Origin of the sequence: Kurthia massiliensis, from assembly GCF_000285555.1 — a bacterium.
GTDB lineage: Bacteria > Bacillota > Bacilli > Bacillales_A > Planococcaceae > Kurthia > Kurthia massiliensis.
This window is the reverse complement of the sequence record NZ_HE610999.1, coordinates 198338-256008: the sequence shown is the minus strand read 5'-3', so window position 1 is coordinate 256008 and position 57671 is coordinate 198338. Positions and strand designations below refer to the sequence as shown.

The 57671-nt window shown below is 36.7% G+C and carries 59 protein-coding genes and 1 riboswitch (2 of these 60 running past the window's edge); of the genes, 23 read left to right on the top strand and 36 right to left on the bottom strand.

What is annotated here, in order from left to right:
- Positions 1-542: the 3' portion of a Crp/Fnr family transcriptional regulator gene (locus tag KMHG_RS10900; RefSeq protein ID WP_161601009.1), read on the top strand. The gene continues 70 nt to the left of window position 1, outside the view; only the last 542 of its 612 coding nucleotides appear in the window; the start codon falls outside the window, past its left edge; its stop codon occupies positions 540-542.
- A gap of 90 nt (positions 543-632) precedes the next feature.
- On the opposite strand, the gene rpsN is transcribed toward KMHG_RS10900, so the two are convergent.
- The 7 genes from rpsN to KMHG_RS10865 all read right to left on the bottom strand — a co-directional run bounded on the left by rpsN (position 633) and on the right by KMHG_RS10865 (position 5647).
- Positions 633-902: a 30S ribosomal protein S14 gene (gene rpsN / locus KMHG_RS10895; protein WP_010289487.1), complete on the bottom strand. Its 270-nt coding sequence runs from the start codon at positions 900-902 to the stop codon at positions 633-635.
- Positions 877-2061, bottom strand: a complete 1185-nt coding sequence (locus tag KMHG_RS10890; RefSeq protein ID WP_010289485.1) for a GTP-binding protein — start codon at positions 2059-2061, stop codon at positions 877-879. Before KMHG_RS10890 ends, rpsN begins: the two co-directional genes overlap by 26 nt.
- Positions 2062-2129: 68 nt before the next feature.
- Positions 2130-2279, bottom strand: coding sequence for a 50S ribosomal protein L33 (gene rpmG / locus KMHG_RS10885; RefSeq protein WP_010289484.1), 150 nt, complete (start codon positions 2277-2279; stop codon positions 2130-2132).
- 113 nt (positions 2280-2392) lie between these two features.
- Positions 2393-3169, bottom strand: a complete 777-nt coding sequence (locus tag KMHG_RS10880; RefSeq protein ID WP_010289483.1) for a hypothetical protein — start codon at positions 3167-3169, stop codon at positions 2393-2395.
- Between the two features lie 3 nt (positions 3170-3172).
- Entirely contained in the window at positions 3173-4009 is an 837-nt protein-coding gene (locus KMHG_RS10875; RefSeq protein ID WP_010289482.1) for an alpha/beta fold hydrolase, read from the bottom strand.
- Positions 4010-4099: 90 nt separating this feature from the next.
- Positions 4100-4288 (bottom strand): hypothetical protein, encoded by a 189-nt coding sequence (locus KMHG_RS10870; RefSeq protein WP_010289480.1) that lies wholly within the window; start codon positions 4286-4288, stop codon positions 4100-4102.
- A gap of 42 nt (positions 4289-4330) precedes the next feature.
- Positions 4331-5647: a Na+/H+ antiporter NhaC family protein gene (locus KMHG_RS10865; RefSeq protein ID WP_010289478.1), complete on the bottom strand. Its 1317-nt coding sequence runs from the start codon at positions 5645-5647 to the stop codon at positions 4331-4333.
- 782 nt (positions 5648-6429) lie between these two features.
- Between KMHG_RS10865 and KMHG_RS10860 the strand changes: the two genes are divergently transcribed.
- Positions 6430-6630, top strand: coding sequence for a cold-shock protein (locus tag KMHG_RS10860; protein WP_010289477.1), 201 nt, complete (start codon positions 6430-6432; stop codon positions 6628-6630).
- Positions 6631-6725: 95 nt separating this feature from the next.
- Here KMHG_RS10860 and KMHG_RS10855 read toward each other — a convergent pair whose 3' ends face one another.
- From KMHG_RS10855 to KMHG_RS10845, 3 genes are all read right to left on the bottom strand, one after another.
- Positions 6726-9179, bottom strand: a complete 2454-nt coding sequence (locus tag KMHG_RS10855) for an MMPL family transporter (RefSeq protein WP_010289476.1) — start codon at positions 9177-9179, stop codon at positions 6726-6728.
- Between the two features lie 11 nt (positions 9180-9190).
- The gene (locus KMHG_RS10850) at positions 9191-9628 is read right to left on the bottom strand and encodes a MarR family winged helix-turn-helix transcriptional regulator (protein ID WP_010289475.1); all 438 of its coding nucleotides are present in this window, start codon (positions 9626-9628) and stop codon (positions 9191-9193) included.
- Between the two features lie 84 nt (positions 9629-9712).
- Positions 9713-10429, bottom strand: a complete 717-nt coding sequence (locus KMHG_RS10845) for an alpha/beta hydrolase (protein ID WP_010289474.1) — start codon at positions 10427-10429, stop codon at positions 9713-9715.
- A gap of 56 nt (positions 10430-10485) precedes the next feature.
- Here KMHG_RS10845 and KMHG_RS10840 point away from each other — a divergent pair, with 56 nt between their 5' ends.
- Together KMHG_RS10840 and norA are read left to right on the top strand one after the other, a co-directional pair.
- Complete coding sequence (locus KMHG_RS10840) at positions 10486-11319, top strand: MerR family transcriptional regulator (RefSeq protein ID WP_010289472.1); 834 nt, start codon at positions 10486-10488, stop codon at positions 11317-11319.
- A gap of 68 nt (positions 11320-11387) precedes the next feature.
- Complete coding sequence (gene norA, locus KMHG_RS10835) at positions 11388-12563, top strand: multidrug efflux MFS transporter NorA (protein ID WP_010289468.1); 1176 nt, start codon at positions 11388-11390, stop codon at positions 12561-12563.
- Positions 12564-12588: 25 nt separating this feature from the next.
- Here norA and KMHG_RS10830 read toward each other — a convergent pair whose 3' ends face one another.
- The 6 genes from KMHG_RS10830 to KMHG_RS10805 form a co-directional block, all read right to left on the bottom strand.
- On the bottom strand, positions 12589-13971 hold the full coding sequence (locus KMHG_RS10830) for a HAMP domain-containing sensor histidine kinase (RefSeq protein WP_010289466.1): 1383 nt from the start codon (positions 13969-13971) through the stop codon (positions 12589-12591).
- Positions 13968-14642 carry a response regulator transcription factor gene (locus KMHG_RS10825; RefSeq protein ID WP_010289463.1) on the bottom strand — a complete coding sequence of 225 codons (675 nt, stop codon included), beginning with the start codon at positions 14640-14642 and terminating at the stop codon, positions 13968-13970. Before KMHG_RS10825 ends, KMHG_RS10830 begins: the two co-directional genes overlap by 4 nt.
- A 2-nt stretch (positions 14643-14644) precedes the next feature.
- Complete coding sequence (locus KMHG_RS10820) at positions 14645-15310, bottom strand: ABC transporter ATP-binding protein (protein ID WP_010289462.1); 666 nt, start codon at positions 15308-15310, stop codon at positions 14645-14647.
- The gene (locus tag KMHG_RS10815) at positions 15311-16336 is read right to left on the bottom strand and encodes an ABC transporter permease (protein ID WP_010289459.1); all 1026 of its coding nucleotides are present in this window, start codon (positions 16334-16336) and stop codon (positions 15311-15313) included.
- A gap of 99 nt (positions 16337-16435) precedes the next feature.
- On the bottom strand, positions 16436-17275 hold the full coding sequence (locus KMHG_RS17790) for a sodium/glutamate symporter family protein (RefSeq protein WP_010289456.1): 840 nt from the start codon (positions 17273-17275) through the stop codon (positions 16436-16438).
- Positions 17276-17809: 534 nt separating this feature from the next.
- Positions 17810-18244, bottom strand: coding sequence for a YhfM domain-containing protein (locus tag KMHG_RS10805; RefSeq protein ID WP_010289454.1), 435 nt, complete (start codon positions 18242-18244; stop codon positions 17810-17812).
- Positions 18245-18366: 122 nt separating this feature from the next.
- Between KMHG_RS10805 and KMHG_RS10800 the strand changes: the two genes are divergently transcribed.
- On the top strand, positions 18367-18927 hold the full coding sequence (locus KMHG_RS10800; RefSeq protein WP_010289453.1) for a hypothetical protein: 561 nt from the start codon (positions 18367-18369) through the stop codon (positions 18925-18927).
- A gap of 20 nt (positions 18928-18947) precedes the next feature.
- Here KMHG_RS10800 and KMHG_RS10795 read toward each other — a convergent pair whose 3' ends face one another.
- The 4 genes from KMHG_RS10795 to KMHG_RS10780 form a co-directional block, all read right to left on the bottom strand.
- On the bottom strand, positions 18948-19415 hold the full coding sequence (locus tag KMHG_RS10795; protein WP_010289452.1) for a GNAT family N-acetyltransferase: 468 nt from the start codon (positions 19413-19415) through the stop codon (positions 18948-18950).
- Between the two features lie 66 nt (positions 19416-19481).
- Positions 19482-19814: a hypothetical protein gene (locus KMHG_RS17785; RefSeq protein ID WP_010289450.1), complete on the bottom strand. Its 333-nt coding sequence runs from the start codon at positions 19812-19814 to the stop codon at positions 19482-19484.
- A gap of 12 nt (positions 19815-19826) precedes the next feature.
- Entirely contained in the window at positions 19827-21215 is a 1389-nt protein-coding gene (locus KMHG_RS18430) for an RDD family protein (protein ID WP_010289448.1), read from the bottom strand.
- Between the two features lie 151 nt (positions 21216-21366).
- Positions 21367-22044, bottom strand: a complete 678-nt coding sequence (locus KMHG_RS10780; RefSeq protein WP_010289447.1) for a metal-binding protein ZinT — start codon at positions 22042-22044, stop codon at positions 21367-21369.
- A gap of 320 nt (positions 22045-22364) precedes the next feature.
- Positions 22365-22465, top strand: a riboswitch (purine riboswitch).
- Between the two features lie 115 nt (positions 22466-22580).
- Between KMHG_RS10780 and KMHG_RS10775 the strand changes: the two genes are divergently transcribed.
- A complete protein-coding gene (locus tag KMHG_RS10775) occupies positions 22581-23876 on the top strand; it encodes an NCS2 family permease (RefSeq protein ID WP_010289445.1) in 1296 nt (431 codons plus the stop codon).
- A gap of 45 nt (positions 23877-23921) precedes the next feature.
- Here the strand turns inward: KMHG_RS10775 and KMHG_RS10770 are convergent, their stop codons facing one another.
- Together KMHG_RS10770 and KMHG_RS19855 are read right to left on the bottom strand one after the other, a co-directional pair.
- Positions 23922-26549: a leucine-rich repeat protein gene (locus tag KMHG_RS10770; RefSeq protein WP_026022079.1), complete on the bottom strand. Its 2628-nt coding sequence runs from the start codon at positions 26547-26549 to the stop codon at positions 23922-23924.
- A gap of 132 nt (positions 26550-26681) precedes the next feature.
- Positions 26682-26831 (bottom strand): YxeA family protein, encoded by a 150-nt coding sequence (locus KMHG_RS19855; RefSeq protein WP_084761525.1) that lies wholly within the window; start codon positions 26829-26831, stop codon positions 26682-26684.
- Between the two features lie 486 nt (positions 26832-27317).
- Here KMHG_RS19855 and KMHG_RS10760 point away from each other — a divergent pair, with 486 nt between their 5' ends.
- Complete coding sequence (locus tag KMHG_RS10760) at positions 27318-27668, top strand: FAD-dependent monooxygenase (protein WP_010289443.1); 351 nt, start codon at positions 27318-27320, stop codon at positions 27666-27668.
- 177 nt (positions 27669-27845) lie between these two features.
- Here the strand turns inward: KMHG_RS10760 and KMHG_RS10755 are convergent, their stop codons facing one another.
- Both KMHG_RS10755 and KMHG_RS10750 read right to left on the bottom strand, forming a co-directional pair.
- Positions 27846-28355, bottom strand: coding sequence for a YfiT family bacillithiol transferase (locus KMHG_RS10755; protein ID WP_010289441.1), 510 nt, complete (start codon positions 28353-28355; stop codon positions 27846-27848).
- Between the two features lie 267 nt (positions 28356-28622).
- Positions 28623-30284: a DUF262 domain-containing protein gene (locus tag KMHG_RS10750; RefSeq protein ID WP_010289440.1), complete on the bottom strand. Its 1662-nt coding sequence runs from the start codon at positions 30282-30284 to the stop codon at positions 28623-28625.
- A gap of 123 nt (positions 30285-30407) precedes the next feature.
- On the opposite strand from KMHG_RS10750, the gene KMHG_RS10745 reads away from it, so the two are divergent.
- Positions 30408-31070 carry a hypothetical protein gene (locus KMHG_RS10745; protein WP_010289439.1) on the top strand — a complete coding sequence of 221 codons (663 nt, stop codon included), beginning with the start codon at positions 30408-30410 and terminating at the stop codon, positions 31068-31070.
- 310 nt (positions 31071-31380) lie between these two features.
- On the opposite strand, the gene KMHG_RS10740 is transcribed toward KMHG_RS10745, so the two are convergent.
- Positions 31381-33576, bottom strand: a complete 2196-nt coding sequence (locus KMHG_RS10740) for a hypothetical protein (protein WP_010289438.1) — start codon at positions 33574-33576, stop codon at positions 31381-31383.
- Positions 33577-33678: 102 nt separating this feature from the next.
- Positions 33679-34371 carry a hypothetical protein gene (locus tag KMHG_RS10735; RefSeq protein WP_010289436.1) on the bottom strand — a complete coding sequence of 231 codons (693 nt, stop codon included), beginning with the start codon at positions 34369-34371 and terminating at the stop codon, positions 33679-33681.
- A gap of 504 nt (positions 34372-34875) precedes the next feature.
- Between KMHG_RS10735 and KMHG_RS10720 the strand changes: the two genes are divergently transcribed.
- The 4 genes from KMHG_RS10720 to KMHG_RS10705 all read left to right on the top strand — a co-directional run bounded on the left by KMHG_RS10720 (position 34876) and on the right by KMHG_RS10705 (position 37730).
- The gene (locus KMHG_RS10720; RefSeq protein WP_010289435.1) at positions 34876-35112 is read left to right on the top strand and encodes a hypothetical protein; all 237 of its coding nucleotides are present in this window, start codon (positions 34876-34878) and stop codon (positions 35110-35112) included.
- Positions 35113-35325 (top strand): helix-turn-helix domain-containing protein, encoded by a 213-nt coding sequence (locus KMHG_RS10715; RefSeq protein ID WP_010289434.1) that lies wholly within the window; start codon positions 35113-35115, stop codon positions 35323-35325.
- A 105-nt stretch (positions 35326-35430) separates the two neighbouring features.
- Positions 35431-36597 carry a site-specific integrase gene (locus KMHG_RS10710; protein ID WP_010289433.1) on the top strand — a complete coding sequence of 389 codons (1167 nt, stop codon included), beginning with the start codon at positions 35431-35433 and terminating at the stop codon, positions 36595-36597.
- Positions 36598-36692: 95 nt separating this feature from the next.
- Positions 36693-37730, top strand: a complete 1038-nt coding sequence (locus tag KMHG_RS10705; protein ID WP_010289431.1) for a hypothetical protein — start codon at positions 36693-36695, stop codon at positions 37728-37730.
- A gap of 329 nt (positions 37731-38059) precedes the next feature.
- Here the strand turns inward: KMHG_RS10705 and KMHG_RS10695 are convergent, their stop codons facing one another.
- The 3 genes from KMHG_RS10695 to KMHG_RS10685 all read right to left on the bottom strand — a co-directional run bounded on the left by KMHG_RS10695 (position 38060) and on the right by KMHG_RS10685 (position 41922).
- On the bottom strand, positions 38060-40000 hold the full coding sequence (locus tag KMHG_RS10695) for a DUF2075 domain-containing protein (RefSeq protein ID WP_010289430.1): 1941 nt from the start codon (positions 39998-40000) through the stop codon (positions 38060-38062).
- 237 nt (positions 40001-40237) lie between these two features.
- Entirely contained in the window at positions 40238-41440 is a 1203-nt protein-coding gene (locus KMHG_RS10690) for a hypothetical protein (protein WP_010289429.1), read from the bottom strand.
- Between the two features lie 197 nt (positions 41441-41637).
- Positions 41638-41922: a hypothetical protein gene (locus tag KMHG_RS10685; protein ID WP_010289428.1), complete on the bottom strand. Its 285-nt coding sequence runs from the start codon at positions 41920-41922 to the stop codon at positions 41638-41640.
- A gap of 113 nt (positions 41923-42035) precedes the next feature.
- On the opposite strand from KMHG_RS10685, the gene KMHG_RS10680 reads away from it, so the two are divergent.
- The 3 genes from KMHG_RS10680 to KMHG_RS19445 all read left to right on the top strand — a co-directional run bounded on the left by KMHG_RS10680 (position 42036) and on the right by KMHG_RS19445 (position 43340).
- A complete protein-coding gene (locus tag KMHG_RS10680) occupies positions 42036-42239 on the top strand; it encodes a hypothetical protein (protein WP_010289425.1) in 204 nt (67 codons plus the stop codon).
- Positions 42240-42368: 129 nt separating this feature from the next.
- The gene (locus KMHG_RS10675) at positions 42369-42941 is read left to right on the top strand and encodes a putative periplasmic lipoprotein (protein ID WP_010289423.1); all 573 of its coding nucleotides are present in this window, start codon (positions 42369-42371) and stop codon (positions 42939-42941) included.
- Positions 42942-43193: 252 nt separating this feature from the next.
- Positions 43194-43340 (top strand): hypothetical protein, encoded by a 147-nt coding sequence (locus KMHG_RS19445; RefSeq protein ID WP_154647371.1) that lies wholly within the window; start codon positions 43194-43196, stop codon positions 43338-43340.
- Between the two features lie 281 nt (positions 43341-43621).
- Here KMHG_RS19445 and KMHG_RS10660 read toward each other — a convergent pair whose 3' ends face one another.
- From KMHG_RS10660 to KMHG_RS18425, 4 genes are all read right to left on the bottom strand, one after another.
- The gene (locus KMHG_RS10660; RefSeq protein ID WP_010289420.1) at positions 43622-43825 is read right to left on the bottom strand and encodes a YwbE family protein; all 204 of its coding nucleotides are present in this window, start codon (positions 43823-43825) and stop codon (positions 43622-43624) included.
- 69 nt (positions 43826-43894) lie between these two features.
- Positions 43895-44629: an alpha/beta hydrolase gene (locus tag KMHG_RS10655; protein ID WP_010289418.1), complete on the bottom strand. Its 735-nt coding sequence runs from the start codon at positions 44627-44629 to the stop codon at positions 43895-43897.
- A complete protein-coding gene (locus KMHG_RS10650) occupies positions 44626-45024 on the bottom strand; it encodes an HIT family protein (protein WP_010289417.1) in 399 nt (132 codons plus the stop codon). The genes KMHG_RS10655 and KMHG_RS10650 overlap by 4 nt, the downstream gene beginning before the upstream one ends.
- Before the next feature lie 139 nt (positions 45025-45163).
- The gene (locus KMHG_RS18425; protein ID WP_084761509.1) at positions 45164-45964 is read right to left on the bottom strand and encodes an AraC family transcriptional regulator; all 801 of its coding nucleotides are present in this window, start codon (positions 45962-45964) and stop codon (positions 45164-45166) included.
- Between the two features lie 103 nt (positions 45965-46067).
- Between KMHG_RS18425 and KMHG_RS10640 the strand changes: the two genes are divergently transcribed.
- Positions 46068-46427 (top strand): SLAP domain-containing protein, encoded by a 360-nt coding sequence (locus KMHG_RS10640; protein ID WP_010289415.1) that lies wholly within the window; start codon positions 46068-46070, stop codon positions 46425-46427.
- Between the two features lie 71 nt (positions 46428-46498).
- Here the strand turns inward: KMHG_RS10640 and KMHG_RS10635 are convergent, their stop codons facing one another.
- The 3 genes from KMHG_RS10635 to KMHG_RS10625 form a co-directional block, all read right to left on the bottom strand.
- Positions 46499-47377: a DMT family transporter gene (locus KMHG_RS10635; protein WP_010289414.1), complete on the bottom strand. Its 879-nt coding sequence runs from the start codon at positions 47375-47377 to the stop codon at positions 46499-46501.
- A gap of 66 nt (positions 47378-47443) precedes the next feature.
- Positions 47444-49234, bottom strand: a complete 1791-nt coding sequence (locus KMHG_RS10630) for a M3 family oligoendopeptidase (RefSeq protein ID WP_010289413.1) — start codon at positions 49232-49234, stop codon at positions 47444-47446.
- 133 nt (positions 49235-49367) lie between these two features.
- Positions 49368-50549: an acetyl-CoA C-acetyltransferase gene (locus KMHG_RS10625; protein WP_010289410.1), complete on the bottom strand. Its 1182-nt coding sequence runs from the start codon at positions 50547-50549 to the stop codon at positions 49368-49370.
- Positions 50550-50662: 113 nt separating this feature from the next.
- Here KMHG_RS10625 and KMHG_RS10620 point away from each other — a divergent pair, with 113 nt between their 5' ends.
- From KMHG_RS10620 to KMHG_RS10590, 7 genes are all read left to right on the top strand, one after another.
- Positions 50663-51532, top strand: coding sequence for a LysR family transcriptional regulator (locus KMHG_RS10620; RefSeq protein WP_010289409.1), 870 nt, complete (start codon positions 50663-50665; stop codon positions 51530-51532).
- A 17-nt stretch (positions 51533-51549) separates the two neighbouring features.
- Positions 51550-52494 carry a LysR family transcriptional regulator gene (locus KMHG_RS10615; RefSeq protein WP_010289407.1) on the top strand — a complete coding sequence of 315 codons (945 nt, stop codon included), beginning with the start codon at positions 51550-51552 and terminating at the stop codon, positions 52492-52494.
- Positions 52495-52696: 202 nt separating this feature from the next.
- Positions 52697-54193, top strand: a complete 1497-nt coding sequence (scpC, locus tag KMHG_RS10610) for a succinyl-CoA:acetate CoA-transferase ScpC (RefSeq protein ID WP_010289406.1) — start codon at positions 52697-52699, stop codon at positions 54191-54193.
- Between the two features lie 341 nt (positions 54194-54534).
- Positions 54535-55701: an RNA-guided endonuclease InsQ/TnpB family protein gene (locus tag KMHG_RS10605; RefSeq protein ID WP_010289405.1), complete on the top strand. Its 1167-nt coding sequence runs from the start codon at positions 54535-54537 to the stop codon at positions 55699-55701.
- 151 nt (positions 55702-55852) lie between these two features.
- Positions 55853-56575 (top strand): hypothetical protein, encoded by a 723-nt coding sequence (locus KMHG_RS10600; protein WP_010289403.1) that lies wholly within the window; start codon positions 55853-55855, stop codon positions 56573-56575.
- 81 nt (positions 56576-56656) lie between these two features.
- Positions 56657-57025, top strand: a complete 369-nt coding sequence (locus KMHG_RS10595; protein ID WP_010289401.1) for a hypothetical protein — start codon at positions 56657-56659, stop codon at positions 57023-57025.
- A gap of 433 nt (positions 57026-57458) precedes the next feature.
- A protein-coding gene (locus KMHG_RS10590; protein ID WP_010289400.1) for a hypothetical protein crosses the window boundary here: on the top strand, positions 57459-57671 show its 5' portion. The gene runs 129 nt beyond the window's last position; the window shows 213 of its 342 coding nt (coding positions 1-213); the start codon lies at positions 57459-57461; its stop codon lies off the right edge, out of view.

Here is a 57671-nt window from a genome sequence, read left to right as displayed (position 1 = left end):
TCCAAATGGATGAACGACCAACGCACGTTTACTATTTAACAGAGGGCTGGGTTAAAATTGGGCAAGAAACAGAAAATGGGCAAGATATTACATTATCTATTCGAAAAGCGGGCGAACTGTACGGTTTAGCAGAAGTACTAGCGAACGATGCTGCGCGCATGCGTTATGCGATGAGCTTAACGGAAGTAACGTGCTATATGATGACAACAGAACAATTGCATACACTATTAACAAAGCAACCTATTTTGTGGAAACCGTTAAGTGAAATGATTGCTACAAGGCTCATTGAAACACAAAACTTCATGTGTGCGCTGACGAATTTACAAGTACCAGAGCGACTCGCTTGGTTTTTACAACAATTTTCTACATTTAAAGAGGGGCATACGATCGTCGAATTACCGATGACACATGAAGAATTATCAAATTTAGTCGGTTGTAGTCGCCAAAAAGTGACGAGCAATTTAAACGCTTGGCGCAAAGCAAATCTCATTTCATATGAACGCGGTAAAATCGAAATTTTAGACCAACAATTATTTGCATAACAAAATAGACAAAAAAAGACATTCACGATTTGACTCAAATCATGAATGTCTTTTCTTATTGACGAAGATTTTAACCTAGCCTCTATTTCATTACCAACTCGCTTTTTTCACGCCAGGAATTTGTCCTTTATAAGCAAGTTCTCTAAATTGAATACGCGACATGCCAAATTTACGTAGGTTGCCATGGGGACGTCCAGTAATTTTGCACCGACGAACAAGTCTCGTCGGTGATGCGTTACGTGGCAACTTTTGAAGTGCTTCGTAATCTTTTACTTCCTTTAATTGTTGACGGAGCGTTGCATATCGCTCGACAATTGCCTCACGTTTTTGTTGTTTAACGATTTTCGATTTTTTTGCCATGTTGTAATTCCTCCATTACAGTCATCATTTCTTCACTCGTCACAAGACATGCATCTAGCTCTGCCGTAATACTTGCTTCATCTAAATCAATACCGATGATGACAAGCTCTGTTTGACGGTCGCCAAATGCTTCGTCCCAGTTGTCTAATATTTCAGGCTCACGTTCAAATAGTGCTTGTTGCTCTGCTTTTGGTAACGTTGCAATCCAATATGTCAACGGCTGTAATGTCGCAGATGAGCCGGCTTGTGAAAAGAGCAAAGCAGTATTCGGATGTTGCATACTCCACACAAACCCTTTTGAACGTACGATTTCTAGTGGAAAGTTTTCCGCCCATGCTTGGAAACGTTCAATATGGAATGGCCATTTTCGTTTGTACGTGAATGAACCGATGCCGTATTCTTCCGTTTCCGGCGTATGATGCGCTTGATTTAACTCTTGAATCCATCCTGCTGATTGTGAAGCTTTGTCAAAGTCAAAGCGCCCTGTATGTAAAATGTCTGTCGGCGCAATTTGCCCATATGTCGTGCGGATAATACGCGCAGTCGGTTGCAACATTTTGAGCACGTGTTCAAGTTGATCGAGTTGCGCTCGTGTCACAAGGTCACTTTTATTAATGACTAAAACATCACAAAACTCGATTTGATCGATTAATAAATCCGCGACGTCACGATCGTCTTCGGTACTCACCGCTTGACTACGTGCTAACAAGCTCTCCCCTGATTGGAAATCTGTCCAAAAGCGATTCGCATCAACAACTGTGACCATCGTATCGAGCGTACAGCTTTTCGTTAAATCGATGCCTAATGCTTCATCTATATATGAGAAAGTTTGTGCAACTGGGATTGGTTCACTAATGCCTGTCGACTCGATGACGATATAGTCAATGTTTCCTTTTTCAACGAGACGCTCGATTTCTTGTAATAAATCTTCACGTAACGTACAGCAAATGCATCCGTTTGATAACTCGACAAACTTTTCATCCGTACGTGAAATACTACTTCCTTGCTCGACAAGCGCTGCATCAATATTAATTTCACTCATATCATTTACAATTACCGCAATACGTAATTGTTGTTCATTTTGTAGTAAATGGTTTAATAGCGTTGTTTTTCCCGCCCCTAAATAGCCGCTTAATACGGTCACAGGAATTTTTTTCATCGTTGTGCACTCCTTTTATTTAAATCGTAATAATTACGATTTAAAAATGTGTAAAATTTTTTGACGCCTTATTTCGTTTCACGATGTAGCGTCACACGTTTTAATCTCGGTGAATATTTACGCAGCTCTAATTTTTCTGGATGCGTACGTTTATTTTTCATCGTAATATAGTTGCGATCTCCTGTCTCTGTACATGCTAATGTTACTTGCACACGCATGTTCATCACCTCTTTTTATAAATAGTAATGGTTACGATTTAAAATATTACAACTCTTTTTTCTGTTTGTCAACATAGGAAATTAAAAAAAGCAACACCATTTTGGCATTGCTTTTAGCGAATTTGTTTTCGAAATCCTTTTAAAAACCCAAATTTAATCGACATAATGTATACGGCAAGCGACGGAATCATCAATGAAAAAATACGGCTGTTTAAAAAATCGTCGAGCTGAATCGACGTGTTTTCGTTACACCCTATCCCGTTGCAATCTGTTTGTTTCAACAAGTTTTCATACGCCGCATTGCCAATCGTATCTGCCAGTAAGAGCACCGTCACAATGATAACGAGCGCATTCATAATGCCGTTAATTTCAAACGTATGGAGCATTTGTTGTTCACTTTTTTTAGCGAGTTGATACCCTACACGCCGTCTCATTATTTTATTCATCATGCCTTTGAACAAACTATAAAGAAATGACGATAGCATAAATGTATACAACGTAATGTTAAAGAAAATCGTCGACGTAAACACTTTGTCCTCGCTTAAATGAAATGCACTATACGTCACGACAATAAACGACGCCATAATGAGAAAGTAGAGCTTTAACAGTTCAATCGGAATGTAAAACGATAATGCCATCCAACTCGGAATGCGGAGTTTGAGCACCTCGTATAAAATATAACTCATCACACTATAAATACTTGCAATGACAGCGATGACGAGCACGAGGGCGAGCGCTTCATTTTCCGCAAAACGGAACAGTTTATTTTTCAATAAAAACAACGTATGTTGCCAGTCAAAACCGATATAAAGCGCCATTAAGCCGAGCGTAATCGTCATTGTAAACGTAAAAATAAGCGTTGCGACACTACTTCGATCTAATCGTTTCATTGCCTACAACGCGCGTAAAAATGTTAGGAGCGCCTCATTAAATGCATCGGCATGTGTCACATTGAACCCATGTGGTGCGCCTTCAATGACAACGAGCTCACTATGTTCAATCATTTCATGTGTTCGAGCGCCACTTACTTCTATCGGTACAATCGCATCGGCATCACCGTGCAATACGAGCGTCGGAACGTCCACTTTTTCTAAGTCCGCACGGAAATCGGTACGGCTAAATGCGCCAATACAGTCGAGCGTGCCTTTCGGTGAAGCAAACGATGCAATTTGTTTATTGTATAGACGGAATGACTCGCTCACGAGCAATTCATCATTCGCTGTGAAAAAGTTATGCGTAAAATCTTCTAAAAATGCCAAGCGGTCTTCCTTTACGCCCGCTTCCATTTCTTCAATACCCGCATCATCCATTCCGCCTTCTGGATTATCGGCCGTTTTGTATAAATACGGAGGTACTGCGCCAGCAAATACAACACCTGCTAGACGATCTGTACCGTAGTTACCAACGTAGCGCGCAATTTCACCGCCGCCCATTGAAAAGCCGACGAGTGTCACATCATGAACGTCCAAGTGCTCGAGCAATTCATGTAAATCTTTCGCAAACGTATCATACTCATAACCTTGCCACGGTTGTGACGATTGTCCAAATCCACGACGGTCGTACGTAATGACGCGATATCCTGCTTCAATGAGCGCAGGTATTTGACGTTCCCACGAGCGTCCACTTAATGGCCAGCCATGAATGAGGACGACTGGTTTTCCTGCACCTACATCTTCATAATGTAGTTCAATCGGTAAATCATTTTCTGTACCTACTTGTAAACGTGCCATCTAATCCCTCCAATAAAAAGTATATTACCCCTTTATTTTACAGTTTCGCACAAAAAAAAGCATTTGATCTGAACCGATCAAATGCTCTATTTATTTCTCGACAGGCGCATCTTTTTTCACGACGCCACCGATCATTAAGAAAACAAGTCCCGCGATACCACCAATTAACTCGGTCATATTAAACGTATCGTGGCGGAAATAGTCAACGACGAAATTACCACCGAAAATGATGAGCATAATTAAGCCGAGTGAATTAAAAAATTTTTTACTTAACTTCATGTTGTCACCTCGTGCTTCTATTGTACAAGAATTTGAATCAATTTACACCCCAACAGTCATCGTTTCGACGCGCTTACGATAAAATGAACGAATAATCCCAGCAAGCGGTAATAAATATAAATAACATGCAAATAAAATACTCGTCACCGGTGCATCGACCGCAGCGAGTGGCACTGCACATGCAATAGACCACGGAATAAGCGGCGGAATGACGATAGCGGTATCTGCGAGCATACTAGCCGTTTTTTGGTCATTTTGATAAATATCTTTATTTAACTGATACGTTAACATGACCGCAAGCGTTTGATTACAAGAAATCATGACTGCGACAATGGCCACAATCGTTCCTGTAAAGAAATTTGTCGTTTTCGATGCCAATAGTTCAACGCTACGTTGTACTTGTGCCAACATATTCGTCCCATTGAAAATACCGAAATATGACGATGATAAACAAACGATAGCAATGACTTTCACCATTGATAAAATGCCACCACCGTTTAACATCGCACCGAGCTGCTCATTCGGTGCAACGTAACCACGCCAAAGTGTCGCAATAATGTCCATTACAGACATTCGTTGGACGAAGAAACAGATGATGACCCCTGCAATAATACTCGCAAGCATCGTTTGCTTAATTTTCAACTTACATAATAGTAGAACAAAAATGAGCACCGCTGGAATGAGCGTATACCAGTTTAAGACAAAACTTTCACGGAAAATATCCGTTACGTGTGTTTGCGCCGCTTCTGGTGTATGAATCAATCCGAGCGCGACATAAATGGCCACCGTCAACGTAAACGGCACGGCAGCGGTTTTGATCATTTGACGAATATGGTCTAACAATTTCATATGCGTCAGCTCACAAACGAGCATCGCACTCGTTGACATCGGTGAACAGCGATCGCCAAAATAAATACCTGATAAAATCGCACCAGCGACAAACAATGGATTTTCACCCATTACATTGCCAATCGTCATGCAAATCACGCCGATCGTCGCAACAGTACCAAAAGCCGTTCCTGTCAAAACAGAAACGAGACAGTTCAATAAAAAGACAACGACGATAAAAATCGCTGGCACTAAAAAGCCTGTCGATACGTCAATAATCATCGGAATCGTACCACCCGCGCGCCAAAGCCCTGTCATCATACCGATTAAAAAGAAAATGCCGAGCATTCCTTTAATTTGACGAATGCCCGTCCACGAGAACGTCAGCATTTGTTTCACGCTATATTGTTTTTTTAGTCCATACATAAAAAAGAGCACGTAACCGAATGCGAGTGCCAGCAAAATCGGTTGCCCGAACGCGACACATAACAGTAAGCTACATGCAAATAATCCAAAGACGATAAATTCCATGCTTCACACAGCTTTCCTGCAAAATTTAACGCTATTTTAGCACGTTCATAAGCAATTGCGACCGTTTGCAACCGAGTGATAGAAATTATGTCATAACTCGTGAGCGTTCAGCCATGTTTGATGAAACGTATTTTTAAAAAATAACCTAAATATTCAGAATAATTATTGCATAACTTAAAAAGCTGTGGTATAGTATAACTATCAACAACCTATGTTGATCCTTTAATGAACCGGTGAGCGCTTTAGTTTCATTGTTATCGACGCCACTCTTACAACATATATAGTTATGTAAGATTACATGTTGAAGACGTGGATATGTATCATCTCGGAACTGCTCATTAGGAACGGCTATTTCGTGGGTTGAATAAGAAGTATCGTTTTAAGTAACACTGTGCAACATTTTGTCACCTGAATTTTAGGTGCATTTCGTACCACGCTGCTAAGCTTTTGAAAGTTGTGGTAATTGAAGGTTTCTCGCGTATGTAGTCGTGAGAGGTTCAAAAGGTTGTCGTGAAAGTTGCGACTAGAAAGGCGCCCAGTTATAAGGTAGATGGGCGTCTTTTCTATTGGGTAAATGAAGTGTCTTACATTCTTTTCAGTTTAGGGTAGACAACTGGCAGTATTTGTTATACAATAAAGTCAATAAGAAATTACAAAACAACAATAAATTCACCTATTACAAAGCGTACTAGTGTTTTAGTTGGTACTTTTTGTAATATGTGAATTTTTTCTTTTTGAGGAATTATAATCTTATTAAATAACATTCAATGGAGGTCATTTAAATGACACAAGGTACAGTAAAATGGTTTAACGCAGAAAAAGGTTTCGGTTTCATCGAAGTTGAAGGCGGTTCTGACGTATTCGCTCACTTCTCAGCTATCCAAGGCGAAGGTTTCAAATCTTTAGACGAAGGTCAAAAAGTTGAATTCGAAGTTGAAGATGGTCAACGTGGCCCACAAGCTACAAACATCGTAAAACTTTAATTTTAAAGCGAACGATTCAAAAGGCATCCTACGGGGTGCCTTTTTTGTATGCACAAAAAAGCCGTTCCAACGATCGGAACGGCTTTTTATCATCTTTATTTTTCTTTTTTTGGTGCATTCATTTTATTACCAAGACCGAATGTTGCTGGAATAAACACTGGGATAAGCAGTAATGCGAGCCATGCAATCCCGATCATTACAGCAATGGCGACTTGGATTAACGTATTAATGCCTGACGGAATGAGCGCCGCGAACGTACCACCTAAAATAATGGCAGCCGATAAAATGACGCCCCCCATTTTCTTACAAGCATCAACAATTAAATCTAAACGACTTTCACGATTTTCTTTATAACGCATCATTAAGAAAATTGAATAATCGACGCCGAGCGTAATGAGCATAATATACGTGAAGAATGGTACGTTCCAACTTAATGCTTCGACATTTAAAAATGTTTTCGCGAACCATTCTGTAATGCCTAAACTTGCAAAACTTGCGACAACGAGTGAGATTAAAATGACAACTGTATGTGCAAGTGAACGCGTAATAAATAGTAGCATCACCGAAATGCCAATTAAAATAATGATAATACTACGTTGGAAGTCACTTTTTGACATCTCTTGTAAATCGACGTTAGACATCGTTTTACCACCTAAATATGCATTCGCTTCATGTAAGCTAGAGCCTTCAACAAATGAATGAACGACATTTTGTGTTTCTTCCATTACATTCATCGCTTCTGCTGTATACGGATTTTCTTTTAAAATAATCGTCATCGTCGTCATCGTTTGGTCATCGTTCATATACGTATCAAGACTTTGTTTAAAATCTTTCCCTGTTAATACATCATCAGGAACATTTAAAACGTTTTGATTCGCTTTTCCTGCTTCTTTCGTATAATCTTTCGTTTCACCGAGACCATCTTCAATTTGCTGTAGACCAGCAGTTGCCTGTTGTAAGCCTTCCCCTTGTGCTTCCGCTTGGGCAGCCATTTGCGCAGCAACGGCTGGTGGCAATTGTGCAGCAGTTGCTTGCGTTGCTTCTGCTGATTGCGCTGCCGCTTCAGATAAACCAGTGCGCACATCTTTTGTACCTTGCTGCATCTTATCTAAACTGTCTGTCACCGTATCGAGCTGGTCGCCTAAATACAGTTCTTTAATTTTCTTACCTTCTGGACGCGTCACACTATACACTTTATCGACACCGTCAATTTCTTTTAGGCGTGCTGTCAGTCGATCAATTTCTTGAAGGGATTCAGACGTTGTCAGTTTATCGTCATTTTCAATGACAAGTGTCGTCGGTGAACTCATTCCTGCCGGGAAATGATCGGCGATAATATTAATCGCTTGTTTCGACGCATACTTGTTATCAATCTCATCTAAATCATTAAAGTTTAAATTACCTGTATACATCAAAATAGAAGGAACCGCTAAAATCGCCACGAGGATAATAGCGATAATAGGGTGTGCGAATGAATGTTTCGCTAAAAATGTCCACGTTTTATTATCTGCATGCGATTTCGCATTTTTCACCGGCCAGAACATTTTCATGCCTAACAAGCCCATGAAGAATGGATTTAGTGTGAATAACACAACGAGTAGTACGAGAACACCTATTGCGACACCACCTGTTGCACGGTAGAAGCTAAATTCCGCAAAGAATAATGCACATAAACCGAACAATACAGCGATACCTGAATACAATACTGTCTTCCCTGCTGTTTTATACGTCGTCGAAATCGCTTTGAGCACATGATCTTGTTTTATGAGCTCCTCGCGGAAACGTGTTAATAATAAAATATTATAGTCCGTCCCAATCCCGAATAAAATCACGACAAGGAATACTTGCGTGAAGTTTGAAAACGGGAAGTTAAAATTCTCAACGAGTTGGGCGATAATATTTAACGACACGATATACGCGACACCAACCGAAATGAGTGAGACGAACGGTACGATTGGTGAACGGAACACGACGATTAAAATAGCGATAATGAAAATAATCGCAACGATTTCCGTTTTTTGTACACCTTCTTGTGACGTTTGTGAGAAGTCATCCATTACGACGTCACTACCAGTAATGTACGTTTTCACCGATAAGTCATCGAGCTTTTTGTACAATTGATCGGCCACTTCTGTCGCACTGTCCAAACCTTTTTCAATCGTAATTTGATTGATAATTGTCGTGCCATCTTCACTCACAAGCTGTTTTTTTGCTTGGGCGCTATCATTGTAGAAAAATGTATCGGTAATATTGTAGTCTTTACGATGGTCGACGAAATAATCAAGCGCTTCATTCATCTCTTTCTTATCCGCCTTCGTTAATCCATCTTTATCATGAAAGACGAGCGCAAATTCATACGAATCTTTCCCGTCATACTTCATATCATTTAAAATTTTGGCAGCTTTTTCACTCTCAAAATGCGCCGGTAGCTCCACTTGTCCTTTTTCTTGACCGAGACGTGTTAAGTTCGGCATCGTGAGCACAGATACGACAATCGCCACAATCCAAACGACGAGCGCAAATGTCCGCATATTTTTCAAGTTATTCATCGAATTCCTCCTTATTTTTTCAATCTGCTTTGAATCAGTTTTAATAAACGGATAAATGTTTCTAAATCTTCATCTTCTTGCATATCTTCAAATAAATCGGCAATGATGCTTCGGTAGTGCTGTTGAATCGCATCTGTTATTGCTAATCCAGCATCTGTAATATGCACATGTTTTGAACGTTTATCTCCAGCAGGTACTGGCATATACGTTATATACCCTTGTGCAAGTAATTTATTTAGTCGATTAGACATCGCACTTTTTTTTATGTTTTGGAACAATGCAATTTCACCTGGTGTTTTATCCCCTTTTACTTTTAAAAAAGCGAGCACTTCATATTGTTCAATCGACAATCCTTTAAATGCTTGTTCATCTAATTCATGCGTAATTTTTTCATTCGCACTAATCATGACATGTTCAAATAGCTCAATCGCCTCATGCAGCTTTCCCATTCGGCCACCTCCTTATATAGTTCACTGCGATGAACTAATTTACAAAGTAGTTTACTGCAATGAACTACTTTTGTCAAAATAAACCTATTTATGCGCTTGTACGTAACGCAATGCGCGACTTAACATCGTTGGAAAAACCGAGAGATGATTTTCTTCTGGTGCGATGTCGTATTGATACGTCATTTGCGCTGGCAACCGCGCAATTAACCGGTCAATCGGTGCATGCATAGAACGTTCATATTCCCCGACCGCTATATACAATGCATGTGGCGGTTCATCGGTGAGCGCTGAGAAATCTGATTGTAAAAGGGATTCGTTATTCCACCAAACAGAAGGACTAATCGCGATATAGCCTGTAAATCGACTCGGTGCTTGTATCATTTGCCATAACACGAAATAGGCAGACAAACTATGACCGAGCAAAATATGACGTGCACCTGACGGGTAATGTGCAGCGATATACGGTTTTAATACTTCCTCTAAAAAAGCGGAAAAAATATGTGCTTTGCCGAATTCACCGTCTTGTGGCATTGGAAATTGTTGAGACATTTCGTAATGCGTGGCGTAAGGTGTAAAGTCTGCAAAACGTTGATAGCTCGGCTGCTGAATCGTCACGACGATCATGCGCGCAATTTTTGTTTGCTTGCGCATGTGCATTTGCATGCGTACCATTTCATTGACGAGTACACCGTTATGCGCACCGTCTAACACGTACAATACAGGCAACCCTTCTTTCGGATAAGGCGCTTCTGGGACGTTGACGGTAATGTCATATTGATGTCCATTCCATTGAAAATGCATGATAGTTCCTCCATTCCTTGTATAATACAATTATAACGCACAAAGGACTGAAGACGATGGAACCAAAACTTTACACGATTGGTGAAATGGCAAAATTAACAAATTTGCCGATTCGCACATTACACTATTACGACGAAATCGGTTTATTTAAACCTGTTCAAACAGATACGACGACAAACTATCGTTATTACAGCGAATTTCAGTTGTTTAATGCCGATTTAATTAAATCGCTCAAATATATCGGAACACCACTGAAAAAAATTAAAGATGCACAAGAGCTAACGCCGGAAGAAATGATTTCATTTTTAGCGGCGCAACAGCAAACGGTATCAGATAAGCTCACAAAGTTACAAGAAGTACAATACATGCTTATGAAAACACAAAAGCAGTTAGCTGAACAATCAGCCATTCCAATGTTTCATGACATTTACGAAAAACATGAAGAATCTGAACGGCTGTTGACAATTCAAACACATGGTCTAACATTTACGGACGATATTAATCCGTATTTTAGCGCGCTATCAGCAACATTAGAGCGCGGTGGTAGCGTCGCTGCAACAAGATACGGCGGTATTTATAAAGTAGCACCGTACGCTTCGTTAGATGAATTGACGTACGAAGCATTATTCACTCCTCTCCTTACGACGCGTGCTATCGACTATTTTGGCGACAATATGGAAACGATTGATTCACCAAGTGGTACGTTTTTATGCATCGCATTTCCTTATACGAAAGAAAATTATTTCCGTAACTATCGAAAACTTTATGAAACGGTTTGTGCGCGCCATCTAGCAAATGCACGTGTATACGAGCTATTTTTACCGACGAGCTTTTCACCTAACACGGAACCAGAATATATCGTTGAATTAAAAGTTCCGGTTACCGAATAATGTAGTTGACTCTACAGTTACTGTAGGGTTTAACATAGATGACAGCAAAGTAAAAGGAGCTAGTCATCATGAGTAAAAAAGTAGCTATGACACTTGCCATTTTATTAATGAACTTATTCATCGCGTTTCTAGGGATTGGACTTGTCATTCCAGTACTACCGACGATTATGAATGAGTTAAATATTAGTGGTACAGTTGTCGGGTATTTAACTGCAACGTTCGCGCTGACACAATTAATTATTTCCCCGTTCGCAGGAAAAGCGGTCGATCGATTCGGACGTAAAATTATGATCGTCTTAGGCTTATTCATTTTCGGGGCTTCTGAATTTCTATTCGGTCTCGGTAAAACGATTGAAGTATTATTTATTTCACGTATTTTAGGTGGTTTAAGTGCGGCCTTCATTATGCCAGCGGTCACTGCTTTTATCGCGGATATTACCGATGAATCAAACCGTCCGAAAGCACTCGGCTATATGTCAGCCGCTATTAGCACAGGCTTTATTATCGGTCCTGGTATCGGTGGTTTCCTTGCAGAAATCGGTACACGTGTGCCATTTTATTCTGCAGGTATTCTTGGCGGTGTCGCAGCCGTATTATCAATTATTTTACTGCGCGAGCCAGAGCGCCAAGTTGTCGAAGAACATCATATCGAAGCGTCACAAACAAAAGGTGGCTTCCGAAAAATTTTCATGCCGATTTTCTTTATCGCCTTCGTTGTGATTTTCGTCTCGTCATTCGGTTTAGCCGCGTTTGAGTCATTCTTTAGTTTATATGTCGACCACAAATTCCAATTCAGCCCATCAGACATTGCAATTGCCATTACTGGTGGTGCGATTTTAGGGGCTGTGTTCCAAGTAGTCGTCTTCGACAAGATGATGAAAACGATGGGCGCGATTAAATTAATCCGCGCGATGCTTATTTTATCAGCCGTTCTCGTCTTTTTAATGACTGTCGTTCATACGTATTGGCTTATTATGGCTGTGACATTTACCGTATTTATCGGCTTCGATTTAATTCGTCCAGCGGTTACAACTTATTTATCAAGCATTGCAGGCAATGACCAAGGCTTTGTCGGCGGAATGAATTCATTTTTCACTTCCCTCGCTAATGTCTTTGGTCCAATTTTAGGTGGCGTGTTATTCGATATAGATATCGACTATCCGTACTACTTCGCAACAATCGTTCTGATTATCGGTACAATTCTCGCATTTATGTGGAAACAACCGAAACGCGCCACACAATAACAAACAAAAAGGAGAAACGTAGCATTTACGTTTCTCCTTTTTTTATCGTGATGGTTACCGTCGTACCTTCTCCTACCGCACTTGTAACGTCAATATCCGCTTCATGCAGCGCGACAATCGTCCGTACGATGGACAACCCGAGGCCATTTCCCGGAACTGTGCGCGTACGTGCTTGATCTGCACGGTAAAAGCGTTCAAATATTTTTTGTTGATCTGCTTCGCTCATACCAATTCCCGTATCTGCAATACGTACGATCACAGTCGTCTCCGTCTCTAGTAATTCAATATCAATCATGCCATAAGCGGGCGTATATTTAATTGCATTCGACAAAATGTTATCCCATACGGTGTACAATAACGTATCGTCTCCTATGATGTCGACGTCTGCTAATTGATAACTCATCATTAAATTCTTTTGTTGCACTTTCCATTCATATTGTTTAACGAGCGTTTCGAGTTGCTTTGTTAATGAAAATGATTTGCGATTTAATAAATACGCTTGCTGATCGAGCGTCGTTAACTGTAGCAACTGCTCAGTTAATCCAGATAAACGTGCAATTTCTTCATCAATCGTCTCTAAATAACGTCGTTCATCCGTTGATAATGAAGCATCTTGTAATAGCGCTACATATCCTTTAATATTCGACAATGGCGACTGAATATCGTGAGACATACTCGCAATAAATGCCTTGCGATGTTCGTCATTTTGTGCTAGTTTCTTCGCCATTTGCGCAAAACTTTGTGAGAGCTTCCCTAATTCATCTTTTCGCTCTGAAACGTACGTTACATCGTATTGACCATTTGCAATCGTTGTCGTCGCTTTCGTTAAATGTGTAATCGGTTTGACGATAAATTTCGTACATAATAATACGAGTAGTACACTAAGCAAAATCATCATACCGAGCAATGCGGCGAATAAAAAATGCATTTCATTAAAGAGTAGCTTAATATTCGGACGCACAAATAATGCATAGCGTTCACCGTTATATTCAAGTGGGACACCGATAGCATTTTTCGCTTCATTCGCAAAAAAGCCTGTCACAAATGTTTGATGTGGAAAATGTAAAATACCATGAAAGATTTGCCCATCTAAAACAGTTTGTACGTCTCGTTCATCAAGCGTTTGATCTCGGAATGGCACATTGAATGATGTACGTTGACCGTTTTCATCAATAAGCAACAAATGATAGCCGAGCGTCGCATGATGTTGTAAATATGCATCAAGCGGTAATGTTTGATTTGCTTCTATATAATCAACCATTTCCGTAGCTAAGCGCGTAATTTTTTCGTCATTTTTTGGTTTTAGCGCCTGGTGATAATAAATGTTCGATACGAAAAAGGCAACTATACTACTAAACACCATAATCACAATCGTCATCGCTACAAATTTTGCATACAATGTTTTCATTCATGAACCTCTAATCCATAACCGATGCCGCGTACCGTTTTTATCGTTACGCTCGGTGCAAATTTCGCTAAACGCGCACGCAATCGTTTAATGTGTACATCAACTGTTCGTTCATCTCCTTCATAATCAATGCCCCATACATGTGTAATAATTTGCTCACGTGTTAGCACTTGAGATAAATGCTCCGCTAAATAAAGTAGCAGTTCAAACTCCTTTAATGGCAACAAATATGTTCGTCCTGCCACGTTCACCTCATAACTTTGTGGCAATATGAGCATTGGCCCTAGTTGATACGTTTGCTGTTCGACAGATTCATAACGGCGCAAAAGTGCTTCAATTCGAAATTGTAATTCTTTCGGGTGAACAGGCTTGACGACATAATCATCCGTCCCTGCCATGTACCCTTGCTCTTTATCTTCAATTTGTCCTTTTGCCGTTAATAAAATAATCGGTAGCTCATACATTTCTCGAATTTTTTTCGTTAATGCATAGCCGTCCATATAAGGCATCATAACGTCGACAACCGCAACGTGAATCGGCTGCTTTTTCAGTTGTTCCAACGCTTCCATTCCATCTTTTGCAGTGACGACGTCGTAATGTAGTTGCCGAAAATAAATGGTCATTACATCTAAAACATTCGGATCATCATCTACAATTAATAAAGTTGTCATGTTTACCCTTCCTTCACAAGTTGCCCATCTTTCATCTTCATTACGACATCAACATATTTCAACATATCTTCATCATGCGTTACAATCAACGTCGTAATGTTCAGTTGTTTCGTTAATTTACGTAATAACAGCATCACATCAACAGAACGCTTAGAGTCTAGGCTTGCCGTCGGTTCATCTGCAAATAAAATCATCGGTTGGTGAATCAATGCCCGCGCAATCGCTACACGTTGCTTTTCCCCGCCTGACAGCATTTCTGGATAAGCATCTTTCCGATGAAGCATTCCGACAAGTTGTAATAATTCCGTCACGTGTTCATTTGATTTTCCTGCTACGTCTAACATTAACAATAACTGTTCTTCTACTGTTAAAAATGGGACGAGGTGCGCAAATTGAAAGACAAAACCAAATTTTTCTGCACGAATTGCTCGTACTTGCTCTGCAGAAAGTGTCGTCATATCTACGCCCTCTACTATTAAATGCCCGCTTGTCGCCTCTTGTAAGCCTGCTGCAATCGTTAATAATGTACTTTTCCCACAACCTGAAGGTCCTGTGAGTGCTGTAATTTTTCCTTTTTCTAATTCTAATGAAATATCTTTTAAAATCATTTCTTCTCGTTTACCAATCATAAACGATTTTTGAATATGATCCATTTTAAAAAACGTCATTTATCTCTCTCCTTGTTGAATCGCACTTAATGGCTGGATTTTTCGAATTTGCATACCGGAAATCGTTGCTCCAATAAAGCCAATGACAATAAAAATGAGCGATAATATCGCAATCGCTGTCACCGATAAATCAAATGGCATCGCTGTCACCGTATAAGCAAATAATTGTGTGACGATAATTGTTAGCGTGACCGCACTCACTGAAATAATGAACATTTGCAGCCACATCATTCTGAACAATGTCGCTGTTTTCACGCCAATTGCTTTTAAAATGCCATACAAACCGATTTTTTGTACATTCATCATATAAAAGAAAATGGCAAATAACATTCCACTAATAACAATTAAAAATACAACAATCATGTTTAACGACAGTTGTTCCGCTACATAACTATCAATCGTTTTTAAAAATGCACTTTCATCATAACTTGTTAACCCCGTGACTTCTTTCGCATCTTTCGTTGGCACATAAACCATTTGAGCATTTTCTGTACGGAACATCTCACGGAAATCATCACGATGTACAAATGCTACAGGTGCATGATTGAACGTTTGTTGTTCAACGAACGCTTTAATCTTTAACGGTCTACTTAACTGATCGTTTTGGAATCGGTCTCCTACTTTATAACCTTCTGATTCTAACTCCGCATCGACGATGATTTCACCTCGCGACACTTTTGGAAAATAACTTGATGTTGTACTTTCTACAAAGGCAACACTTTGTTGACGCTCCGATTGATCATATAGTACACCCATTTGAATTGAAAACGAGACCGCATCTTTTTGTTTCAACAATTGCGTTTCCTGTTTATCTGTCAACGCAGACTGTGTATATTTGTTATCGGCATCTTTCTCCATATAAAATGTGCCTGTCGGTAATTGTTTAATAAGTGAGGCATTGTCTTGCGATAAACCGTTCGCTAGCCCCGCGACCATAAATGTTAATAAACTAATTAAAAATACAACTGCTCCGAATGTCACAAACCTTTTCTTGTTTCGTTTCATTTCTTTCCAACCTAATTGCATGTTGATATACCTCCCTTTCGATAGCTCTATCTTAAAAGATGTATATGAACGCAAAATGAACAAAAAAAATCTCCTCACATATGTGAGAAAATTTGTCTGTTACGACGAAGCGGTATTCAACCATTTCCCTCGTCGTGCAACGATATAAATAACGACGATCCAAACGATAGCAATAATGACGAATAACCAAGATTGACCGGTCATTGCCATAATTGGGGCGAATGTAATGATGACAATTTCGATTGGCGCTTCTGGTAAATAAGCCATACCGTAGTCGTCGAGCGTTTCACTTTTATTGTCTGGGTCAACGATGCGTAATAATGCAATCCCCATTGCAACTGCACCTGTGCCCCAGCCCCATGAGAAAATACCTTTTTCAAACGGATATTTTGTAAAGAAATGTGGGGCAAGCCATTTGAAAAATACGTAATTATATAAGATGCCAATGAATAGTAATAAAAGAAGCGGCCATAAATATCCTGTTACGACATCAATTTGAATCGACGCAATCCCAAAGACGACTAAAATATCGGTTGCCGTCCCGCTAATGCGGTCCATATTTTCTTTTTCAAAATACGTATCTGCGTTCGTTTTACGCAATAAAAAATTAATGATAATCCCAACGATAAATGCGGTTGAAAATGCAGGAATTGCGGCGTTGCCGACAAGGTGTTCAATCCATTTACTTAAATAGTAACCACCCGCTGTAATCATCGCCACTATCCCGACATGCATCGCTAGAGGATCAATGTTCATTGGCGAAATCGTTGTTGTCGCAGTCGCTTCACGTTTACTTCTCGGAATTAATCCCGTACGTAACTCGTCTGGTAAATCTTTAAAACTCGTTAAAAATGATGGTTTTCCTTTTTCAGCGCCCCGCTTCACAAAAATCATTCCGACAACAATGGAACATATAATACCGACTGTCGCACTCGTCATACCAAGTGAAGTCGCTATATCAACAAAAGGAGCTTTATTAAAATATTTCAATTACAAAAAAATTTATCGCTGATAGATTTAGGGATAAACATTCCCAAACAACATTTTGGTAGTCTTACAAATCATCAAATAGACGAGTTTATAGACAAAATCCACTAAAAAAACGCCTCTTCAATGTTAATTTGAAGTGGCGTTTTGATTTGTCTATAAAAGGATGGTTTTGGAGAATTGAATTCACTATGTTAAAAATTATAAAAATTTATCAGTTCAATCTTAAAAAAAGCACCTCATTCACTGAGGTTTTTTTTATATACGTCAAGCTTTCCATATTCAGCATCGAACAATGAAGCGAGTTTAAAAGATGTATTGCTGCCTTAAAAAATTAAAGCCTCGCCCATAAAATTAAATATTTATTTAGCATTTGACAAGAGGATGGAGCGAATGCTTATTTCGTCCTGTCAAAAATTAAATTATAAACCTGTTAAATTGCTTAAAAGGGCATAAAAAAAGACCTCTAAAGTCGAGGTCAAATTATTATTTTTGGTCTGATAATTCTTCGCCAACAAGGATTTCAAAGAGTTCTGCTGAATTCCCCGTATCTAATTGAACATAGTTACTTTCAGCGTCTATAACAAGTTCTACTTTATCGTTGTTCGGAGTTATCCAAAGTTCATATGTCGCCGCTTTTGATTCAACTTTAGGATTTTTGTATGGAAATATGAATCTGTAATCAGGTGGGTGAGTCATATTTACTTTTGCATGTTCCCAATCAATCTCATTTAAAATATCTTTCACTTTTTGAATCTGTTCATTATCAGTAATTTCTTTGAAATCCGCATATTTATTTTCATCACCAATGCGATGTTGAACTTGTATATAGCGTTCTTCATTTTCTATTACGTTTGAACAGCCTACTAAAAATATGGAGACGATACCAAAAAGGGAAATAAGGTATTTAATTTTTTTCATAATATCTCCTCCTATATAAAATGGCTACAATTGGAAACTGTTTCATGTTTAGTATAGCATATTCTAAAAACAACAAACTTTACGAAAACAGCCTATAATAAAGAAGACAAGGGGAGATTTTTTTGAAAAAATGGTTCGCAATTTTAGCAGCTGTCTGTATGATGTGGCAAATCGCACCGATGTATTCAGACGCAGCAACAATTAAAAGCGGTGCAGATTATGTACCGAGTAAAAATTATTTTTATGAAATTTATTTTAATGATAGCTATAACAGTTCAACGATGGCCGTAAAATGTAGCGGTCCTGTGTCACAGCGTGAATGTACAAATCCAAATGGTGGATACACACATTTATATAGAAATCATTATTTATCACTAGGTATCGCTAGTTCAGATTACTTCTTAATGGAAGACTACTATTTCCCGATGAAATCGAATACGATTTATACGATTTCTTCTGAAGATGAATACGGTGAACCATACAAATATAAATATACGGTGCTGAACGTAAATATGACGAAAAAGGTTGGCAACCGCACGTATAAACATATTATTCGTATTAAAAACAATGCAAGCAATGGCTATACATATATCGCCAAAAATCATGGAGTTATTTTAATTACCTATAAACAAAACGGCAAACAAAAGATTTTCTACAAAGTAAAAAATTATACACGCCGTTAATCACAAAAACCGACCAGCTTTTAATGTGGTCGGTTTTCATCTTTAAATATATATGTCAGTTGAATCATATCCCGACACTGAATACCATTTTCAAAAATAGGCGTGTCATAATGTTCAATGAAAAAGTCTCGTATAATATGCGTCATACGGAATCCGTGCTTTTGATAAAACACTAGTTGCTCAATGCTAGAATTTCCTGTACCAACGAGTAACTTTTTCACACCGATTGCTTTTACAGTTGCCATTGCATGTGCTAACAACTGGTGACCATACCCTTGATGCTGTACTTCTTCAGCGACCGCTATATTCATGAGCTCTATCGTTTGCTCATCTCGTTGCAATAAAACATATACCCCAACCGTCACTTCTTCTACTTTTAACACGTACACATCGCTATCATACAAATAATTTTCTACTTGCGCTTTAGATGGATCTGCTAGTAGCAGTAAATCCCACGGATAAGGTGGGGCTGTTAATCTTTGAATCATACAATCTCTCCTTTCAACATGATTGTAACAAAAAAGCGCCTAGCCTATGACTAAGCGCCTCTCCCACTATTCTTCTGTAAAGAAATATTTCGTCATCACGATGTCTGTCTCATCAACAAGCCCATCGCCATCTAAATCTACGTCCACTCTCGTACCGACAATGACCGTTTCTTCAACGTCTAGCACTGAATTTTGATTGAAGTCTACTTCAAATGTATCTGGCACGCCATTCATATTTAAATCATTTTCAAACTTATCTAAAATACCATTATGATTAAGGTCATCTAAGTTAAAGCCATTACCTGCTTCTAACTCATGAAATTTTAATTCGACATCTTCAACGACACCATCACCGTCTAAATCTAAATCTACAAAAGGATCAAAATCGATTGGTTCCATTCATCTAGCCTCCTATTTCATACTTTGTAATGTTTGTTTTGTTTTCACAAATTTTTCTTTCTGCCCTTTCACGACACCGTCCACAAGATTTTCTAATTTCTTCTCTAATTTTGGCTTGTATGTCAGGCGGAACGTATCAATATGTGTCTCGCCTAGCGGAATTTCAATATATTTAATTTCATCTTCTGGCATTCCTTTATCACGAAACATTTGCTTTAATACGTCACAAGCTGGTACAAAACCTAATTTACGAGATAGATTCAACGATTTCACTCGTAACTTTTCATTTGGTACGGCGCCATAAAATTGGCCTAAATAGAAAAAGTACTCCGCTTTGAAACGTTGCTTTTTCTCTAATTCAATTGCTTTCGATAAATATTGAATCGATTTTTTTACGTAATTCGTTTTTTTCGTAACATCTTCTTCATTAATGCCTAAATAAAAATATGCTTTCGCTAAAATCGCAATATCAAAAGGTTCATACGGGCCTACTTTTATTTTTTCATGACTGAGCACAACAGCCTTTTTCAAACAGCTAATTGGATCAAATTTTTCATATTCATCATCAGCAACATTCAGCCCCGTTGAAATACCTTTTGAAATGACAAAGCTTGCTGGATTTGTAACGAGTCTAAACCAACTAACACCAAGTTTCATTTTGTCATACGTCGCAAGACATTCATAATATTGAAGCCAGTTAATCGGCTCTTTCGGTTCTTCCTTTAAATATTCCATCTGTTTACGAACACCTGAAAGACTCATAACAGCATCGTTCATAATCGTAATACCTGGCATATTTGATAAACCTTTTTTTACTTTGCGAGAAATCTCCCCAAAGTTCACATCTTTCGTATGATCTGTTGATGATACTTTTTGAACAGGTGCTTGCGTCTCAGCAACAACACTTTGTTGTGTCGAAGCTGTCTTCGGTGCAGCAACAGCATGTGTCGCTGTATCCAACACATATGTTTTCGGTAAAAAATCGTGCAATGCTTGATTCTTTTTCGTAAACAATGCTACAAATCCCCCGTAAGCAAAAATCGTCTTCACAAAATTCCGCATAAGCGATTGACCGACCGTAATCGTTCCGCCTTGTTCATCTACAACGACGACGTGTAGCCATTTTTTACCGAGCGTTGCACGTTGCGATGTTTGCTCCATGATGGTGAAATAGAGCATCGATACGATAAACATCGACACATAAAACATGTCTAGTATGCCGTTTAGCATAATACCTGGAATAGCAATAATCACGGAGTCAATTACATACGCACCGAGCCGTTTGCCAAAAGAGGCGTAAGTACGGTCAAGCGCAGCTGTCGATTGCTGTAGCGGTTGTCCACAACTCGCACAAAAGTTAGCATGTTGATTAGTGGGTGCCTCACAACTTGGACATTTCATTCAATCCCTCCTCACAGCTTATAATTCAATCCAAATATACCATATCACCATATCCAAAAATGATACTTAAGTAACATAAAAGCGTTTTAATACTTAAAAACAGTAAAAAATAGCAAAATAAAACGTCCCGCATAATGCGAGACGTTTTTTATTAGTGCGCAATCATTTCATGCGCGATATCATGTCCTGACAACGTTGCAGGGTAATATGTTGGCCAGTTTTCAAGTTCTTCTAATAACTTCGTACGATCGTCTCCCATATAAATATGGAAGTGATGCGATGTTTCATCTTTAATAATGTGATCACTAAATTGTACGTATTTCGGTGCTGTCGACTTTGGATCTACTTGTTTGAAAATATAACGTACGCCACGATTTCCTTTCTCATACGTTAAAATTTCATAACCGTCCGCTTCATATGTACCTGTTACTTTCTCTTTTCCTTTATGGAATGTAATCGTCTCAGCAGTAATATCAATTTTCGTGACATCTGTTTCATAACCAACTTCATAGTATTCTTTGTATTCAGCAGCCGTTTTATCGCCATCTTTTGCCTTATGTTCAAATACTTCATCTAATGTACCATCTTGTAAATACGGATAAACAGACTGCCATTCATTTTCCCAGTTCGTTAATGGGCGTTCTTCTACGTCTTGATCTTCGAAGTAGCCATTCGCTGCAGTTTTTTCGACTTCCTTCGTTTCAGTTGTCGTTTCTTTTTTCGTTTCGGCAGCAGATGTTGTCTCTTTCGTTTCTGTTTCTTCCTCTCCGCATGCTACAAGTGAAAGTGATAATGCAAGTGCTCCTAGTGAAAGTGTCCATTTCTTCATATTGCCATCTCCTTAAATAGTAATGATTACGTTTTGTAATATATCGTAATGATTACGATTTGTAAATAGTCAAAATAAAAAAACATACTTGATAAAAAAATTCGACAAATTTCTCACTTTCTCAAAAAACGTACATTTTGCTTAAATTTCATATAAAATATTTGTTTTTTACACTTTTTACACGATCATTTTCCCATTATTTTCTTTTGTGAAAGAAAACCTTATATTATCTTATTTTTTAGAAATTTTATATTTTTTCTTTAGGAAATTATACCATTGACCTATATTTTGAAAAGCGGTATTATTCATCTATCGTTTCAGAAAATAAAAGATAAATACCTTGTATAATTTCAAGAATATGGCTTGAAAGTTTCTACCAGCTACCAATAATAGCTTGTCTACAAGGAAATGGGATTATAAGGATTCTTATATTCTGTTTTTGTAGAAAAAACTTTGGCCAACACTACCGGTCAAAGTTTTTTTGTTATAAAGACATTCCCTGTCGATCTTAATATGAGCAAATAGGAGATTAGATCATGAAAAACTTTTTCAAATTTGCAGAACGGAATACGAGCTATAAGCAAGAAACATTAGCGGGTATTACTACCTTCTTATCAATCGCTTATATTCTTATCGTCAATCCATTGATCTTAAGCCAATCTGGTATGGATCAAGGCGCTGTCTTCACAGCCACTGCACTAACAGCTATCATCGGTACTTTATTAATGGCGATTTTAGCGAACTTCCCAATCGCGATTGCGCCTAGTATGGGTTTAAACTCATTCTTTACGTTCTCTGTATGTATCGGTATGGGAATCGATTGGCAAGTTACGTTAACTGGCGTATTCATCGCTGGTGTCATTTTCACACTGTTAAGCTTATTTAAAATCCGTGAAAAAATTATCAACATTATTCCACAAGATTTAAAATACGCAATCGCTGCTGGTATTGGTTTCTTCATTACTTTCATCGGTTTAAAAAATGGTGGCATTATCGTTGGGAATGAATCAACATTCGTTTCAATCGGTGACTTAACTTCACCAATGACATTACTTGCGATTTTAGGTTTAGTGTTAACGATCGTCATGTTAGTACGCGGTATTAACGGCGGTATTTTCTACGCAATGGTGATTACAACAATCGTTGGTATGATCTGTGGCTTAATTGAAGTACCTTCTTCAATCGTTGGTAGTATCCCAAGTCTTGAACCAACATTCGGTGTTGTTTTCAATCACTTAGGTGACGTCTTCAACGTTCAAACAATTACAGTTATTTTCACATTCTTAATCGTTGCTTTCTTCGATACTGCTGGTGCGTTAATCGGTTTAACTAGCCAAGCGGGTATGATGAAAGACAACAAAATCCCGAATATCGGTAAAGGTTTATTAGCTGACTCTACTGCTGGTGTAATCGGTGCTATCCTTGGTACATCAACACCTGCAACAAGCGTAGAATCTTCAGCAGGTATCGGTGTCGGTGGCCGTACTGGTTTCACAGGCGTTGTTATCGCCGCTTGTTTCTTAATTGCATTATTCTTCTCACCACTTGTTAACGTTATTTCAGTTGAAGTTACTTCAGCTGCATTAATTATCGTTGGTGCGTTAATGGCAATGGAAATCCGCAAAATCCAATGGACAAAACTAGAAATCGTTATTCCAGCATTTTTAACCATTATTATGATGCCTTTAACATCTAGTGTTGCCATCGGTATTGGTTTAGGTTTCGTATTTTATCCAATCTGCCTAATGGCTCAAAAACGTTTCAAAGAAGTACACCCAGTGATGTACATCCTTTGCTTACTATTCCTTATCTACTTTGCATTTATCGTATAATGAGGAACGAAAAAACTCGACACCCATCGTGGGTGCCGAGTTTTTTTATTGAACTTTTATTTTTTTCACCGTACTATACGTGCTGTAATATTGCTTATTGTTAAACGTTTGCACAGCTCGAACACGGACGTAATACGTTTTGCCTTTTTTCAAGTTTTTCACATTTTTAGCGACTGTTTTTGATGAAGTCGTCACAGTCGTTACATCTTTAAAATCTTTTTTCAAACTATATGATAATTTGTATTTCGTTGCGGTCGTACTTTTCGTCCAACTTGCTTTAAAACCTTTCGAAATCGGTTTCAACGTCAATGTTGGCTTTTGTGGCAATGTGATCGTTGATACGACTTTACTGTAATCACTTAACAACGTTTTATCAGATGTTCGCACATATGAACGTACTTTAATACGATAGTTCGTGCCAGCTTTTAATTTCGTTAATGAAATACCATTAAGCGATGTTTTTTCTGTACGCAATAACTTACCTTTCCCATCATATACGTACACTTTATAACCCGTCACACGCTGTTGCGCATCCCAATATACGTCTAATGACTTCGCAAAACTTGTCGTCTCCACATTCGTCACACGATTCGGCATAACATAAACGACACGGGTAAACGTCGTCGTATTTTGATTGGAATCTGTCACTTCATAGTTCATATTAAAACGTCCTGGGAATTTCGTAGACGGGATATCAATTTGCGCAAACTGCAATAAGTCTCCATCTTCTTCATCATAAATCGTGACATTTCTTCTCGGATACAATTTCTCTCCAATAGCAACGGTCTGTTCTGTCAATCCTTCAATGACCGGTTTCGCATTTTTCGTCACTTTGAACATCACTTCATACGTCGCTTCATAGCCCGTACTTGATGTCACTATATAAGTGACAGGGTATGTGCCAATCGTCTTCGTATCGACAGTTCCTTTAATACGAAGACGATTTGTAATGTCGCCATCGACTTCATCATATGCCTTTACGTAACTCGCTAAATCAATTGTTGACCCTTGTGGCACGTACGCATTTTTCACTTGAGAAAAATAAGGAATGCGATGCCACTTCGTATATACCGTTACACCTGGCTGACCGCTCCACGCATTCGTTAACGCTTTATCCGTATAGAGCCCATTCCAAAGAAGGCGATACTCATTAGATGATGTTTCAACTTGCGTATTCGCATTCCCTAAAAAGTCTTGTGCGACGTCACGTAAAGAAACAGGCAATAGCATCTCATTAATCCAATTTTCCGCAAATGCTTGACTCTGAATCGTTTCAATTCCTGCTGACAATGTCACTTCACGCAATGCGTTGTGCATGAAAGCTTGTTTGCCAATGTTTTGAACAGCTTTCAACTGCACCTTGTTCACCTTATTGTGCGCAAATGCTTCTGCACCAATGTCCGTCGTTTTTTGACCAACTGTAACTTGCTGAATGTTATTGTTATAAAATGCACGATCACCGACAGATTCGATACGGTCATTTAATACGATTTCGCCGATAAGATTTTCTTGGAACAAGCGCGCTGGAATAACTGTCATGTTATCAGGTAATGAAAATTGTTTAATATAATTGTGCGCAAAAGCACCGATACCAACCGCTGTTACGTGATTCGGAATTACTACTTCTTTTAATGCATTATTCGAAAATGCCTCCATGCCGATTGTTTCAAGTGATGTTGGCATGTTTAATTGTGTCAGTTCGTTATACGCAAATGCACGCTTGTTGATTATTTTTAATGAATTTGGTAATTGTACATTTTCCAAAGCATTCGACATAAACGCGCCTTCTTCAATTGTTTCTAATGTATTTGGCAGCGTTAACGTTTGAATATCATTGTCATTAAAAGCAAACTCAGGAATTGTTGTTAATGGCCCTTGAATATCCACCGTTTTTAATGCATTTCCATTAAAGGCATTTTTCCCAATCGACGTTACCGTTTTTGGCAACGTCAACGTTTCCAATGCATTATCCTCAAAAGCGTTTTTCCCAATTACTTGAACGCCTGCTGGTAATGTCATTTTTTCAAGACCACTTTGACTAAAGGCACTGCGCTCAATCGTACGCAGCGTCGTCGGAAAGACAACTTCTTTCAATTGTTCTATATGATAGAACGCAATCTCCCCAATGTCCGTTAAACCTTCTGGCAATACGAGTGATGTGAATTTAGCATTATAGAAGGCACCTTCCTTAATCGTTAATTGCGTCGTCGGTTGAAACGTCATTTGTGAAATGTATGCCTGATTAAATGCATAGCGCTCAATTGTTTCAAGTGACGCAGGAAAATCAATTTTTTCAATGTGTGCATATTTAAATGCTTCATCACCGATGACTTTTAAATTTTTTGATAACCGAATTTCTTTTATACTTGTACCGCTAAAACTATTACTCCCAATCTTTACAACACTATCTGGTAATGTCACTGTATTTAGCGTCTTTAACCCTTCAAATGCATACCCACCAATTTTCGTCACGTCCTTGCCGTCAATTTGACGCGGAATCACAACATCTGTACTTTGACCGATATATTTGGAAATACTAATTCCATCGTCGGCAATCGTATATTCAAACTGGTCGGTTTGATATACTTCAGGCGGATTTGCAGCTTCTACACGTAGTTGTGGATATAGACAGCCAAGTAGCAGCAACACAAGCACCATTATCCATCTTTTCATCTTTCATCTTCCTCTCTATTTGTTCCTTCAAAAGTGTATCATGACGCTATTTGAATAGAATGAGTATATTGATTGAGTGTAAATAGCACTAAAAAAAGGTAGTCACCTACATAGAATGTCTACCTTTATCACTTATGTTAAGTGTAGCAGTGTATCTTCTGGTACTTGTTTTTCGTCTACTTCTGTCCAACTTTCAATATATTTACTTTTCTTTGATAGCTTTAAGTACGCACCTTGTTTTAATGAATCAACCGCTGTGAATTTCCATACCGCTTCATGTATGAGTCATGTATATAAAAAAGAGATGATTCGAGTTTTTCTCGAATCATCTCTCACTTTCCAATGCTATTACATCGTATATTTCAGTATCCATAAAATTGTACCTAAAGCTAAAAAAACGTAAGACGCAATGGTCGTTTTACTGATAGACTTTTTTTCTTCCATTTTATAAAACCTTCTTCCTCATTTGACAATATTACCATAATGTAAAATTATACCATAATCATTTTACTTGTGCACACTAGTTAGATGATAATGACTCACGATAAAAGGCTTGCTCTATTTATAAATGCCTCTAAAATGAATCACTGTATTACGCTTTTTCTCTATTTCAAAAACATTTCTGTTAATTTCTAATCAGACCTAGCTATTGACGTAAATATGCGCAACAACATTAGAATATTTAGAATATTCAGAATAATCATAAAATATAGATTATCCTATCATTTTTAGAGAGATTTCTATTGGCAACAATTAAAACAGTTATGATTGTCGGGGAGCGGCATTGGCGGTCTCGTCACAGCACTAAAATTACATCGTGCGGGTATCGATGTAAAAGTATTTGAAAGCGTACAAACGATTAAGGCGCTAGGTGTAGATACTAACTTATTACCACACTCTGTCCGCGTCTTAACAGATTTAGGGTTAGCCGAAGAGCTTGAGAAAATTAGTATTCCGACTGCAGAGATAATGTACGTCAACAAATTTGGGCAACAAATTTGGCAAGAAGACCGCGGCATCGCGATTTTATTCATACAAGAAAAATATGCATATTATCGTCAAGGAGAAGCGACAGAAACAACACCCGCTCCTCCTGTCGTGACGACGGAAACCAACTAGTACAAACAAAAGCACATCACGTCTTTCGCATAGAAAGAATGATGTGCTTTTTATTATTGTTTTACATATCGTTTATTTTTGCTAGCAAAATACACCCATACGAGCCCTAATATTGGGACAAACACTATTATAAAAAAATTGGATTATCAACATTCAATAAACCATTTAATAAATCCTCTATTTTGACAATGCAATTTTAATATGTGCTAAGTGATGCTCTTCATGCCAAGCTAATTTTGCAACTTTTTCTGCAACTGTTATTACACCGTTTTCCTGATGTGTAAAAGTTCGAGTTAATTGATCTTCGGTTAAATGCTGCCCTAAAAATACGATGCGTTCATTGATACCTTCTAATATTTTTATAGAACTTTCTACAGGAAGGTTTGTATCCGGCTGAATAGCCCACTTTTCTTGATCAAAAGCTGGTACTGTTGGATTGTCATCTGTTAAAGCCAACTTCAAACGTTGAAACATATTCAATTGAGAATCTGCAATATGATGAACAAGTTGGCGAACTGTCCAGCTACCTTCGCGATACTTTTTGTTTAATTCCTCATCACTTAATGAATCGACAGTTTCTCTTAATCGAATAGAATAAGTTTCAATTTCTTTTAGCCATTCATAAATATTTTCTAATGTTACTGTTTCAGGAACTTGAAGTTGACCAATCGGGTATTTTACGTCCATCGTTAGTCTTCACTCCTTTAATTATTTGAATTTTTACCATTATGAACCAACAATGAAACACCGTCAATCATTTTGTATAGCTACTCAATCTAAAATCAACTGACAATTAGCATTTTTAATCAAAACTAAGATGTTTGATTGCTAATTACGACAATCTGCCGAGTTGAGGTTGCGTCATGTATACAAAATTATGGTACTAAAAAAGACACTTGAGATTCCAAGTGTCTTTAACATCTATTTGCATTTATTTACGTTGATTATGTTATCTTAAAACATTGGCCAAACATCTTTAGCTACTTTATATAGCTCAAGTTGACGTTCCTCAATTCTTGAAACAGTCCAATCATCAAGATTTGCCAGTGACTTCGTCATTTCAATTTTCGAAACTTGATACGTTGCAGATTTTTCTTTAATGAGCTTATTTTTAATTGATGTATTATATTCATCCGCTAATAACGTTAAATTCCCAATGCGATTTAAATATTTTTGATGTAGTTCCTCAGAAATTTTCCATTCTCCTAATTTCTTAGGCATAATGTGTTCTAAGTGAACATCTTTATTATTAGGATTGATGATCACTTCTTTTTGCTGATGATCTGCAATCTTTCTTAAAACGAGCTTCGCAACTGGTGACTTCTTAATTTCAGCAACTGCAAAATAATTTTTAAATTCTTCATCTGTTAGCATTTCGGGCTTTAACATATCTAAGATCTGTGCTACATCTAATTGTTTTTGACTGATTTCTTGCGCTACTTTTGCGAATAAAAGTTCATATTTATTTGCAACTTTCCCTGCGATAATACAATTTCTAAAAATAAAGCTCTCAATTGCAGCTAACACTTGCTTAATATCCGATTCCTCGTAGTTTTTACTATTCATTGCTAAAACAACTGGGAAATATGTGCTCGCGCCGAAAATATTTAAATTTAAGATATGCTTTTCAATCGCTTTACTATTAAAGTATGTCTCATCTTCAGGATCTTTTAATACTTTATAAAGATCTAAGCTACTCAATAATGCTTCAACGAAGTCTACACAATCTTTTGGTCTTGCCACAACATCTTTTAGCTTTTTATATAGATCTTTTTCCCTTGTAAATGGATATTGTGAGTTCCAATAAGTACGAATGAATTTCGTTAAATCAATTCCCTCTGCATTGTTTTGAATTTGTAACCATTTATTTTTCACATCTTCAATTTGGCTGCTTGACGTTTTGAAAAGATGATTTTTCAGTAAGTCGGCTGTTTCAAGTGCCTTCCCACGTGCATTTAACGTTTCAAAAATAATAAATGCTTCATTCATATCATCTGTTTCTACATACATAACAGAGAAATTATCTTTGAATGCATTATAGTATTTTAATAATAAGCTATATTTTTCGGCTCCATCTACCGCATTTAGTTGTTCTGACAATTCATCATAGAAAAACTTATATGCTTCTTTAATACGTTTATGAGAATCTTCCACTACTTCTTGTTCAAATGGCTTATTACGCTGTATGTGCGTACGGAAAAATTCATTGTCTACTTTACCCATGTGGAATTTTAAATCATTCTCTTCCTCACTCCAGCGGCCAATGATACGGATACGAATATCTTCTACTTTATTACGTGCAGCTTCTTTACCTGTTTCGTTGTAGATTTCGTCAAATAGCTTCAGCATGACTGCCATGAAAATCACAGACGTTGAAGAACGTTGCTGACCATCAATAATATATTTTCTTCTTGTTTCCATATCTTCATGAACGACAATCTGTCCGAAGAAGTGATTATCACGTTCGTTTTCGATTAAGTCTAACAAATCTACCCAAAAATCTTGAATTTGTTCATCCTTCACCCAAGAATATTCCCTTTGATAATCTGGTACATAATATGTATTAGACATTAAATATTTTTCGACTGAGTAAAAATTGTAGCTTTTAATTGTCATATCAAAACTTCCTATCTATTTAGGTTCTACAATAATTTTATATAATATCTAGCAATAGATCTAGTATTTCACTTAAAAAGGACAAATTATGGGTACAGCATATATGTAAAGGGGGTGAAGAATATGGATTCTATTATATTTTTCCTATTCGCAGTAGCGTATTTAGCACTTATCGTATTTTTATGGAAACAACATACAAAATTTCGTTTATCGAGTGTACTCCTTCTTGTTCTGTTTGCATTAGTATATGATAATTTCATTATTAGCATCGGCCTCATTTTAGGAGAAGGTGACTTTTTAGAATCGCTAAATTTCCTACGCTTTTGGTTACATGCCTTATGCACACCGCTATTAATTATATTTTCAATGGCGATTTTGCGAGAAGCTGGCGTTCCTTGGGCGACGTCGAAAATTACTACCATCGTTTCCGTGTTGTTATTTTTAAGTGCGGTCTCTATAGAATTTATAACAGAGTTAAAAAGCCTTAACATTGCACCAAAACTTGAATACGGTGCGTTAAGCTATTCATCTGTCGCAACATCATCAGGCCCACCGTTGATGATTTTAGTTGTGCTCGTAGCTTTACTCATTGCAGCGGTTACTTTATTCAAACGATTGAAATGGTGGTGGATGCTCGTCGGTGTAGTAGTTATGACAATCGGTAGCGCAATACCAATGAATGTACCAAGTAATGCAATCACCAATCTATTTGAACTGTTCTTACTATTTACACTTGTGTTAACGAAAAAGCGTTTTTCCACAAATAGAAGAAAATATCTCCATTAAAATTTAAAAAGGTGCCAGCATCCTATAGTAGTAGGAATGTCGGCACCTTTTTTTAATATGGAGACGGCGGGAGTTAAACCGCTTCTTTTAGGAATGTTGTTATATCAACGTTTAGGAGCGGTAATTAATGCAATAACAATTCGTTAGCTACGACTTTAGCTACGATACATTAAAAATATGCGTTGTAAGAGCGATTTTAGAAGATGAATTATCATCTTCTTTTTTTATTCCCCCTGTCTTTAATTGAGAAAAAAGTATCGCTAGGTATATAACATAAGTGTCCAATTCTTTACATATAACCTTCCAAAACTCAAGTGAGATTTGAGACTTCTAACTGGTTTTTTAATTCTGATATGTCTTCAAATAATTTTATAAGGTGCAAATTGGATAAATCTAATAAAGGCTCAAACATAAATGAATTTAAATGAATATTTTCCGGTGTCATAATAATTACTCTATCAAGAACATCTAAATCGCTTTCAGCTATATTCTTTAATTCTTTAAATCGTTCATACAGAGTAGCAGTCTGATATTTTTCAATTTGAGATACAAAGACTTCATCATTTATTTTAGAAATCATATATTCTTCAGCCAATAATCTAATCGCAATAGACAATACAATTTTTTCCTCTAAATTTATTTTCTCCATTCCATTAGTTATTATCTTTGACGTTGTTTCTAAAATTAAATCATATACTTTTTGTTTTTTATTCTCTCTATTAATCCCTTTAAATTCTTTAAATATATCACAATAAATTTTTTCTAAATCCTCAATATCTAAATCCTTAGTAGTAGCCTTAATATGTAATATTGATGTAAGTATATTAACACTTTGTTTATCATCAATATACTCAGCTAAATTTCTTGCAAAAGTAATAGATGCTATAAGTTTTGCATCCTCATTTAAATATTTTTTCCAATTTTTCAAGGGATTATTTATATAATTATATTTCCAAGGCTCTAATGTTATTTCATTTTCTTCTTTAAAAGCCATAAATGTACTATGATGCTTTTCCTTACATATTCTGCTTTGGATAGTTCTTAAAAAATCAAAATTGTGAGTGAGTATGATCATCTTAAATAATGGATTTTTTGAAATATCATTTAGATATTCAATAATGGCATATTTATTTTTATAATCAAAGGAATCCGCTATATCATCTATTATAAAAAGCGTAGGCACCCCTGCTTCTTTTCTCGATTCCATTTCGAAAATTATATTTAATAGATATAAGGTTCTTTTTTCTCCTTGGCTTAATATGTCCCAAAGTAAATTTTCTTCAACTATATTAGAACCCACACTATCATCTTTAAAATAATATTGAATATTTGGCGTAGTTTCTTTTACAATAGCATCTTCTTTATTTTCAATTCTTACTTTGTAAGGTACATGGAATCTACTATTAAATATCGACACTACCTCTTCCCATTTCGTACTTTCTTTTTTTGCTTTTTCAGATATGTCTTTTAATCTTTCTTGTCCATTTTTATATTTTTCAATGATGATTTTATATTGTTCAGAATGTTCAGCTATATATGTTATCCATAACTTTTGTTTTAAAAGAGTTAAGTTTTCTAATTCTATTAATAATGATGGGTTTTCTAATAATAAATCTCTAAATTCTCTTAACTGTTTATTTGTGAGTTTTTTGTCTATTTTTTCGAAGATGTTTCTTAAATCTTCATTCTGTAAAATCCTATTTTCTTCCTCTAAAAATTTATTTGAAAGATCGATAGAATTATTTATTTCAACTTTTTTATCATCTATTTTTAATAAAACAGAATGATTGGCTTTAAAATATCCATTTTCCTTTAATTGTTTCTGAATAACATTCGCATTATTATGATTAAAACCTTTTTCAAATAATTTCGATTTATTAACTAATTCTTCGTATTTTTTCAGATAATCATGAATGTATTTTTGGAAATCTTTACTTTTAATGAAACTTTCAACCTTTGAATCAAAAATATCATTATATTTGATCCCCATAAGATTCCAATTTGGTGCCTCATTTATTTTTTCTTCAAGTTCTATAAATAACTTTACTAAATCTCTTTCAGTTTTATTAAATGCAGCACATAAATTCTTTACAAAATTACTTGTGAATCCTGCTGTTTTTTTCAACCTTTTAATTAATTCATCTACTTCTTTAGAAATTCCTGAATAAATTTCATCATATTCTTCTTTTAATTTTTGATTAACTAATAAAGTTGAAATTTTATCAGTTTTAAAACTTTTTTCAAATGGTTTAATTACAAAAATAGAATCCGGATTAAAATCTTCATTTAATTCATTTTTTATAATCCGCTTATTTCCTAATTTTGTATTTACTCTATCTTTACTAGGAATCCCTTTAATATAATCGTCTAATGTATTCGCAAAAGATGATTTCATTACTCCGTTGGGGGCATAAATTATCTTTGTACTATCATAAGAAAAATCAAATTCATGCAACATTTTTTTAATACCATAACAATTTTCAAATTCAACAGTTATTTTTTCCATTTTACCCCTCCTTATAGATAAATTTTTACATATATTGAAGGAATTTTCTATCAAATTTTGATTAATTTTATTAAAATTCCTATTTTAATTAAAAAAAGCACGTTATACAACGCACTTCATTAATCTCCAAATTCTTTTTTGCTGCCCTTCTTGTCTTATTCTAGGATTAGTAATTATATATGGTACTTTTTCAGCTTCTAAAAAAGCATTAATTCGTTTTATATGAGGTAATTCATTAGAATGTCTGGGATCAATTCTGTATTCTTTCATCAGATTTCGTAATTCTGACTGTTGTTGATCCGATAAATCTAACGTTTCTTTTCCACATAATAAATCTGTCAAATATTTTTCAATACTGACTGCTTTATAATTGATCACATCTTTTATTGGATACATTTTTAAAAGAAACTCCTTATAAAAGGCACTTAAATCTTTGGCGTAATACATCTTACTTAAAAATTCTAATTTATCTTCTAATAATGCTTTTGTAATCGGATTAAATTCTTTTTCAGAAATAATGCCATCACTTCTAAATCGTTTACCTAGAGCCTGATTATGCTCCATAATTACACCTTCGTAACTTCCAAATTCCTTGTACAATGCATTTATATAATCGATTTTCTTTTGTAGGTTATCTAATTGCCATTTCTGTGGTCTTTGAAGATAAAAGATTAAATCCACATGATATTGTTCTTCGCCTTTCACACGAACTCTACTTCTGAATTGTTCAATCGTATTTGTCATTTCGACACAATTAAAAGCAACTATAAAATGATTATGAGCTTGTATATTCACACCGACATCCAGAAACTTTGTAGTGAAAAGTAATTAGCATAGTAATTGTTCTTCATCTTCTATCCAACCTAACACTTCTTCATCATAACTACCTTTTGGCATATAGACTTCTTTATGCTTATTAGAAATTGATAGTAATGTTGCCACTTTATAATTGTGATATTTTTACTCACTATTTTTATCCTCCTTTTATTGTGACAAATCTCGTGCATATTTCTATAAGAAAGCACCCGAAATATGTTACACACGAAGATGTTATATACACTTTCAAGAAAGATGACAAAGGAATTTTTTAAAAAAATTTTGTTTTTTTGGTTGTCACTAGCAAATTTATCTATATAACTTCTGTGACAATATCGAAAGGAAGTAAAAATACTATGAACAACTCCAATTTACTTATTCAAATGGAAGGCGAAATCAAATCAAGAATCAAAATTCAAAATGGAAATGCGGTTATTAATTCTATTCATTTAGCCGAATTTTTATCTATGGATTTCACTACATTTGGCAACTCAAATTAATCAGTTACTTGAAGGTAATGCACTATTACTTTCATTATTTATGGAAGAAGAACAAACAGAACAACCATCTTATTACTTATCTATACGCTCTCTAACTTTTTTAGATTTTAATTTCGCATTTAAAAAAGACCTTACTTTCCGTTTTACAATGCTGCAAGAATATATGATTCAGTACGAGCAAGCATACATGAAAAAAATAAATGGAAAGGAAACAAAATAAATGGATACGCAAGAATTACTAACGCAGATTAAGAACTTAATCAGTATTCCAAAAAAATGGCTATCTCTAAAAGAAGGAGCAAAATACGCCGGCGTATCATATAACACCTTTATTAAATTTCGTGAAATGGTATTACGTGTAGCAGAAGTAGAAGGCGTGAAGCGAGTATCTCGAAAAGAAATTGATACCTTTTTTGAAAATCATAGCTATTAAATAAAACAGGAATTGTCTTTAGTATCTACTGGGTTATAGTGGATATTGAAGGTGATTTCTCTTCTTTTTATTGCTCTTACAACGCAAATTAGAAGGAGAATTATCATGTCAAAAAATACAACACCAATTGAAAAATATGAATTAAAGAGCGGTGAAAAACGTTACCGCTTCCAAATTTATGTAGGTATTGATCCACTTACAGGAAAAGAAAAACGCACGAGACGTTCAAACTTCAAAACCCAAAAAGAAGCAAAACTAGAATTAGCTCATATCAAACTACAAACTGAAAAAGGTACATTTTTTAAACAAGTAGCGGAGACATATTTAGACGTTTATAACCTTTGGGTAAAACAATATGAAAAAACAGTAGAAGAAAGTACTTTTGTAAAGACAACAGGTATTTTTAGAAATCATATTTTACCGTCTATGAGCGACTATAAAATTGAAAAAATTACGATTGATGTTTGCCAAAAGCACGTAGATGAATGGGCAGATAAACTGAAACACTTCCAAAAAGTGAAATCATACGCTGCGAAAGTAATGAATTTTGCAGTTAAGCGTGGTTATATTCAATCAAATCCATTTGATTATGTAGATATGCCTGTCGCTTTAAAGAAGAAACGAGCAAGTATGGAAGAAGAGGAAGAAAATTTTTATACACGTGAAGAGTTAATCAAGTTTTTATGTTGTTTTGAAAAAGAGAAAAATGTAAAAGCCTATACACTGTTCCGTCTTCTAGCTTATAGTGGTATGCGTAAAGGTGAAGCGTTAGCACTTACATGGAAAGACTTAGACTTCACACATAACAAAATCGTTATTAGTAAAGCTATCTCACGTGGCAAAGATAATCAACTATATGTAAAATCTACAAAAACAGGATTTGCACGTACGATTACAATGGATTCACGTACTATGGAAATCTTGAAACAATGGCGTAAACAACAAAAAGAAGACTATTTTAAATTAGGATTTAATACAAAATCACCTAACCAATTAGTCTTCAGTAATAAACATAATGAATTTTTACAACCAACAAAAACACGTAAATGGATTGTACAAGTTCAAAAGAAATACAATCTCAAACCAATTACAACACATGGATTACGTCATACACATTGTTCACTACTATTTGTAGCTGGAGCGAAAATTAAAGAAGTACAAGATCGTTTAGGACATAGCGATATTCAAACGACAATGAACATCTATGCTCACGTTTCTGCTAAAGCGAAAGAAAGTGCGATTCAGAAGTTTGAGGCTTATATAAGTATCTGATTAATGCATATTTTAACAAAATATTCTTATATTACATTTATTTATAAAATAAGCTAATAATTTGTTTTATAATAAATATTATTTTCAGAAAGGGATTGTTTATCATAACTAATTATTCTATTGAAGTTGAGTTAGATAGCACTACTTGGATAAGCGGCACTGTTCCAATTGAACTTTCTAGTCTTTCTAACTCATTAAGTTTTAACCTCTTAGAATTACTTTTACATGTAGCAGACGCAACAAAAAACCCTAATTTCATTAACTTTCAAATTAATGATTACTGGGCTTTTTTAAGGTATCAGAATTGTTTTAAAGCTCCAGGAGATATAGTTTTAAACGAATTATTTGAAGATGTTGATTCTCATCAAAAAACTATATTAAGTGATGACATGGGTATGGGATTTACTTCGTTAATCTTGGATAGAGCTTTTGGTCTTAAAACACTAACTGATACTAGTTATTTCATTAAATATTTAGGATCATTATCAAGTAACAGGACTTCTAAACATGGGCCAAATAAAACTCCTGACTTTATAGCTTTAGATAACAGTCTGGATTTACATATAGTTGAATGTAAAGGAACTCAAACTTCATTATCCCAAAGTAATACTCAATTAGAAAAAGGTATAACGCAGAAAAATAATTTGAATGATCCATATCATATTATTAATCAAAAATTAGCAATTGGTACTTTTCTTGCTAGATATAATTCAAAAGAAAGTTCAAGAATAAAAATAGTTGATCCAGACTTTGATTTAGACTTTAGCGAAAAAGATATAAAAGATTCGATAATCTACTACTCTTTATTATCCCAGTTCCTTAAAGAATTAAAGCTCTACTTACCTCCTAATTGGTTAAAAAAGAATGTATCTTCAAAAAATTATGAAGAAAACCTATTTGAATTTTTAAAGCAAAATTTAAAAGAAATTCCAGATAAAATAGACAGAGATAATTATTTTGAAGAATTTGATATAAAAAAAGAATTTGATACTTCATTATTAAACAAGAAATTACTTAATGCGAACTCACTTAAAGAATTTATTCTACAATTCAAAGATAATAGTAAGATAATTAAAGATGGAAATTATAAAGGAGTTTTTGGATTAAGCATTCAATTAGAATATAAAAAATAACTCGTAGCATCTACGTTTCATTAACACTCATTGAAACTCCATGAAATAAAAAAAGTGCCAAAACCCTTTTATATCAAGGATTTTGACACTCATTGAAACCGTATGATTTCACTCTATGGAGACGGCGGGAGTCGAACCTTATAGCATCCCCATAACAAAGCCCAGCAACCTTTGGCTAAGATTGCTGGGCTTTTTAATATAGTTTCCCCATATGTCATATACAACTTGCAACGAAGAAAGCAGTGTCTAACATAATAATAAATAAAATTTGCTCCTTCCATGTTAATACATCCATATGCTTCATCCACCTTTATTTCATTTGTCTTCAGTTAAACATCTTTGCCATAAGGCGTTTTACTTTCCGCTACTAAAAACTGTTCTGTTTCTGCTTGTAGCTTATACATTTTTGTAAGGCGTGCTTTGAAATAATCTGCAAGCGCTTGATCTGTGCAATAAATGTAGCACCCTTTTTGTCCGCGCGTCATGAGTGTTCGATATGTGTTTCGAATAATGGTGTCGACTGCTTTTGTGGCAGCTTCTGGATCTTCTTTCATCCATTTTTTCACGCCTTTAATCGACTGATCTGTTTTTGCGCGTTTCGTATAATCGGTTATCAACTTACCATCTTCATAGCGCAAATCATCCCCGATAATGACACCAACATAATCAAACTCTAATCCTTGGCACGTATGAATACAACCCGCTTCTTCTACAGAATTTTCATCGATTGCCCAAATATGATTACCTAAGTTCCAGCTAATTGAAAAATCATGTTCTTCGATAACAATGTCATGTACAGAACGATCATTTTTGCCATCCTTCATCCATTCCCAACAATATCCCGCAAGCAATCGCGCTTTATTATTTACCTTATTTTTTTCTTCAATCATTTTACGTAATACATTTGGAGAATCTACAACTTGAATATCATAGTCCATTCCTAAGTCGTGTTGATTTGCTGTTTCGCGTATACCGAGTACATCATCCAACCATGCCATATAACCGTCTGAACCATCGCATCTAAATTGTGACGATAAAAATCCTTCATACACTTGTACATCAAGCTGTTTGGCAAAGCGTTTGATTAAATCGACACTTCCAATATCTTTAAGCGTAACACGCTGCGCTTCATCAATGAAAAACACACTAAATTTTGCGCTATTCATTAACTCTTTCACTTGGTTTTCTCCTAGATTACTAAACAATCCTGATTTTTCATTAAGGCGATGTGCCTCGTCGACAACGACGACATCAAATTCATTACGATCTGCGGCGTAGAAGCTTCCAGAACCTTTAAATAAGTTATCAATACTTTTCTTCGTCATCGTTCCTTTTAGCTTCGTTGAATAGACCGAACGCGGTGCACTATTTTTCGTCACATACATCGCAAAATAATCGTCTTGTAACAATTGGACGAGTAGATTAATAGCCAGCACAGACTTCCCTGTCCCTGGTCCACCCTTCACAATGAATACACCTTTTTCATCGTTTGTGATACACGTTTTTGCAGCATGTAAAATTTCTTCATACATCACTTTTTGATCGTCAATCATCACAAACTCAGGATTACCTTCTAACATAGATTTAATACTATCTTGTAGTGACTTTGATGGTTTAATACGTCCGTTTTCAATTTTCGCGATAATATCATTTTTGTCGCCGTATTTAATATGTTTCTTTATGAACTGTCGAAGTTTTTCCATCTCTCCTTTACGGAAGACGGGTGCTTTTTCAATATGTTCTGCATAATGTATATCCGTTAACGGATCTGGATCTTCGATGAAATAATTATGTAAGTATGCACATGGGTTTAAATGAATTGGCTGCTCACGTACAGTTTCATTAAAATCTTCAATCAATGCTGCATAGCTCCAAGCTTGATAGGAAGGGTGCGTAACAGCGCGTGTAGCCCCACCGACATATGTTTCTACAACGACGGCGTCTAGTCGCTCGATTTTCTCTACCTTCTCCCATTGTTTCAACTCAATAATGACCGCGTGATCTTCCACTCCGTCATTACCAGCGACGATAAAATCTACACGTTTTCCCGTATTCGGAATTTTAAATTCAATGGCCGTTTTCGCATCTCTCGGAATATCACGATCACGTAACACATTTGACATGCGCTGCAGTGAATTGTCCCAAGAACGAATTTCTGCTTTAGATGTCCGACCGATTTTCTCTTGATACACGCTGTATAAACGGTCAACGATCACTTCATTTTCCACATCGCTTAAAAAATCTGATACATCCGCTTCGTATATGATCATTCCACTTCACCCCTTATTTTATAGGTAAATTATATCATCAAAATCCCTTTCGTACATTTGTTTCAAATACTAGCTTCTCACTATTTCATCAAATATAAAAAGCGCTAAATGTAAATAAATAGATTTAGCACTTTTATTATTTTTTATTTCTTATAATTACGTTGGAATTTTAAGATGTCCCATTAAGACTTGGCGTATTTTAAACTTTCACGTAAATAAATGATTGTTATCGCAATCTTAAATTACATTTATATCATCACCTAAGGCCGCAAATGCTAATCTAATTTTTTGTTTTAAATCAGGTAAAAATTGTTGATGCTTATCCAATTCAATCGCATCCTTACTTGACCAAGTATATGCAATCCCTATCCCTGGACAAATATTTAACGTTTGATAACTTTTGTCTAATAACTTCTCTTTTATAGAATCGCGGTCTTCTACGGTCGTTAACCCCGCTTCTTCAAAAGCTAAAAATTCCTCTTCAAACTGCTCTCGCTTTATTTGCTTAAGTGACGCAGCATTTTTCAACCAATAATCTATATACGATTCCAACGTCATCTGTCCATCTGACCAAAATAAATTGCTTGAACGGAATGAAATATGGAAATTAGACCATAATGAAAACCCTTGCTCTTTTAGTTTCATAAATGCTTCTTGTTGTAATTGGCTATACGTATATTTAGCTGAAGACATCGTATCAGCTGCATAAAGGTAAAGTGTAATTTTCCAATCGTCGCCATCCACTTGTGCATCTAAGGCAATTTGTTTCACCGATTTACGATTGCTATTGGCGTAATGCGTCCAACCACGATGGTAATTTACTTCGGCTTTTTCGCCATCAATTATTAGTTGATTTAACAAATCGACACAACGCTTATCTAATAAATAGCTATTTCCCTTACATACACCAAATTGCGTATACGGGTTAATATATGAAAATTCCTGATCGACAAATTCTAAAAAATCTTCAACTAACTGAAGCTCTAAACCTTTCAATATTCCGTTTATGACAAGCATATTTAATCTTTCAATTAAATCGCGCCACGAAAGCGCACATGGCTTATGAATAATATGTGCCTCTTCATTTAAAGAAGGATTTAATTGATCTAACCAAATATGATGACGCAGTGGCTTATTCTCAATAATAATTAACCATCCTGGATCGGCAAAAATCACACCATCATATCTTGCATTGCGTTCAGAATTATTAATAGGATTATGTTCATCTAATCGATCATCAGAAATAATCACAGATACGACTTTATAGTCTTCTAATTGTGAAAACATTGCATTTGTATTACCTATTTGAGTATGTACAGACTGCACGACTAATTCACCTAATGAAATAGAAGGCATTTGCTCTTCAATTTCGATATCCGATAACTGTTTACGAACTAGTTCGAAAAAAAGATTTTGCACTGCAGGAATATTTTTTACCAATGTCAAAAATATTCTTGTTAACTCATCTTCATGGTGGTTTTGCTTATTTTTATATGCATTAAAAATATTTAAATGATTTATTTTGATTACTCCTTTTGCTGATATTATTTATACATATTGAAACTAATACATTTTAAAGCTTCTAGTATCTCTTTAAGTTAAAAGGCAAATTTTCTTGATATCTTAACTAGATACGTTCACTTTTCATCCTTCTCCACCAACTCCAACTCATGCAACCATTTCTGAAATTGTCTCAATGGATAAAGCGTCTGGCCGTTTAGCTCCATCTTAGGGGCTTGCGGATATTTTTGTAGTAACGCTTTTGTTTCTGCTTCGCTTAATTGAATATAGTAATGTAATTCATTTTCTTTCACAAAGTATGGGAAACTGTCCTCTTTATTCGGGTGACCGAAATTTTTTAAACCGTCGCCTATGAAATAGCCAAGTAATGCTAATCCAATGGCAATCCAAATAAACTCCATTCAACTATCCCCTCGCTTTAAATAATCCATATTATAACATTTTTAAAATATTTAAGAAACTATTCCTTGCGCTATGGCGTTCTACTATGAAACGATCAAAAGGAGGTCGCATTATGGGATTTTGGTATTTTCTCATGTTATTTCTCGGTATTGCGCTCATCATGTTTGTCGTCACGAAACGTACAAAAACAAAACTTTCGAAATGGATAATGGCGATGAGTGGTATATGTATGGTTGCTCTTTCACTATTTATGTTTCAAGACGGTAGTGCAGAAATTGTAGATTCCTGGTTGAAGTCATTCAATATTCAATTATAAGAAGTAATGAAAAGCGTTCGACGTGCAACATGTCGAGCGTTTTTTTGATATTCACAAAACCAAATATTAACATATCAAGAAAAAAGGTTATAATTGTATAGGTAGACGGACAAATTAAAGGAGTATGATATGAAAAAATTATTCATTGCAGCGATGGCTGTATGTGCATTAGTGGGCTGTGGCGATAAGGAAGCAACAAAGTCGAGTGGCGATCAAGTATCTGTGGACAAAAACTTATTGAGCGTAGAAGTGACATTACCAGCAGAATTGTTTGAAGGACAAACGCCGGAACAAATTGAAGAGGCAGCAAAAAAACAAGGTATTAAAGAAGTAACGGTAAATGATGATGGTTCGGTATACTACAAAATGAGTAAAGCGAAACATCATGAAATGTTAGAAGAATTAGAGAAAACCGTGAACGAAACGATGGATGACCTCGTTCATGATGAAAATTTTTCTGCGTATAAGAAAATAACGGCAAATAAAGATTTCACTGAATTTGATATTCGCGTTGATCAACAAGCATATGAAAATAGTTTCGATGGACTTGGCCTTATGGGACTTGGTGCAACAGCAGGTTATTACAACGTATTCAATGGTGTCGATGGCGAGAATTTACATATTACATTCAATATCATTGATGATGCGACAGATGAAACACAAACGGTTATTTTCCCGGATTATTTAGAAGAAGACCAATAATTATTCAACGTACTTCTAGCATTTAGAGAAGTACGTTTTTGTTTTAGGAAGCGGTATTATGCCACACTTAAGCTGGGTATTGATATAACACTCCATTCGCAGAAAGGAGCGGCAACCCGTGAAAAAACATTTAATGATGAGTGTTATCGTGTTGATGTTAGCTGCCTGTGGAAATGATACGCCGCAACAGAGAACTAAAGATGAAATGAGCGTCGACAAAAACTCGAGGAAAATATAGACGGTTTCGGCTTAATGGCGCTAAGTACGATGACCGTATACTATAATGTAATCAACGGTGTCCATGAAGACGATGTCAATTTAGACTTTCATATTATCGACGAAAAAACTGGTGAAGAAGATATATGGAACTATCCGAAAGACTTTGTAGCAGATAACTAAAAAAAGGAGTTGCGACAATGCAGCTCCTTTTTATGGTTTTTGATACGTGTGATGAAACGTCCATTTTTTAAAATAACCTGTACCAAGACAATTTTTACACGTGATTTTCTGCTGGGTAAACGTTTCAGATTGGACAACGTACCGTTCAGTGAGCACATTATCTATACATATAAAGTGCTTCGTGCAATCCGCTGCACAACCACACGTCGGACAATGCACACTCCACGTATCTTTCACTTGTACGTAATAATTATCGGTCACCTATTTGTATAAAATACCGCCTAATTTTCCACTGGATACGTTTGACAAACGCGTCCGATTTGACCGTCTGTTAAACGAACTTTAATTCCATGTGGATGCGAGCTACTGTTCGTCAGTAAGTCTTTCACGATGCCTGCTGTCGTTTTTCCTGTGCGTTGATCTTGTTTCAATACGATATCCACTTTTAATCCGGGATATACGTCTTTACGATTTTTACCGTTCATATTCATTCTCCTAGCAATACTTCTTCTTAACTATTATTCTTCCGCTTATTTATCTAGTGTATCACATGTTTACGAACGCTTCGCTTCAAAATGAATCGTGTAAATCTTTTTCGGTCTCCCTTGCAACTTCACTTGCTCACACTTTGCCGCGAGTCGCCTAGCATGATTGATAGACTCCTCGTCAGCAGAACTTGCAGCGATCATGAGTAATGTTGGAACGTCAAATGTCGGTAAACAGTAGTTATACACTGTGACATCTTTCGAAAGTTGATGATATGCCGCTTCATCACAATGATGCACATATTCCCCTTCATATAGTACATAGTTTTGTAAAAAATAATCGTAAAACTGCACATACGCTTCCTTAGTCAAATGAGGCATCGCATACGTTAATTCATGAATCGCTGCTTCAATCTTTTCCACTTGTGCTGTACCTGTTGCTAGTGACACTTCTTCATAAGCGCCTTCTTGGAAATAATGCCCCCCATCTAATAATACGAGTGATTGAACGAGCGCTGGATATCGTGCAGTAAATGCTTGAATGATCCACGCACCAATTGAACTGCCGATGAAATGCGCTACGGTCACCTGTTCTTTCATCAATACATGCTGTATCCACTTACAAAAATGATCTACTGATGCTGCTTCTTTCTTCAAATGACTCCCGGGTAAATCAAAAACGAGCCATCGATATGTTGGTAATTGTGCTACGAGTGGTAAAAACATTTCTTTTCGCTCCCCTAGTGCAGGAATAGCGACAATTACTTCTTGTGCCTGCTTATCTCCATACATCGCGTAATTCATCGTTTTTGACTCCTTTGATTTAATTCACCCTTAAATAAATAACGAATCCCTTTACCAATCATCGGCTCATCTGCATAACGCGGTAACACATGAAAATGTGCATGCGGAAAATGCTGACCTGCTGCTGGTCCACAATTCCACCCTAGATTATAGCCAACAGTTGCATAATGGATATCTATGTATTGTTTCACTTCATGCAATAAAGCATACGTCGCTTGCCACTCTTCAGGTGTTAACTCAAACGCCGTTTCTCGATGCGCTTTTGGTACGATAATTCCCGCACCTTCTAATGGTACCCCTTTTTGTCTTGCGAGTGGCTGTTGTAAAAACATGCATAACTCATTGCTTAAAACGATCGTCTGGGTGTCGTCTAATTGACAAAACGGACAATCCATCCAATCCCCCCTTTTTCAATCTTTATTCATCATATCACATTCGCGTGAACATTCTGAAAAAAGGGAGTGCATCTCGTTTCGTTAAGATGCACTCCCTTTAAATTGAAAATCATTCTCAATACAGTGTAAAAAATTTTTGTTACAAACATTGACGATAAACAGTTGGGGCTTTCCCTGTATACTTTTTAAAAATACGGCTGAAATAAAATGGATCGTCATAACCGACTTTTTCCGCAATTTTCGCAATCGTATCGTCCGTTGCACGCATTAATTCTTTTGCATGTTGAATGCGTAGTTCGATTAAATAATTACTTGGATTAATGCCTGTATAGCGTTCAAATAAATGCGCGAAACGACGGCGCTCAATATTGAAACGTTCGGCCACTTCCGTCACCGTTAATCCTGAATGATAATACTCACGCATAAATGCGAGGGCTTCACTCATTTTGTCTTCACGATCGATTTTTTTACTACGTTGATGCGCGACAAGAAGCTCACTAATAAATTGCATAAAATGTGCTTTCGTTTGTACACGAGAAATGTTCCCTGGTGTTGCGTATGTATGCGCCATTTTACGAACGATTTTTTGGCATTTATCATAATCATCAATCGCAATGGCGAATGGATCATGACTAATACAAGTGCCCTCTGTTTCATAATAAATCACCGCATAATGACATGGTTCGCTTCCGAGTGGCTTCATTTCAATCGGCGCTGAACCGTCGACGTGTAATACCGTGCCTGGTGCCAGTTTGTAGCGTACATTATCAAAAATAAAATAGCCCTGCCCTGACAGCGGGAATACGAAGCTACATTTGCCTAGTGCATTGTGATGAACGAGGCTCTTTGCTTCAACTGTTACGTTGTGCGTAAACATATCAAAAAATTGTACAGTGTTTTCTGCGTAATAAGACATTACTTCTTCCGTTTTCATTGTCATCACTTCTTTCTCAACTGATAATCATTATCAATTGAATTTTACAAATAAAAATGCCATTTGTAAAGCGGCGATTATGCTAAACTATTGAGCAGAGGTGATGAATATGCAATTATGCTACGAAAAATCGTGGGCAAAAGCGCTAAGTACAAAAGACCGTCAAATTATTGAACAAGTCTATGCACATACATCTACAAATATTTTTTCAACGATTCGACATGCGGTCAATCATCGTGGCCATTTACTCGTTACTGTATTAATTCGCAACACGAGCGATGAAAAAATGTCATTTTGCGAGTCAAAACTTGCATACATACAGCATGATAACCTTGTCGCTACGCACACATTTACGATACCTGCACTCGTCGTTCCCCCACATAGCGCGATGCCATGGACGTTTATTTTCCCTGAAATGCACATGTCACTATCAGCACAACTTGGCCAATTACAATGGATAAATGCGTAATATTAATTTTTTTATAATGATCAGTATATATAATGAAAAAAGCGTAGCCGCTCATAGACTACGCTTTTTCGTTATACCTTTTGTTTTGTCATTACAAATTTTAAATTTGGCTTAATTTCTGCGATAATAACCGCCACTAAAATCAATAAGCAACCGAAAATCATGCGCCCCGTTAAGAACTCGTGCAAAATCCACACAGAGAATAACGTACCAAATAACGATTCCATTGATAAAATAATAGCTGACTTTGTCGGATTCGCATATTGCATGCCGACATTTTGACATACATATGCTACGCACGTACAAAAGACTGCTAAATAAATAATGATGTAAACGCCTTGTGCTTCAATATGTGTAGGCACTTCTCCAAGTACAATGACGGCAACTAAGCCAAGTACAGATGCGGTCATAAATTGCACAATTGTAATGGCGAGTGGATCTTCGTCTTTTACGAATACATTCGTATAAAAAATATCAAATGCGAATAACACCGCACATAAAATCGATAACCAGTCACCAATATTAATCGTAAAATCATTCGTTAATGATAAAAAACCGATGCCGACAACTGCCATTAGCGCAGCAGTCACTTCGTAGCGGTCAAATTTTCGTTTATAAATAACAAATGCAATGACCGGCACGATTAAGACGTTAATCGCCGTTAAAAAGGCATTTTTCGAAACGGTCGTATACGCTAAGCCATACGTTTGAACGGCGAATGCGGTAAATAAAATCGTTCCGAGAATCGCGCCTTTCCATAGTACTTTTCGATTGATGAGTTTTAATTTTTGATGGAAGATCAAGCATAATAACACTGTCGCTAATGTAAAACGAAAAGCCATTAACTGAAATACTGTCCAATATTCAAGTCCAACTGCCATGCCGATAAAACCGCTTCCCCACATGAGGGCGGTAATTGTCATGAGCAATTCACCTTTATACTTTCCCAATATGAAGCCTTCTCTCTTATAAAATGATTCAACTCATCATACTATGGATATTCACTTTTGTGAATATTATTTCATCTTTTCTTCAGTTAATTGTAAAAATAGTACAGCATCTTTTGCAGCTAAATCGACGCCTTTTTGCCAGAAGTCTTGTTTCGTAATATCTTCGCCTAAATGTTTCATCACAAGGTCTTCAACGTTCATTTTCCCTGTATCACGTAACAACGCTATATATTGTTGTTCAAAGGCTGGACCGACTTGTTTCGCTTTCGCATAAATGCTTAACGAGAATAAGTAACCGAACGTGTACGGGAAGTTATAAAACGGGACGCCTGTAATATAAAAGTGTAATTTTGATGCCCAGAAATGTGGGTGTGTCGTTTCTAGCGCGCCACCGTACGCTTCTTGTTGTGCTTCACTCATTAATTCATTTAAACGACTCGCTGAAACGATACCTTTTTTACGTTCTTCATAGAAGCGCGTTTCAAATAAGAAGCGAGATTGAATATTCATAAACAATGATACGGAACGTTGTACTTTATCTTCGAGTAATGATATTTTTTCTGCGCCCTCTGCTGCCTCTACAGCGGCATCGGCAATAATCATTTCAGCAAACGTAGACGCTGTTTCTGCGACATTCATCGCATAACTCGCATTTAACGGGTGCACTGGACGTAGGGCATATGAATGGAAAGCATGTCCTAGTTCGTGTGCAAGTGTCGATACATTATTCATCGTTCCTGCATACGTCATGAAAATACGTGACTGTTGATCGAGTGGTGATGTCGTACAAAAACCACCTGGTCGTTTGTTCGGACGGTCTGCAGCTTCAATCCAAGATTTTTCAAATGCTTGACGCGCAAATCCTTTTAGCTCAGGTCCGAATGCGCCGAAATGTTCTAAAATAAAATCGGCGCCTTGTTGGAAGTCAATATGCGCTGTCGTATCAGCAATCGGTGCTTCTAAATCGGCCCACGTCATATTTTCTTTACCGAGTAATTTGGCTTTACGATTTAAAAAATCGACGAATGGCGCACGCGTATTTGAAATGGCGTCCCACATTGCATCTAACGTTTCGCGTTGCATACGGTTGATGCGAAGCGGTTCTGCTAACACATCGTCCCAACCACGTTTTTTATACGTCGTTAAGCGGAAACCCGCTAAATGATTTAATGTATGCGCAAAAAATTGCTCTTTTTCAGCAAACGCCTGTTCAATGACCTCATCGACTTGTGCGCGGACCGCTGCATCGGGGTGGTTACGTAAATTGCTCGCTTGGCCGAATGAAAGTGACTGCTCTTTACCATCGACCGTTACGTTAAATGTCATATCTGCAATGAGTAAATCGTACATTTGGCTCCACGCTTGGTCACCACTTGCACGTAAGCTCGACATAATGCCTTCCTCTTCAGCTGATAACAGCAATTTCGTTTGTGTACGCGTTTCATTTAAAATGAATGCAAAATCTGATAAGGCAGGTGCTTGAATATATTGTTTAAACGTCGCGTCATCTAGCGTTTCAATTACTTTATCAAAACGATATGTCAACTGTGACATTTGCGCATATAATGGCGCCATATCACCGTGAATAATTTTAGCTTGCTCATCTGTCGTATCTTGCGCTGTTAAACACGATAACATGACGCTAATTTTACGCATGTTAACCATCAACGTTGTAATAGCCGCTAATCCTTCCGCAATCGTTTCTACACTCGTTTGTTGCTCGACCGCTTCAACCGCTTTTTCTAATTGCGCCATCAATGTTGGAATTTGTGCAATATGTGCATGAAAAGCCGGTGAATCACTCGTGCCCCCTTCGTAAAAAGACGTTAAATCCCAAGTGTCTGAATAAGTCTTCATATAAATGCCCCCTTGTTATGTAACTGTCTTTATTTTAACGCTTCTATAAATTATTTCATAGTTCGAAATATTAAAAGCAATCAAAAAAAGCACAGCCTCCCAAGCTGTGCTCCGAACTAGTCCCCATATTTACTTACAGTTTTTCAATAATCGTTGATACGCCTTGTCCACCGCCGACGCATAATGTTGCAAGTCCATATTTGACATCATCTCGTTTTTGCATTTCATGTACTAACGTTACTAAAATACGTGCACCACTTGCACCGATTGGATGTCCAAGTGCAATCGCGCCACCATTGACGTTCACTTTATCTAAATCGAAAGCTAATTCTTTCGCAACAGCTAATGATTGCGCTGCAAATGCTTCATTCGCTTCGATTAAATCAATGTCGTCTAATGATAAACCCGCTTTTTCAAGTGCTTTTTTCGTTGCGGGTACAGGGCCGATTCCCATAATGGATGGATCGACACCAGCTACCGCATTGCTGACGATGCGCGCAAGTGGCTTTAACCCTAGCTCGTTCGCTTTATCTTCAGACATAATTAATAATGCGGCTGCACCATCGTTAATGCCTGAAGCGTTCGCCGCTGTTACTGTCCCATCTTTTTTAAACGCTGGGCGCATACCCGCTAATTTTTCAGCGGTTACACCAGCACGTGGAAACTCGTCACGATCAATGACAACCGTTTCTTTACGCTTTTTAATTTCGACAGGTACAATTTCATCTTTAAAGCGGTCAGCTTGCTGTGCTGCTTCTGCTTTTTGTTGACTCTTTGCAGCAAAAGCATCTTGCTCTTCACGTGAAATACTATACTTCTCTGCTAAATTTTCAGCTGTAATCCCCATGTGATAGCCTTCGAATGCATCGGTTAAACCATCCCCAATCATGCTATCGACAATTTTACCATCACCCATACGGTAACCTTGGCGTGCTTTATCTAATAAATAAGGCGCGCGCGTCATATTTTCTGTACCACCCGCAATCACAATATCAGCCTCCCCAAGCTGAATGGCTTGTGTTGCGAGATGAACTGTTTTTAAACCTGAACCACATAATTTATTAATCGTCGTTGCTGGTACTTCGAAAGGTAATCCAGCATAAACAGCTGCTTGACGTGCCGGACCTTGACCAAGACCAGCTTGAAGTACATTCCCCAAAATGACTTCATCGACTTGTGCTGCTTCTACATTTGAACGATTTAAAACTTCTTTTACAACGACTGCCCCAAGTTCTGTGGCAGCTGTGCCTTCAAATGCACCGTTGAAATTCCCAATTGCTGTACGTACTGCTTCTACAATCACAACATTTTTCATACTTTCTCCCCTTTCTCACTGTCTAAATTTTACATTCTGGATAATTATTAGTAAAATTCATATAAAGAATATTTTTTATATCTATCAGTTATAAATAAATGGAGGTGTCAAATTTGGATTTACGCTCGATTGAATTGTTTATGGCAGTTGCAGAATATGGTAGTTTTACACGTGCAGCGGAAAAAACGTTCGTCACGCAGCCTTATTTAAGTAAAGTCGTCAAACAATTAGAAGAAGAATTAAATGTCACATTATTTAATCGTACGACACGTAAATTGGAGCTGACCGACGCAGGTAGAATCGTCATTGAGCAAGGACGCCTAGCGCTCAAGCCACTCCAAGATATGCCAAACTTACTCGATGAATTGCAAGATTTACGAAAAGGTGAAATTATGCTCGGTATTCCACCTGTTATCGGCACGCTCATTTTTCCGTCTATGGCCCAAAAATTCCACCGCGTCTTTCCAGATGTGACACTTCGCCTCGTTGAATTAGGCGCCAAACATATTTTGACGCTCGCTGAAGATGAAAAAATTGATATTGGCTTTACGGTTAAACCGTTTACAGAAGACCATTTTCACGTAAAGCCGTACTTTGTCGATGAGTTTATGATTTATTTATCACAAAATCACCCTCTTGCAAATCGCGATAGAATAAAAGTTTCCGAATTAGCACAAGATAAATTTATTTTATTTACAAACGATTTTACATTACATGATACGGTCATTAATTTATGCGCAAAAAATGGCTTTTCACCGCATATCGCTTATGAATCTTCACAGTGGGATTTAATGGTCGAATTAATTGCGCTCAATATGGGCATTGCCATTTTGCCAAAATCTATTTTTGAAAAGCATAACAATCCACACGTCAAAATGCTGTCAATTGATGAAGAAGAACCGTATTTATGGGAAATTGCGATGATCACAAAAAAAGATCGCTACTTATCGTATGCGACCCGCGCTTTTTTAAATATGTTTTAAAGAAAGGAGTTCAAGCATTGGAATTACGACAACTAGAATACTTCATGGTCTTAAGTGAAGAGCTTCATTTTACACGTGCAGCGCAACGACTTCACATTGCACAACCGACATTAAGCCAACAAATTAAAGTACTTGAGCAAACGATTGGTGTGTTGTTATTCAATCGTCTCGGCAAAAAAATTACATTATCGAAAGCAGGCGAAATTTTATACGCTCAATGCCAACAAATTTTCGCAACGCTTGAACAAACGAAAAGCCAATTACAAGCGCTCGATCAACAAGATCACGAACAACTACGTATTGGTGCAATGCCTGGTGCAATTTACGATCTCATTTCATTGAGCGTCTTGCATTATATTGAACAATTTCAACCTGCACCTGCAAAAGTGTTAGCCCACTCACATGTGACGACATTATTAGAAGATGATGAAGTCGATATTGCTTTTTCTTATCATGAAGACAATCGCATCAATGGGCAATTTGTTGAAATTCCACTATATAATGAAATGTTTTTATTCGTAACGCATCGCAGTCATCCATTACTTCAACGAGAAACACTTTGTTTGGAAGACATTGCAACAGAACCGCTAGCGCTTTTCCCGGAATCACATGATAGCCGTAAACTATTAACGCAAGCATTCAAAGGAAAAACGCCCGATTTGCAAGTCATTTTAGAAACAGAAAATACACATGCGTTGCTTCATTTTTTAGAACAACGTCTCGGTAGTACGATTATGTTGCGCTCTCTTTATGCACAATTACGCAATCCATACATAGAAGCAAGACCGATTTATGGTGATGCCGTCAAAGAAGTCGTCCTCATTATTCCTAAAAAAGAAAAACTGCCGTATGCCGTCAAAGAATATTTACCGATGTTCGAGCGATTTTTAATCACAAAAGGCATCGAGGCAAAAGACCGTATGTCACTACTTTTACTAAGTAATGATAGTTTCTCGCTATAATAGTCATAGAAATTATCAGTTGGATATTTTTTCCTTAAAAGTTATATACTTATACCAACAACTAGAGATGAACATCTTGTAGCTAAAAAAGGCGCAAGTTGCCCCCTAACAACTTTGCGTCATTTTTTCTGTCACAGTTTTACCTAATCATGTTATGAATGCAACAAAAAATACACATTCACAATCGAGGAGGCAACACTTAATGAAAGAACGTATTAGATTAAAATCTCTTGAAGATAAAATCGTTTCAGCAGAAGAAGCAGCATCATGGTTCGAAGATGGTATGGTTGTCGGTATGAGTGGCTTTGGCCGCGCAAGCGACGCAAAGGAAATTCCGTTAGCACTTGTAGAGCGTGCGAAAAAAGAACCTTTTAAACTAGATGTTTATACTGGCGCTTCATTAGGACCCGAAGTAGATCACTACATGGTAGAGGCAGGCATTATTCGTAAACGTGGCCCTTACCAAGCAGAAAAATTAATGCGTAATGCGGTCAACAGTGGCATCGTCTTATATTCAGATATGCACTTATCACATAACGCAGAATTAGTGCGCAACGGCGTTATTGGACCATTTGATTTTGTGATCATCGAAGCTTCAGCGATTACAGAGGACGGTCTCATCATTCCAACGAACTCTGTCGGTAACTCACCGATTTACGCACAATATGCGAAGAAAGTTTTAGTCGAGTTAAATACGGCACAACCTGACTTAGAAGGTTGCCACGACATTTACGTTCCTGAAAAAGCTGGTAAAGGTCGCCGTCAACCGATTCCAATCGTTGATACAGCAGATCGTATCGGTGAAAAAGGTATTCGTGTCGATATCGATAAAATCGCAGGTATCGTACATTCAGAACTACGCGATGCGCCGGCATTAATCGTTGAGCCAGATGCTGAAACACAAGTAATAGCTGATCATTTACTTGATTTCTTAAAAGGTGAAATCACATCAGGCCGTCTTGAAGAACTACCCGTTATTCAATCAGGTGTTGGTTCTGTCGCAAATGCTGTATTAAATGGCTTCCTTGCTTCTGATTTTGAAAATATTGAATTATACTCTGAAGTGCTACAAGATGCTGTGTTTGATTTAATTGATGCAGGTAAAGTAAACATCGCTTCTGGTACATCGATTACATTATCAGAGCGCTATTTAGATAAGGTTTATAACAATTTTGAAAACTATGCGGACAAAGTCGTATTACGTCCACAAGAAATTTCAAACCACCCTGAAGTTATTCGTCGACTCGGTCTTGTATGCATCAATACAGCACTCGAAGCTGACATTTACGGTAACGTCAACTCGACGCACGTGTTCGGTACACAAATGATGAACGGTATCGGTGGTTCAGGTGATTACGCACGTAATGCACGTATCGGTATTTTCGTCACAAAATCATCTGCGAAAAACGGTACACTTTCATCAATCGTGCCAATGGTGTCACACGTTGACCATACAGAACACGATGTAGATGTACTTGTAACAGAACAAGGTGTTGCAGACTTACGTGGCCTTGCACCGAAAGAACGCGTAAAAGCGATCATCGATAACTGCGCACATCCAAACTTCAAAGAAAAATTATGGGATTACTACAACCGTGCTGCAGAAGAAACAAATCACGCACAAACACCGCATCTTTTAGATGAAGCATTCTCTTGGCATATTGAATATGCCAATACGAAAAAATCAGTGAAATCATAATAAGAAACACCGAATGGTAGCAGTCATTCGGTGTTTTATTTATTTGATAATAACTATCCTCCTGCATAAAATAATGTTTACGAAAATTAATGTTGGATTTCTAATTATTTTCGTAAATATGCATCAACTTAAAAACAAAGAAATATCCTAAGCTCAGATGATTAAAAAATTACTATTAATATTTACCATTTAATACTTTTCACTATATTTTACACATTTATCCATATTATAATAAACCTATAGAGAAAAGGAGTAATAAAACAGTAGACAAAAAAATAGACAAATGGGTATATATGTATAAGATGCTATCTCGTTAAAATCAGGTGAAAGGATGATAAGAAATGAAGCGGGCTTATAAGCTGGAAATCAAACCAACTGACCGGCAACGTGAAAAACTTATCAGAACTTTTGGTGTATGTCGCTATGTCTACAACATGTATATTGCAACGAATATAACTGCTTATAAAGAAGGCAGAAAATTCATGAGTGGTTATGACTTCTCGAAGTGGTTAAACAATATTCACACGAAACAAAATCAACAAGATTTGTGGATTAAATCCGTATCAAGTAAAGCTGTGAAGCAGGCGATTATGAATGCTGAACGTGCTTACAAAAACTTTTTCAAAGGGCTGAGTAAACATCCTCGTTTTAAGAAGAAAGCCAGGCAAGATGTGAAAGCTTATTTCCCTAAGAATGGGAAAGGTGATTTTTCGCTAAAACGCCACCAAATTAAAATTCCTACAATTGGTTGGGTAACGCTAAAGGAATTTAACTATTTACCTCAAGACGCAATTATCAAAAGCGGTACAGTATCACAAAAAGCTGACCGATTCTATATTTCAGTATTATGCGAAATGCCTGACTGCATAAAACAAACGCCTGAATCAGAAGGCATCGGTATTGATTTAGGGATCAAAGATTTTGCCATGATGAGTAACGGTAAGGTTTATGAAAATATCAATAAAACAGATAAAGTAAGAAAGCTTGAAAAACGATTAAAACAAGCTCAACGAAAATTGAGTAGAAGCTATGAACAAAATAAATTAAAAAAGGCAGGTGAAAACTGCTACTTTAACAATCGACAAAAACAAATTTGTCGCGTACAAAAGTTACATCAGCGTCTAGCAAATATTCGAGAAAACTACCAGAAGCACATTGTGAATGACTTGGTGAAAACCAAACCAGCATTCATTGCATTAGAAGATCTAAATGTGCGCGGTATGATGAAAAACAGACACTTATCAAAAGCGATTGCACAGCAAGGTTTCTTCAATTTTAGAACGAAGTTGCAAATGAAGTGCGAAGCATATGGCATTGAATTGCGTCTTGTGAATCGCTTTTATCCGAGTTCTAAATTGTGTAGTGTATGCGGTCATAAGAAAGTAGATTTAACATTGAAAGATAGAATTTACGAATGTGTAAATTGTCATCAAGTGTTGGACCGAGATTTAAACGCTGCCATGAATTTAAAACAAGCTACACAATATGAATTGTTAGTGTCAGTTTAAATGAATATAGTACGGTGGGCTACATCGGAATTGAAGCCTGTGGAGAGTGATACGAAACGTTAGTAGGGAGCAAGTGCCGAGGACGCATTCTGAGAAGCAGGAAAAAGCTAGATGTATACTTTTGTATATGTTTTTAGTAGCAGTGATGAGGATGCGTTTAAATTCAGAGGATTTTGTTCGTTTTCAAAAAGTCATCGGAGAGTTTGCAACAAATGATATTGAACAAATTTTTATCGATGCTGAAATTATTTACCCCGCAGTTTATGCGAAGTTAACATACATTTCAAATGGCGAAGTCAAAACTCCTGTACGTGATCGTGCTTATTACGACGTACTCGAACAGCTTCAAAAAGAAATTCAAAAGCGTACAGAAAAAAATGAGCATGACGTCTTTTTACTAGCGGTAAAAGATCCGAATGATGGACACTGGGACGTTACGTTTGAAAAAGATTTCCCCCCTGGCCGCTTCGGGGACATTGCACGTTTAAATCGTTTAGAAGAAAAAGTTGTTCGTATTGCGAAAACGCATACTCATGCTCACGGTGTACTTTATCGTGAATTACAACATAAAGACGAAAAATATTTAAATGGTCATCATTACTTTACAAATGCACGTGGTGAACGTGAATTCTATTACGATACGGTGTACAACACGCCGACAGAATGGGTAGAATCTACGTTCACACAAATTTTAAAGCAATTTCATGAGCAATCTGTCAAATGCTACGGTCAAGAGTGGACTGCCATTAATGTGATTTTCCACCACGATCAACATTATGCGATTGAATATGTTCAAGAAGATTTAAATGCTTCAACGTATGAAGAACGTCAACAGAAATGGAAAGAACGTTTTATTGCGACAACACAACGTTAAAATCAAACATCGTCATAAAGCTCTGCGGTCACAAAAAACTGTAGAGCTTTTATGATGCATTAAACGTAGGAGGATATGGCCGTGAAAAAATCATTTTTCTTCATATTTATATTTACATTACTATTAGCTGCTTGTAGCTCTTCAACACCGAGCCTTACAGAAGTGAAAAATGTACCGCATGAAGTTGAATCAAACATACATGCTGAGGAAACGTTACAACAAATCCATGCCGGCAACGATACGTACATCGTCTTACAATCTGCGAAAGCCGTTTCTGCAAAATTGACGTTAGATGAAAATGTATTAAATATTAACTTTCAACAGACAGGTCAAGAAAATAAACAACGACAAATTTATGTGTATCAATTAAATCGCGGTAACGCTACCTACGACACAATGAATGTTTTCATTAACGGTAAGGCAACACCATTTGATAATATTAGTATGTAAACACTACTTTAAGCAATTTACAATGAGGTCAGTCATTTGAAAAAACTAGGAATAATTGTTTGGATTATCTTATTATGTTGCGTCATACTATATAGCTTCTATCTTGCTGGTTATTCAACAGCACCTATTTTTAAATACGCGCTAGTCATCGGGTTGTTTTTTTGGACGATAGAATTGATCGTTCAATTTATATACTATATACGCACGAAGCTAAAAAAACGTCGTAGCAATAAGTAGGAATAGACACTTCTTTCGATAACGACACAACAGTGATCATTCTTTTTCTCTAAGAAGGATGTTAGAAAATTCTCCATACTAGAACGCGTCACCTTTTATAATCATTTAAAACAATGTACAAATTTCGCCATATTCAATCGTTTTACACATTGTCGGTAATGTTATAATAGAAATAGTTATAAGGAGGCTTCACTGAATGAAAAAGTTATTATCAGTAGCAGTATTAGGCTCTGCCCTATTTTTAGGTGCTTGCGGTCACTCAGATGGCGAATATGAATTAGTAAAAGACACTGTCGTTCGCGGCATGCAGCAATATACAGTTGAAACAAAAATGGATAAAAAAGAAGACATTGAAAAATTGGTTGAAGAACTTGAAGAAAAATCACTCAAATCAAATACACGACCCGAT

Excerpts from the sequence above, each read along its gene's own strand:
- rpsN (WP_010289487.1), bottom strand. The coding sequence starts at position 902 with ATGGCAAAAAAATCGAAAATCGTTAAACAACAAAAACGTGAGGCAATT.
- KMHG_RS10890 (WP_010289485.1), bottom strand. The coding sequence starts at position 2,061 with ATGAAAAAAATTCCTGTGACCGTATTAAGCGGCTATTTAGGGGCGGGA.
- rpmG (WP_010289484.1), bottom strand. The coding sequence starts at position 2,279 with ATGCGTGTGCAAGTAACATTAGCATGTACAGAGACAGGAGATCGCAAC.
- KMHG_RS10880 (WP_010289483.1), bottom strand. The coding sequence starts at position 3,169 with ATGAAACGATTAGATCGAAGTAGTGTCGCAACGCTTATTTTTACGTTT.
- KMHG_RS10875 (WP_010289482.1), bottom strand. The coding sequence starts at position 4,009 with ATGGCACGTTTACAAGTAGGTACAGAAAATGATTTACCGATTGAACTA.
- KMHG_RS10870 (WP_010289480.1), bottom strand. The coding sequence starts at position 4,288 with ATGAAGTTAAGTAAAAAATTTTTTAATTCACTCGGCTTAATTATGCTC.
- KMHG_RS10865 (WP_010289478.1), bottom strand. The coding sequence starts at position 5,647 with ATGGAATTTATCGTCTTTGGATTATTTGCATGTAGCTTACTGTTATGT.
- KMHG_RS10860 (WP_010289477.1), top strand. The coding sequence starts at position 6,430 with ATGACACAAGGTACAGTAAAATGGTTTAACGCAGAAAAAGGTTTCGGT.
- KMHG_RS10855 (WP_010289476.1), bottom strand. The coding sequence starts at position 9,179 with ATGAATAACTTGAAAAATATGCGGACATTTGCGCTCGTCGTTTGGATT.
- KMHG_RS10850 (WP_010289475.1), bottom strand. The coding sequence starts at position 9,628 with ATGGGAAAGCTGCATGAGGCGATTGAGCTATTTGAACATGTCATGATT.
- KMHG_RS10845 (WP_010289474.1), bottom strand. The coding sequence starts at position 10,429 with ATGCATTTTCAATGGAATGGACATCAATATGACATTACCGTCAACGTC.
- KMHG_RS10840 (WP_010289472.1), top strand. The coding sequence starts at position 10,486 with ATGGAACCAAAACTTTACACGATTGGTGAAATGGCAAAATTAACAAAT.
- norA (WP_010289468.1), top strand. The coding sequence starts at position 11,388 with ATGAGTAAAAAAGTAGCTATGACACTTGCCATTTTATTAATGAACTTA.
- KMHG_RS10830 (WP_010289466.1), bottom strand. The coding sequence starts at position 13,971 with ATGAAAACATTGTATGCAAAATTTGTAGCGATGACGATTGTGATTATG.
- KMHG_RS10825 (WP_010289463.1), bottom strand. The coding sequence starts at position 14,642 with ATGACAACTTTATTAATTGTAGATGATGATCCGAATGTTTTAGATGTA.
- KMHG_RS10820 (WP_010289462.1), bottom strand. The coding sequence starts at position 15,310 with ATGACGTTTTTTAAAATGGATCATATTCAAAAATCGTTTATGATTGGT.
- KMHG_RS10815 (WP_010289459.1), bottom strand. The coding sequence starts at position 16,336 with ATGCAATTAGGTTGGAAAGAAATGAAACGAAACAAGAAAAGGTTTGTG.
- KMHG_RS17790 (WP_010289456.1), bottom strand. The coding sequence starts at position 17,275 with ATGACGAGTGCGACAGTCGGTATTATATGTTCCATTGTTGTCGGAATG.
- KMHG_RS10805 (WP_010289454.1), bottom strand. The coding sequence starts at position 18,244 with ATGAAAAAAATTAAATACCTTATTTCCCTTTTTGGTATCGTCTCCATA.
- KMHG_RS10795 (WP_010289452.1), bottom strand. The coding sequence starts at position 19,415 with ATGATTCAAAGATTAACAGCCCCACCTTATCCGTGGGATTTACTGCTA.
- KMHG_RS17785 (WP_010289450.1), bottom strand. The coding sequence starts at position 19,814 with ATGGAACCAATCGATTTTGATCCTTTTGTAGATTTAGATTTAGACGGT.
- KMHG_RS18430 (WP_010289448.1), bottom strand. The coding sequence starts at position 21,215 with ATGAAATGTCCAAGTTGTGAGGCACCCACTAATCAACATGCTAACTTT.
- KMHG_RS10780 (WP_010289447.1), bottom strand. The coding sequence starts at position 22,044 with ATGAAGAAATGGACACTTTCACTAGGAGCACTTGCATTATCACTTTCA.
- KMHG_RS10775 (WP_010289445.1), top strand. The coding sequence starts at position 22,581 with ATGAAAAACTTTTTCAAATTTGCAGAACGGAATACGAGCTATAAGCAA.
- KMHG_RS10770 (WP_026022079.1), bottom strand. The coding sequence starts at position 26,549 with ATGAAAAGATGGATAATGGTGCTTGTGTTGCTGCTACTTGGCTGTCTA.
- KMHG_RS10755 (WP_010289441.1), bottom strand. The coding sequence starts at position 28,355 with ATGGACGTAAAATACCCGATTGGTCAACTTCAAGTTCCTGAAACAGTA.
- KMHG_RS10750 (WP_010289440.1), bottom strand. The coding sequence starts at position 30,284 with ATGACAATTAAAAGCTACAATTTTTACTCAGTCGAAAAATATTTAATG.
- KMHG_RS10745 (WP_010289439.1), top strand. The coding sequence starts at position 30,408 with ATGGATTCTATTATATTTTTCCTATTCGCAGTAGCGTATTTAGCACTT.
- KMHG_RS10740 (WP_010289438.1), bottom strand. The coding sequence starts at position 33,576 with ATGGAAAAAATAACTGTTGAATTTGAAAATTGTTATGGTATTAAAAAA.
- KMHG_RS10715 (WP_010289434.1), top strand. The coding sequence starts at position 35,113 with ATGGATACGCAAGAATTACTAACGCAGATTAAGAACTTAATCAGTATT.
- KMHG_RS10710 (WP_010289433.1), top strand. The coding sequence starts at position 35,431 with ATGTCAAAAAATACAACACCAATTGAAAAATATGAATTAAAGAGCGGT.
- KMHG_RS10695 (WP_010289430.1), bottom strand. The coding sequence starts at position 40,000 with ATGATCATATACGAAGCGGATGTATCAGATTTTTTAAGCGATGTGGAA.
- KMHG_RS10685 (WP_010289428.1), bottom strand. The coding sequence starts at position 41,922 with ATGGAGTTTATTTGGATTGCCATTGGATTAGCATTACTTGGCTATTTC.
- KMHG_RS10680 (WP_010289425.1), top strand. The coding sequence starts at position 42,036 with ATGGGATTTTGGTATTTTCTCATGTTATTTCTCGGTATTGCGCTCATC.
- KMHG_RS10675 (WP_010289423.1), top strand. The coding sequence starts at position 42,369 with ATGAAAAAATTATTCATTGCAGCGATGGCTGTATGTGCATTAGTGGGC.
- KMHG_RS19445 (WP_154647371.1), top strand. The coding sequence starts at position 43,194 with ATGGCGCTAAGTACGATGACCGTATACTATAATGTAATCAACGGTGTC.
- KMHG_RS10660 (WP_010289420.1), bottom strand. The coding sequence starts at position 43,825 with ATGAACGGTAAAAATCGTAAAGACGTATATCCCGGATTAAAAGTGGAT.
- KMHG_RS10655 (WP_010289418.1), bottom strand. The coding sequence starts at position 44,629 with ATGAATTACGCGATGTATGGAGATAAGCAGGCACAAGAAGTAATTGTC.
- KMHG_RS10650 (WP_010289417.1), bottom strand. The coding sequence starts at position 45,024 with ATGGATTGTCCGTTTTGTCAATTAGACGACACCCAGACGATCGTTTTA.
- KMHG_RS18425 (WP_084761509.1), bottom strand. The coding sequence starts at position 45,964 with ATGACAATGAAAACGGAAGAAGTAATGTCTTATTACGCAGAAAACACT.
- KMHG_RS10640 (WP_010289415.1), top strand. The coding sequence starts at position 46,068 with ATGCAATTATGCTACGAAAAATCGTGGGCAAAAGCGCTAAGTACAAAA.
- KMHG_RS10630 (WP_010289413.1), bottom strand. The coding sequence starts at position 49,234 with ATGAAGACTTATTCAGACACTTGGGATTTAACGTCTTTTTACGAAGGG.
- KMHG_RS10625 (WP_010289410.1), bottom strand. The coding sequence starts at position 50,549 with ATGAAAAATGTTGTGATTGTAGAAGCAGTACGTACAGCAATTGGGAAT.
- scpC (WP_010289406.1), top strand. The coding sequence starts at position 52,697 with ATGAAAGAACGTATTAGATTAAAATCTCTTGAAGATAAAATCGTTTCA.
- KMHG_RS10605 (WP_010289405.1), top strand. The coding sequence starts at position 54,535 with ATGAAGCGGGCTTATAAGCTGGAAATCAAACCAACTGACCGGCAACGT.
- KMHG_RS10600 (WP_010289403.1), top strand. The coding sequence starts at position 55,853 with ATGCGTTTAAATTCAGAGGATTTTGTTCGTTTTCAAAAAGTCATCGGA.